Genomic DNA, 56719 nt, shown 5'->3' on the forward strand with positions numbered 1-56719 from the left:
ATCCTCCTGTCGGCCAATATCAGCTTTGTGTCTTTCTCGTCCTTCAACGGCGATCTGACCGGGCAGATCTTCACGCTCTTCGTGCTGACGGTCGCCGCAGCAGAGGCCGCCATCGGCCTCGCCATCCTCGTCGTCTTCTTCCGCAACCGCGGAACGATCGACGTCGAAGACGTGAATGTGATGAAGGGCTGAGAGAATGGTTCAGATTGTCTTTTTCGCTCCGCTGATCGGGGCCATTCTGTGCGGCTTCGGCTGGCGGTTCATCGGTGAGAAACCGGCCCAGGTTCTGACCACGGCGGCGGTCTTTCTCGCGGCGGCGCTGAGCTGGGTCATCTTTCTTGGCTTTGACGGCGAGACCTATAAGATCACGCTTTTGCGTTGGGTCGAAAGCGGCACGCTTGCGACCGAATGGGCGATCCGCGTTGACCGGATGACCGCGATCATGCTGGTCGTCGTCAACTCGGTCTCGGCTCTCGTTCACCTCTATTCCTTCGGCTATATGGCCCATGACGAGAACTGGACGGATGACGAGCCTTACCGCGCGCGTTTCTTCGCCTATCTCTCGTTCTTTACCTTCACCATGCTGACGCTGGTGACCGCCGACAACCTGCTGCAGATGTTCTTCGGCTGGGAAGGGGTGGGGGTCGCCTCCTATCTGCTGATCGGTTTCTACTGGAAGAAACAATCTGCCGGGGCCGCTGCGATGAAGGCTTTCATCGCGAACCGCGTCGGTGACTTCGGCTTCATCCTTGGCATTGCCGGCCTTTACCTGCTGACGGATTCGATCCAGTTCGACCAGGTCTTCGCCGCGATCCCGGGCAAGTCCGAAGTGACGCTGCGCTTCCTCTGGACCGACTGGAATGCGGTGAACCTGATCGCCTTCCTCCTGTTTGTCGGCGCTATGGGGAAATCGGCGCAGCTGTTCCTGCACACCTGGCTGCCGGATGCGATGGAGGGGCCGACGCCTGTCTCCGCGCTGATCCATGCCGCAACCATGGTGACCGCTGGCGTCTTCCTTGTTTGCCGCATGTCGCCGGTCTTTGAATATGCGCCCTATGCCACCGGCTTCATCACGGTGCTTGGGGCAACGACCGCCTTCTTTGCCGCGACAGTGGGTCTGGTGCAAAACGACATCAAGCGCGTGATCGCCTATTCGACCTGTTCGCAGCTGGGCTATATGTTCGTGGCGGCAGGCGTTGGCGCCTATCCGGTCGCGATGTTCCACCTCTTCACCCACGCCTTCTTCAAAGCGATGCTGTTCCTTGGCGCCGGTTCGGTGATCCATGCGACGCATCACGAACAGGATATGCGCTGGTATGGCGGTCTGCGTAAAAAGATCCCCTTCACCTTCTGGATGATGATGATTGGCACGCTCGCCATCACCGGTGTCGGTATCCCGCTGACCTATTACGGCTTCGCAGGTTTCCTGTCGAAAGACGCCGTGATCGAGAGCGCTTATATCGGGTCGGACTACGCCTTCTGGCTGCTTGTCATCGCCGCCGGCATGACCAGTTTCTATTCCTGGCGCCTGATGTTCCTGACCTTTTACGGCACCAGCCGCGCCGATCAGAAGCCGCAGGACGAACACGCGCATGACCACGCGCATGACCATGGTCACTCCCATGGCCATGATGCTCACGGGCATGATCACGGGGCTGATCACGGCCATGGCCATCACCACGAGCCGCATGAAAGCCCGCTGGTCATGCTGATCCCGCTGGCGGTCCTGTCGCTTGGCGCGCTTTTCTCGGGGATGATCTGGTACAAGGTCTTCTTCGGTGATGAAGAAAAGATGCGGACCTGGTTCGGGATGGAGCAGCTTGCGGCCCATCACATTGAAGAAGGTCACGCAGAGCCTGCTGCCGATCACGTGACAGCCGGCGAGACCGCAATCGGTGAGGCAGGTCATGCCGATACCGCAGCTGAGGCGCCCGGGGCATTCACCACCGCAGATGCCGGCGTGACCGATCCGGGTGAAGCGGTCGAAGCCGCAGATCATGGCACAGATCACGGTGTGGCGCCCAAAGGCGCGCTCCTGATGCTGCCTTACAGCGCGGCAGATCAGGCCGTGGTCGACACCCGCGTGGATGCGGCCAAGGTCGAGGCTTCGGGCCATGCGCCAAACACCATCATCGCGGCGGCCCATATGGTGCCGTCCTGGGTCAAGGTCTCGCCCTTTATCGCGATGCTGATCGGTCTGGTTCTGTCCTGGCTCTTCTACATCAAAAACCCGTCCTGGCCGCGCCGTCTGGCAGAGCAGCAGCGCCCGCTCTACCTCTTCCTCCTGAACAAATGGTATTTCGACGAGGTTTATAATTTCGTCTTCGTCAAAGGCTCGAAAGCCCTTGGCCGGCTGTTCTGGAAGAATGACGTCAAGGTCATCGACGGAACCATCAACGGGGTGGCGATGGGGATTATCCCCTTCTTCACCCGCCTCGCAAATCGCGCCCAGTCGGGCTTTGTCTTCCACTATGCCTTCGCCATGGTGCTCGGGATTGTTGCCCTGGTCACCTGGATGACGCTTTTCGGTGGCGCCAGGTAAAGGGGCCCGGGATCCATGGCACAACAACTTCTCAATATCATCCTCTTCCTGCCGCTGGTTGCAGCGCTGATCATGGCGCTGTTCCTCAGGGGCGATGACGAGGCCGCACGCGGCAACGCCAAATATCTGGCGCTGTTCGCGACCATCGCAACCTTCCTTGCCAGCCTCTTCCTGCTGGCGGAGTTCGATCCGTCGAGCCCGGATTTCCAGTTCGTCTCCGAACGGGACTGGATCCTCGGTCTGAAATGGCGGCTTGGCGTCGACGGGATCTCGATCCTCTTCGTCATGCTGACGACCTTCCTTATGCCGCTGGTGATCTGGTCGGCCTGGGATGTGACGAAACGCGTCAAGGAATATATGATCGCGTTTCTGATCCTTGAAACGCTGATGATCGGCGTGTTCTGCGCGCTGGATCTGGTGATGTTCTACCTTTTCTTCGAGGCAGGGCTGATCCCGATGTTCCTGATCATCGGGGTCTGGGGCGGCGTGAATCGCATCTATGCGGCGTTCAAATTCTTCCTCTACACCTTCCTCGGGTCCGTCCTGATGCTGGTGGCGATGATCTTCATGTATATGGATGCCGGCACCACCTGTATCGGTGCCTGCGGCGAGGGCCAGGTCTCGCTTCTGACCCATACTTTCAGCTTCGAGGCCTTTGACCTGCTGGGCATCCATGTGGTCGGCGGCGTGCAGACGCTGCTGTTCCTCGCGTTCTTCGCGAGTTTCGCGGTCAAGATGCCGATGTGGCCGGTTCACACCTGGCTGCCCGATGCCCACGTTCAGGCGCCGACCGCAGGGTCGGTGATCCTGGCGGCGGTCATGCTGAAGATGGGCGGCTACGGCTTCCTGCGGTTCTCGCTGCCGATGTTCCCGGTGGCCTCGGATCTGCTGGCGCCGCTGGTCTACTGGATGTCGGCGATTGCGGTGGTTTACACCTCGCTGGTCGCTCTGGTTCAGTCGGATATGAAAAAGCTGATCGCCTATTCCTCGGTCGCCCATATGGGGTACGTGACCATGGGGATTTTCGCGATGAACCAGCAGGGCGTTGACGGCGCGATCTTCCAGATGATCAGCCACGGCTTCATCTCGGGCGCTTTGTTCCTTTGCGTCGGCGTGATCTATGACCGGATGCATACCCGTGAGATCGACGCCTATGGCGGCCTTGTGAACCGGATGCCGGCCTATGCGATGGTGTTCATGTTCTTCACCATGGCCAATGTCGGGCTTCCCGGCACCTCTGGCTTCGTGGGCGAGTTCCTGACGATCATGGGCATCTATCAGGTCAACACCTGGATCGCCTTCTTCGCGGCCTCGGGCGTGATCTTCTCGGCCTCTTACGCGCTCTGGCTCTACCGCCGGGTGGTCTTCGGAACGCTTACCAAAGACAGCCTGAAGCTGATCACCGACATGACCGCGCGCGAGAAACTGATCTTCGCGCCCTTGGTGGCGATGACCCTGTTCCTCGGCATCTATCCGAGCGCGGTCACCGATATCATCGGCCCGTCCGTGACCCATCTGATCGAGAACTACCGTGCCGCTCTGCCCGTTCTGGCTGAGCAGGCGGCAATGCACTGAGGAAGCGCGACAATGACCGCAGTTGATTTCAACACCGTTCTGCCCGAGGTGATCCTCGCGCTTTACGCGATGGCCGCGCTCATGTTCGGTGTCTACACCGGCAAGGACAAAGTGGCGGTGCCGCTGGTCTGGGCCACGGCGGGGCTTTTCGTGGCGCTTGCGCTGTGGATTGGCCTTGGCGGCGAGGGCAGCCGGACGGCCTTCCACGGCATGTTCAACGACGACCCCTTCGCGCGCTTTGCCAAGGTGACGATCCTCGTATCTTCTGCCGCCGTGCTGGTGATGAGCCAGGACTATATGCAGCGCTACAATATGCTGCGCTTTGAATATCCGGTGATCGTGACGCTGGCTGTGACCGGCATGATGATGATGGTCTCGGCCGGTGATCTCATGGCGCTCTATATGGGGCTCGAGCTGCAATCGCTCGCGCTTTACGTGACGGCCGCGATGCGCCGCGATTCTGCGAAATCCTCGGAAGCCGGTCTGAAATATTTCGTCCTCGGCTCGCTGTCTTCCGGGATGCTGCTGTTCGGCGCCTCGCTGGTTTACGGCTTTACCGGCACGACGCAATTCGACGGCATCTTCGCAGCACTTCAGGCCGATGTCTCGCTGGGGCTGCTCTTTGGCCTGGTGTTCATGCTGGCGGGTCTTGCCTTCAAGATCTCGGCCGCACCCTTCCACATGTGGACGCCTGACGTCTATGAGGGCTCGCCCACTCCGGTGACCGCCTTCTTCGCCACTGCGCCGAAAGTCGCCGCGATGGCGCTGATCGCGCGGCTGGCCTGGGATGCCTTCGGCTCGATCCCGGCGCAATGGGGCCAGGTGCTGGCGGCGCTGTCGGTTCTGTCGATGTATCTCGGCGCGATTGCCGCGATTGGCCAGAAAGACATCAAACGCCTGATGGCCTATTCCTCGATCGCCCATATGGGCTATGCGCTGATCGGTCTTGCCGCCGCGACCACTGGCACTGCCGACCAGGCCGTGCAGGGCGTTCAGGCCATGCTGATCTATATGGTGATCTATGTCACCATGGGCGTGGGGTCCTTCGCCTTCATCCTCGGGATGGAGCGCAATGGCCGCCCGGTCACCGATGTTGCCAGCCTGAAGATGCTCTCGAAGACCGAGCCGCTGAAGGCGCTCGCCCTGTTGATGCTGTTCTTCAGCCTTGCAGGTGTGCCGCCCTTTATCGGCTTCTACGCCAAATTCGCGGTGCTGAAAGCGGCGGTGGATGCGGGCATGGTCTGGCTGGCGGTGGCGGGCGGGATCGCCTCGGTGATCGGCGCCTTCTACTATCTGCGCGTCGTGTATTTCATCTATTTCGGCGATACCGAAGATCCGGCGGAAAGCCGTATGTCGGCGGTACAATGGGTGGTGATGATGGCGGTAGCTGCGATCCTTGTGCTCGGGGCGATCAACCTCTTTGGCATCGAGGAGCCGGCATTGACGGCGGCAAAAGCGCTTGTGCTCTGACCTGGTAACCCGGGTCGAGCTGGCTTCGGTCGACTCCACCAATCTCGAGGCCTTCCGGCAGGCCCCCGATCTTCGGGGGCCTCTGTGGATTCTGGCGGGCGAGCAGACGGCAGGGAAGGGCAGGCGGGCAAGGCCCTGGACCAGCCCGCCGGGGAATTTCTACGGCAGCCTCGCGCAACGCCTGGACGACCCCCCTGCGCGCCTGGGGCTGCGGAGTTTCATCGCGGCGCTGGCGCTTTATGACGCCTTTGTTGCGGTTGTAGGGAATGGCACGGGTTTCGCGCTGAAATGGCCCAATGATGTGCTTCTGAATGGGGGCAAGCTGACGGGGATCCTGCTTGAGGCCTCTGGCCCGATACTGGTCATCGGGATGGGCGTGAACCTCCTCCATGCGCCGCCGGCTTCGGCGGTAGAGCCGGGCGCGGTGGCACCGGTCTCACTGCTTGGGGAAACCGGGGTGCGGGTGACGCCCGCGCGCTTCCTCGATGCGCTTGCGCCTGCGATGGCGCATTGGGAGGCCATTTTCCGGGCCGAGGGTTTCGCGCCGATCCGCGCCGCCTGGCTGTCGCGCGCCGCGCGGATTGGCGAGAAGATCATCGCCCGCACCGGATCCGAGACCCGCGAGGGCATATTCGAGACCATCGACCAGGACGGCAATCTGGTTCTGCGCATGGCCTCTGGCACCGTTGCCATTCCGGCAGCGGATGTGTTTTTCTGACACGAACCCCAGGGAGCGGCGAATGCTTCTCGCGATCGACTGCGGCAACACCAATACCGTCTTTGCCATCTGGGACGGGGCGAAGTTCATCGCCACCTGGCGCATCGGTACCGATCACAAACGCACGGCAGATGAGTATTTCGTCTGGCTTTCCTCGCTTTTGCTGCTCAACCGGCTGGAGGTGAAGATCGGTGAGGTGATCATCTCGTCTACCGTGCCGCGGGTGGTGTTCAATCTGCGTGTGCTGTCAAACCGCTATTTCGACTGCCGCCCGCTGGTGGTGGGCAAGCCCGAATGTCTGTTGCCGCATCAGCCGAGGGTCGATCAGGGCACGACTGTCGGCCCCGACCGGCTGGTGAACACGGCAGGCGCCTTTGACCGGCATGGCGGCAATCTGATCGTGGTTGATTTCGGCACCGCGACCACCTTTGACGTCGTCGATACCGATGGCGCCTATATCGGCGGTGTGATCGCGCCGGGGGTGAACCTGAGCCTTGAGGCACTGCATATGGCGGCGGCCGCGCTTCCCCATGTCGATGTGACGCGGCCCGCGCAGGCGATTGGCACGAATACGGTGGCCTGTATGCAGTCAGGCGTGTATTGGGGCTATATCGGCCTTGTCGAAGGCATCGTGCGCGCCATCCGCGAGGAACGCGATCGCCCGATGAAGGTGATCGGCACCGGCGGCCTTGCGTCGCTCTTCGCCCAGGACACTGAGATTTTCGAGTCGATTGAGGATGATCTGACCATGCATGGCCTCGTCCTGATCCATGAGTACAACAAGGAAAACGCATGAAGAGTGAACGGCTGATCTACCTTCCGCTGGGTGGTGCCGGCGAAATCGGGATGAATGCCTATGTCTACGGCTATGGCGCCCCTGGGAAGGAGAGGCTGATCCTCGTGGATATGGGGGTGACTTTCCCCGATATGGACGGGGCTCCGGGGGTCGAGGTGATCATGCCCGACATCACCTGGCTGGAAGAACGCGTGAGCAGGCTTGAGGCGATATTCATCACCCACGCCCATGAGGATCATATCGGCGCGCTTGGCCATCTCTGGCCGAAGCTGAAGGCAAAGGTCTATGCGCGGAAATTCACCGCCGCCATCGGCAAGCTGAAGATGGATGAGCTGGGCCATCCGACCGATGCGATTGTGACCGTGGGTGCGCGCCCTGATGTGGTCGAGGCGGGGCCGTTCCGCGTGCAGTTCGTGCCGCTTTCGCATTCGATCCCGGAATCGGCGGCTCTGATCATCGACACGCCCGCAGGGCGCGTGGTGCATTCGGGCGATTTCAAGCTCGACCGTTCGCCGGTCGTGGGCGAGGCCTGGGATGATGCGCTCTGGCAATCGGTGGCCGACGAGGCACCGGTCAGGGCGCTGATGTGCGACAGTACCAATGTGTTCTCGACCCATCCGGGGCGGTCCGAGGCGACTTTGGCCGAGCCTTTGGCCGAGCTGATCAAGGCATCAGAAGGGATGTTCGTTGCAACCACCTTCGGCTCGAACGTGGCGCGGCTGAAGACGCTCGCCGAGGCGGCTGTGGCGGCGGATCGCACGATCTGCGTCATGGGCCGCTCGATGAAGCGGATGCTCTCGGTCGCCGAGTCCACCGGGGTGCTGACCTCTTTCCCGCGGGTGGTGTCGACCGAAGACGCGCTGGAAGTGCCGCGCCGCAACCTGATGCTGCTGGTGACCGGCAGCCAGGGTGAGCGGCGGGCGGCGGCGGCGGCTTTGTCGCGCGGCAAATATCTGGGCCATGAGCTGAAAAGGGGCGATACCTTCCTGTTCTCCTCGCGCACGATCCCGGGGAACGAAAAGGGCGTCTACAAGATCTGGAACGAGTTTTCCGAGAAGGGCGTGCGGGTCGTCGATGATGCCGGCGGGCTCTATCATGTCTCGGGCCATGCGAACCGTCCGGATCTGGAACATGTGCACCGGCTGCTGCTGCCGGATATGCTGATCCCGATGCATGGCGAACACCGGCATCTGACAGAACATGCCCGGATCGGGTCCGAGGGCGGGATTGCGACGCAGGTGGCGGTCAACGGGATGATGGTCGATCTGACCGGCGAGCATCCGAAGGTCGTTGAATATGTCGAGACCGGGCGGCTTTATCTGGACGGGACCGTGCTGATCGGGGCGCTGGACGGGGTGATCCGCAACCGGATCCGCATGGCGCTGAACGGGCATGTGCTGGCGACGGTAATCCTAGACGAGGCAGGCGAGCCGCTGGGCGAGCCCTGGGTCGAGATCATGGGGCTGACGCCGACCGGCAAGGGCGGGCGCGATCTGGCCGAGACGATGGAGGCCGAGCTTGATGAATGGATGGGCCGTGCCGGGCGCAAGGTTCTGAAAAACGATGACAAGGTCGAGGATGACATGCGCCGCATCATCCGCCAGGTTGCGGTGGAAGAAATCGGCAAAAAGCCGGAAGTGACCGTGGTGGTTTCGCGTCTTTTGCCCGAATGAGGTCACGGCTGGCGGGACGGGGTTCCGCCGGTTGACGGATCCTGCGCTTCCGCGCCGGATCTGGTTTTTGCGGGATCTCCCGATCCGTGGGCCGGACCAGAGGCCCGACCCACGGATCGGGAGCGAAGAGCACGGCCTTTGGCCGTGCGACTTTAGCAGCATAGCAAAGCCCGCCACTGGCGGTCTTTGCTATGACTGCCGCCCAGAGGGGCAGACTTCTGCAGATTTGGACAGGAGCAGCAGGTTTCTTTCGACCTTTGACTGCGGATATCGGCGTTTTGTCTGGGACCAACAGACCAGGGGGCGGTTCCTGTCCGGGGCGAGCCCAGGCGAGACCTTGTTGCGAAAGCGTGAATGGGCTCTGAGGCGCATGCGCATGCGCAGGCGAAGTCCCCGCCGAACCATCCGTGATCATTGCGGCGCGGTGCCCGGGTCTCGCTCATGAAAAAGTGGCCGGATCGTTTTAGGCGGGTCAACACCTGAACGAAATCCGTGCCCGGATCACTGCTGTTATCTCAAACCAATTCGCCCCTGCAGAGCGGCCCTGCGCGACACCCAAAAGGCCTGAAATCGTAATGCGGCAGAATGATCTGCATATCCGCAGACCGCGACATGGACACGCGTGGTTTCGCCGGCAGGCCGCCTCTGATCAGCCAGCCTGGACCCCGCGCTGAATGCCGCCAGTGTCGCAACGGCGACAGGCATGGCACGGGTGGACGGTGGTGTTAAGGGGCGCGGGCGGCAACGAGGTTGTGCCGGCCTGGAATAAGGGTGTTGGCAATGGCGATGAATGTGTCGGCCTGCGCTTGGCACGCTGCGAGCTGAACTCAAACATCTCACCCTTTGGGGCGTGAATCCCGATCCGGCATGTGCATGGCAGTCTGCCCGCCAGCCCCTTTGTGGGAAGGAACCGCCCTGGTGGTGATCACAGTTCGGACGGCCGGATCCGGAAAGACATCAGCGCCCTCCTCGGTGACGCCACCGGCATCCACCGCGAGGGGGCGCCGCACGCACCGGCCCGCAGTCCGGCGATCCTGTAAAACTGCGCTGTAAACCTCGCGCCGATCACGCCTCTGGCGACCACACCGGCGGGGGGGCAGCTGTTGGTGCAATCACCAGCCGCAGAACAGTCTTGAACAGATCGACCGACCTGATCAGCTCTCTTTTCGCGCGTGACCACGCGATGCAGGGACGTGTCGCGCTTCGCCGCAACACGACATCGCAAAACTGCGCCTCAGGCTGAAGACGCCAGGCCAAAACCCTTGCTTTGAGATCACCCGGACGCCAACGTCGTCCGGTCGGATTGTGACGGAGACCGACCCGCGACACTGCCCGCCATCCGGTGAACCGGGGACTGCTTCTTGCAGAGCCATGGTCAGGAAGCGATGCCCGAAACCCGGAACAACCCACAACCGTGGGGCGGAGGTACAGATTGCGCGGGCTGGGACATTGGCTGATCCTGAAATTTGGATGCCGATGCGGGCAGGCCGCGAAGATCCGGGTCGCCAGCTCAGACCGCACCAGGCTGCGTGAACACCTCTTGCATTCAGCGGGCGCAGCACGGCACAGCCTGTGCCGCCGGGCCAGGCCAGGCGGCGCGATCAATTGATCAAGACCTGCCCCGCGTTCATGGATGGCGGGCTGAGGCGCCTGTCTGCGGCCGCGGCCTCTTCGATACTGACGAGCAGGCTGTGGCCATTATCAGCCGGAGATTTGACCGCAGGGGGGCAGTGGCGCGGCGCGCGCGGGGCAAGGTGATGCTTTGGCGCAGGGAAACTGGCGCAGGAGTGTTGGCTTCAGGGCCTTGAGCTGCGCAGTCTTTCCGGTTTCAGGCGCGAGATGGCCCAAGCATAGGGTCTGCGCGCATCAGATAGATTTCGGATGCGCGCAGATCTGTTCAGATCGGCTGAAGCCGGTCTTCGCTTTCGCCAGCCTCATCTGCGGCCTCGTTTGCGGCCACATCTGCCACCGCCGGAGCCAATGCCGAAACCTCTGCGGGAGCCGGGGTGCTTTCCGGGTCGCGGGCGGCACTCTGTGCTGCCACTGCGGGCGCGGCTGCGGGCGTCTCTTCCGGGCTGTGGTCCGGGGCGAGATTGTCTTCCGCCGCGCTGTCCTCGGTGGGGGAGGGCGTGCTGATCCGGAAGCTGCGCAGCAGGAAGTCGGGAACATGGTCGCCCATGCCGATCACGGCAGGGCCATCGTCGCGGCGGTCGCGGCGGTCGTTACGGCGGCCACCTGCATCCCGGCTGCCAGCGTCACGGGCGAGCGATTCGCGGCCAGCGGACTCGCGGTTGCCATCGCGGGCGACCGGATCGCGGCGGGGTTCGCTGTATGAGGGGCTGCGCGAGCCGCCTTCACGTCCGGAGCTGCCCCTTGCACTGGCCTCTTTCTGGGGGGCCTCGCTGCGCTCGGGCTGCGCCTTCGGCGCGACGGGTTCGGCCTGGGGGGCTGCTGCGGCGCGGTCTTCGTCCTGAGCGCGTTCGCGTCCGCCGCGAGACCGTTCGCGGCCCTTGCCACCGCGCGAACGCTCGCCACGCTCACTGCGGTCCCCGCGGTCAGACCGTTCGCCACGCGGTTCGCGGCTGGTGCGCGACGAACCGGCACTTTCGAGATCGAGCCCTTCGGGCAGCTCTGCGCGCGGGATTTCCTGTTTCACCAGGCTTTCCACCGCAGCCAGCTGCTTGGCGTCAGACGGTGTGGCCAGGGTGAAGGCGCGACCATGGCGGCCGGCGCGGCCGGTGCGGCCGATGCGGTGCACGTAATCCTCGGGATGGCCCGGCACATCGAAGTTGAACACATGGCTGACCGCCGGAATATCAAGCCCACGCGCCGCCACATCAGAGGCCACGAGGATATGCAGCGAGCCGTCGCGGAAGGCATCGAGCGTTTTTGTCCGCTGCGACTGGTCAAGGTCACCATGGATGGGAGCTGCGTTGAAACCGTGCGATTTCAGCGATTTGGCGACAACATCCACATCCATCTTGCGGTTGCAGAACACGATGCCATTGGTGCAGGTTTCGCCTTCTGCCGCGATCAGCGACCGCAGCACGGCACGCTTTTCGGTGAAGGACCGGTCTTTGCGCGACGGCGTGAAATACACGACCTTCTGGTCGATATTCGTATTGGTGGTGGCCTGACGCGCAACCTCGATCCGCGCGGGGGCAGTCAGGAATGTATTGGTGATCCGCTCGATTTCGGGGGCCATGGTGGCCGAGTAGAACATCGTCTGGCGGGTGAAGGGGGTGAGCTGGAAGATGCGCTCGATATCGGGGATGAAGCCCATATCGAGCATCCGGTCGGCCTCATCGACCACCATGATCTGCACGCCGGTCAGCAAAAGCTTGCCGCGTTCAAAATGATCGAGCAGCCGGCCCGGCGTCGCGATCAGCACGTCGACGCCACGGTCAATCAGCTTGTCCTGTTCGCCAAAGGCCACGCCGCCGATCAGGAGCGCCTTGGTCAGCTTTGTATGTTTGGCATAGGTGTCGAAATTCTCGGCCACCTGGGCTGCAAGTTCGCGCGTCGGCGCCAGCACGAGGCTGCGCGGCATCCGGGCGCGCGCCCGGCCCTGGCCGAGCAGCGTGATCATCGGCAGCGTGAAGCTTGCGGTTTTACCGGTGCCGGTCTGGGCGATCCCAAGCACATCGCGGCCCTTCAGAGCTTCGGGAATGGCTTCAGCCTGGATCGGCGTGGGCGTCTCATACCCAGCTTCGGAAACGGCCTGGAGAACCCGGGGATCAAGGGCGAGGTCGGAAAATTTGGTCATATGCGTCCAATAGTGGCGGCAAGGGTCATGAGGACCGGCCGCGAGTGGGGGCGGGACGCAGGATTTCAGGCGCCCCATCGGAACAGCCCGCCGGATTGCGGGTTCCGGCGCCAGATAGCGTGAATTTGTACAATGGTCAATCTGAGGCACCTTTTTGTGCCGGATTGTGACCTTCTGGTTGCGAGTGCGGCGTGTTTTCGGCGGATTGGTTCCGCTCTGAAAGGGGTGCAAAGGGGCACCCCGGGGGCAGGCAGCGGATCTGCGCCTGTTTCGCCGGGCGGCTGCAGATTGAGGGGGCGCGGGGCTTGCGCGGGAGAGCAGCTATCCCGACATGCGCAAAGGAAACCCAGTTCGGAGACGAGAATGAAATGTCCGGTCGACAACGAGACGCTGCTTATGACAGAGCGCCAGGGGGTCGAGATCGACTACTGCCCAAAATGCCGGGGCATCTGGCTCGACAGGGGAGAGCTGGATAAGCTGATCGAGGTCGCCGCCAGCAAGGCGATGCCGGCTGTGACCCAGGCCGAGCCGCAGCGCGCCAGCCCGCCACCTCCTCCGCCGGTCAGCGAAGCGGCCAGGCCGCACCCTGAGCAGGACCGCTCTGTCTCTCCCGCCGCCCGCGCGTCAGAGCGGATGGGCTTTGATCAGCGCGCGCGCCATACGCCGATCCCGGATCCGAGGGATCAGGACATGTCCGGCAACCGCAGCCGCAAACGCTATGATGACGATGACGAAGATTATGATGACCGCAACCGGGGGCGCCGCAAACGCGGAATGGGGAGTATCCTGGGCGAAATATTTGATTTTTGATAAAAAAAGGGCCGGGAGAGGGATCTCCCGGCCTTTTCAGTCAGTCCTGGTGATGCTTCGCTCTTGCACTCGGGCCGGTATCCCGGGCGCAGCCCAGCTCAGGCCATCATTTCTTTCGTCGCCGTCAGCCGCAGCGCCGGATAATCGCGCACCACCCGGTCGATGTCCCATTGCAGCCGGGTCAGGAACACGAGGTCGCCGTCATTATCAGTGGCGATATGCTGCTTGTTCAGATTGACCATCTTTTCGATCTCGTCCCTGTCGCCCGAAATCCAGCGCGCCGAGGCGAATTGCGAGGGCTCGAACCGCACCGGGATCTGATATTCCAGCCCGATCCGCGAGGCGAGCACGTCGAATTGCAGCGCGCCGACCACGCCCACGATAAAACCAGAGCCGATGGCGGGCTTGAAAACTTTGGCAGCACCTTCCTCGGCGAATTGCATCAGCGCCTTTTCCAGGTGTTTGGCCTTCATCGGGTCGGTCGCGCGGATATTTTGCAAGAGCTCGGGCGCGAAAGACGGGATCCCGGTGAAGCGCAGCGTCTCGCCCTCGGTCAGCGCGTCGCCGATCCTGAGCTGACCGTGATTCGGGATGCCGATAATGTCGCCGGCCCAGGCCTCATCCGCCAGTTCGCGGTCGGCGGCGAGGAACAGCACCGGATTGGTCACCGCCATCAGCTTTTTGGACCGCACATGCGTCAGTTTCATGCCGCGTTCAAAATGGCCCGAGGCGAGGCGGACAAAGGCCACGCGGTCGCGGTGCCTGGGGTCCATATTGGCCTGGACCTTGAAGACAAAGCCGGTGACCTTTGGTTCTTCGGCGGCCACGGCGCGTTCGGCCGCCTTTTGCGGCTGCGGTTCGGGGCCGAAATTGCCGATCCCTTCCATCAGCTCTTTGACGCCAAAGGAATTGATCGCCGAGCCGAACCAGATCGGCGTCATCGCGCCTTGCAAAAACGCCTCGCGGTCAAAGGCGGGCAGCAATTCCCGCGCCATGGCGATTTCCTCGCGCAGCTGCGCCAGCTGGTCTGCGGGGATATGATCGGCAAGGCGCGGGTCATCCAGCCCGTCGAGCTTGACCGATTCCGCCACTTTGTTGCGGTCGGCGCGGTCCATCAGCTCGAGGCGGTCATTCAGCAGGTCATAGGCGCCGAGGAAATCGCGCCCCGAGCCAATCGGCCAGGAGGCCGGCGCCACGTCGATCGCCAGATTCTCCTGAATCTCGTCGATGATCTCGAACGTGTCGCGCGCCTCGCGGTCCATCTTGTTGCAGAAAGTCAGGATCGGCAGATCGCGCAGCCGGCAGACCTCGAACAGTTTCCGCGTCTGGCTTTCCACGCCTTTCGCCCCGTCGATCACCATGATCGCGGCATCGACGGCGGTCAGCGTGCGATAGGTGTCTTCGGAAAAATCCGAGTGGCCGGGCGTGTCGACCAGATTGTACCGGAACTCGCGATATTCAAACGACATCGCCGAGGCCGAGACCGAGATGCCCCGGTCCTGTTCCATCTTGAGAAAGTCCGAGCGCGTGCGCCGCGCCTCGCCCTTGGCGCGCACCTGGCCCGCCATCTGGATCGCGCCGCCAAACAGGAGGAACTTTTCGGTCAGCGTGGTTTTGCCCGCATCCGGATGCGCGATGATCGCGAAGGTCCGGCGGCGGGAAATCTCGGGCGGAAGGGTGGGGGCGTTGTCCAGCATGGCCGGGCTTTTAGCGCCTGTCGCTGTCGCCGTCTATCGCGCAGGCGGGCCGGGGGGAAGATCCGCCGCCGAAACCGGGCAGGCGTTGCCGGCTGGACAAAGCGGGGCCCGCATGTTTGCCTTTTGCCCGGGTGTGTTACGAGGATCTGGTCGATGCGTCTTCTGGCTGTTGTTTTCGCGCTGATCTCCGCGCTTCCGGTGCAGGCGGCCTGGTTCACCGACAATGGCGCGCGCGAAGCGATGTCGGTTCTGCGCGCGAAGCCTGTTGCAGATCTCAGCCCGACCGAACGCGAGATCCTGACGGCGGCGAACCGCATCGGCTGGATTGCTGTGCCTGACTGTGGCTGGGGTTCGAATGCGGTTCTGGTCACGGTAGAGGGCCAGGATTACGCGGTGACCTCACTGCATCTTCTGACCGGAAGGGGGCCGGGCCAGGTGCATTGCGACCCGGGTCTTGACGCGATTTTCCTGCCCAATGCCGCTTACATCTTGCCAGACATTTCGTACCAGTCCGGCGACGAGGCTGTCCGCCGCATGGAATTCGAAAACAGGATTGTCGATCTGGAGCCGGATCCGGTGAATTTCACCCGGGCAGGCGCGGGGATGCCCTGGGTCGGGGACTGGGTCGCCTATCGCCTGACCGAGACCGTCTCGGATGATATCATGCCCGATTTCGCCTGGGGGGCCGGGGGGCTGCGCGGGTCGATGCCCTGGTCCGCGCGGCAGAACCCGGCCGGGCCGGTCTGGGTGATCGGCTATGACGGGCGGTTCGAGCAGGAAAACGGCTGGGAGTTTTCCTGGCAGGGCTGTGAACAGCGCAAGACGCGGCCCGATAACGGCATGATCTATTTCACCTGCGATGCCGCGCCCGGCGCAAGTTCCTCGCTGATTGCGGTGATGGAAGACGGGCGGCTGACCTTTCAGGGTATCGTGACCGGGGTCATGGATCCGGCAATCGGCACTGATATTCCGGTTCCGAACAGCGCGCTGTTGTGGAATATCGGCACGCAAAGTGCGGGAATTCAGGCAAAACTCGACCCTGGATCCCTGCCGGACCCTGGCGGCTGGCGCGGCCTCTGGCGCTGATCCGCGCGCCGGTCAGCCCGGTTTGTTGTTTTGCCCGCTGCTCTGTCCCGTGCTCTGTCCGGCGACACCTTGTGCCGGGTTCCGGTTGCCGCCTGCGCCACGATTGCGCCAATGTGTCGGGCCGCCGATGGATTCGAGGAATTGCCGCCCCGCCTCGGTGCCGAAATGCTGCAGATGCGCGAGGCCGGGAAATTGTGCGCGCACCTCGGAGGCGAATTGCGGTGGCAGCCGCGAGATGGTGGCGTCATTGACCATCAGGCTTTCGACCGGGATACCCTCGGCATAGATGATCTCATGCTGGTCGAAGATCAGGCTGAACCAGTCGGTCACACCGGCTTCGCGGATGAAAACATGTTCTTCATCAACCAGATGGCGGGCCTGGACCAGCAGTTCTGACGTGGCCAGCCCCGGCAGTTTATGACGCTGGTAAAGGAACATCCGGTGATGCTGGCCGACGATCAGATCGCCGGAATTGCCCAGCGTTCCGGCCAGGATGACGACCGGCGCAAAGGCCCCGATGGCGCGCAGGCTTGCCCGCCCGATATGGCGCAGTTCCTGCGGGCCATGATCGCGGGTCAGAAGCTTCATCCCCGGGCGCAGCGTCTCGATTGCGACCATCTGACCGCTGGCGAGCGAGATCCTGGTGCCGCGCGCGAAGGAAAGGCTCATCATCGCCGTCAGCCGGGCATCGCGGGGCGAGATCTCGACCGCCAGCAGCGCATATTCTGCGCGGTCCGAGACCGGAGACAGCGGCAGCACCCAAAGCGCGTCCGCCCCGTCCTCGCCGATCCGGATCAGTAAAAGTTCCACCCGGTCGCCATCATCGGCCATCAGGGTGTAGCGCGCGATCAGCCGCACGAGATCCCCCGCCTGACCGACCGCCGAGCCGGCAGCAACCCGCTGCGCGCCGCAGTCACCGGCGGCCTCAATCAGCAGGCGCGACGGGGCTGTGCCTTGCTCAAGCTGATAGATGTCGCCGCTTTCGACGTCATCGGGCAGGCCGAGCCCGTCGCCGCTGTTCACACCGGAAGAGACGAAAATATCCCTGGCCGCGAAAACCTGGCAGGCCTGACCCGGAGCTGCGCCGCCCGCTGTTGCGGCAGATGTCGTGCGGTGCTCCTGGCTGGGGCTCTGGTCGGGGAAAGAAGTCATTTTGCCGGATCTGTCCTGAAACTATGCCCATGAAAACGAGGCCTGCTAATCTGAAATCAGGCTCCAAAAATCGCCCGTGCCGTCGTCTGGACGTCGCCGGCCAGGGTTTGACCGCAAGGTGTTTCCGACTGGTTATTACGCTGATCTATAACAGTCCGCGTCGCGCGCGGTCAAACGCGGCTTGTGACAAACACCCGGGAAGAAGCGCATTTTCCTGGATTTTCCTGCGCGGCCGCGATGGCGTTCCCCCCGACGCGACTGTGCGCCTGGTCCCGGCCGCGCATAACCGCGTCACGCAGAGGCCGATCCTGTGCCGCAGCGCCCTTGCGCAAGGCGCTGTGGTCGAAGGGGGGGCTTGCAACCCGGCAGGGGCATTGTCAGGCTGGCCGCCGTAAAAGCGCGAAAGGAAGCGACATGGATCTGGGCATCAGGGGTAAGACCGCGCTGGTCACGGCGGCGTCAAAGGGGCTTGGCCGGGGCTGTGCGGAGGCATTGGCGGCGGCGGGGGTCGATCTGGTGATCTGCGCGCGCGGCGAGGCGGCTTTGGTGAAGACTGCCTCGGAACTGGCTGAAACCTATGGGGTTTCTGTGACGCCGGTTGTTGCGGATATCACCGATGCGGCGGCACGGGCGCGGGTGCTGGAGACCGCCGGCGCGGTGGATATTCTGGTGACCAATGCCGGCGGCCCGCCTCCGGGCGTCTGGAGTGACTGGGACCGCGACGATTTCATCCGCGCGCTTGATGCGAATATGCTGACGCCGATCGCGCTGATGCAGGCGCTGGTGCCGGGGATGATGGAGCGGGGCTGGGGCCGGGTGGTCAATATCACCTCGGCTTCGGTGCGGGCGCCGGTGGATGTGCTGGGTCTCTCAAACACCGCGCGCACCGGGTTGACCGGCTTTGTCGCCGGCACCGCGCGCCAGGTGGCGGGGAAGGGGGTTGCGATCAACAACCTCTTGCCCGGCATCCATGCCACCGACCGCGCCGTGGCGCTGGATCAGGGGGTCTCGGCCAAAACCGGGCTCAGCCTCGAAGAGGCAAAGCGCCAGCGCGAAGCCACGATCCCGGTGCAGCGTTACGGCACAGCGGCGGAGTTTGGCGCGACCTGTGCCTTTCTTTGTTCTGTCCATGCCGGGTTCATCATCGGGCAGAATATCCTCGCGGATGGCGGGGCGACCAATCTGACGATCTGATCACCTCCCCCGGCAGGGTCACTCATCCGCCGGGTCCATATCGTCCGGACCTATCCCGGCCTGGGGCAAGAGCGTGGTGATCTTGTAAAGCAGATTGCGCGCCGCCCGGGCGAGGCCGGGATCATTGGCCTCGACATGTCTGAGCCCACAGGCGAGTGCTTCCAGCTCATCGGGCGTCAGCACGGTCGGCGGCAGCATCAGTGGCGAGCGCAGGATATAGCCCAGCCCGCGTTCGCCCGTCACCGGCAGGCCGGTCGCCGCCATCATCGCCATGTCGCGCCAGACCGTGCGGGTCGAGACGCCAAGGCTGGCCGCCAGCTCTTCCGCCGTATGCAGCTTGCCGTCGCGCAGGATCTGCACGAGGTCGTAAAGCCGGGCATCGCGTTTCATCTCATCGACCTCTCAGCCCTGGGGCGCCCGTGCCGCGCCTCCTGTGGTGCCGCCCGGGCCGGGCATCCCCGTCAGGGCAACTGACAAAATACTGTCAGTTGACCGGAGGGCACAAGTGGAATGGCTCTTTTATCCGCCCGTCGATTGGCCCTACCCTGGGACCATATCGCGGTCACAGCGGCCGCGAAGACGTGAATCACGCCCTGGCTGTCAACCACCGGGGCCCCGTTTGGATGGAGGTTTCCATGCTTCAGAATATCGGCCTTCCCGGCCTTCTGCTTATCGCCGTTGTTGTTCTCGTGCTCTTTGGCAAGGGCAAAGTGTCCTCGCTGATGGGTGAGGTCGGCAAGGGCATCACCGCCTTCAAGAAAGGCGTGTCTGATGGCACTGCCGAGATCGAGAAAGAGCGCGCCGAGGTTGCCAAGGATGTGACCCCGGCCGAGACCGTGGCAAAAGACAAGGTCTGAGCCGCAAGGGTCAGCGCCCCCTCTGACGACCCCTTACCGGGCCGGGCAGAGACGGGCGAGGCAGCCTTGTTGCAGGCAATCCGCCGGCCGGATGGCTGGCCGCAAGCCTTGCAGGCGGGCTGATCCTGGGGACAACACGCATTTAAGGAGAGGCGCGGATGGAAGTCGGCTGGTCCGAGCTTCTGGTCATTGGTGTGGTGGCGCTTGTCGTCATCGGACCGAAAGACCTGCCCGAGATGTTCCGCACTTTGGGGCGGTTCACGGCAAAACTCAGATCCATGGCACGGGAATTCTCGCGCGCCATGGAAGATGCCGCAAAAGAGAGCGGTGTCCAGGATGTCGCCAATGACCTGCGCAAGGTGACAAGCCCCAAAAGCATGGGGCTTGATGCGGTGAAATCGGCGGCGGATAAGTTCGAGAAATGGGATCCGCTGAAGACCGCGCGGGGCAGCACGCCTGCCACGACGGCGGCAGCGGGCGGGGCCGTGGCACCTGCTGCGGCGGTCGGGCTTGGATCCGCCGTTGCGGCCGATCCCGCCGGGGCTGAGACGGGCGCGATCCCGGATCCCAATGCGCCTGTTTCTCCCGGTGCCGCTGCTGGCCCGAACACCACCGATCTCGCGATGAAACGCGCCGAGCGTGAGGCCATTGCCCGCGAAGCGGCAGAGCGGCTGCGCAACACGCCGCCTCCGCCGCAAAGCACCGCGAGTGCTTTCGAGGATGCGCCAGAGACGGTCCCGGCGACGATCATCGCGCCGCCGGTGACCAGCACATCGCTGGGCGCGGCCCCCGCCGCAAAGCCCGCCGCAAAGCGCAAGGTCGCGGCGGCGAGGGCCGAAGCCGCTGGCGATCCCGGCACCAAAGCCAGCACGAGGACCGCCGCAAAGACCAAAGCGGCACCTGCCCCGAAAGCCGAAAAGCCGGTGGCAAAATCCAGGACGGCAGCGGCAAAGGCCGAGACCGGCACACCTGCCGCGAAGCCTCGCAAGACTGCCGCAAAACCCGCCGTCAAAGCGGCTGTAAAAACTGGCCTCGATAAGGCGGAGGATCAGGCATGACCCAGGAGATCGAAGACAGCTCCGCCCCGCTGATCGAACATCTGATCGAGCTCAGGAACCGCATTCTGTGGTCGGTCGGGGCCTTCCTCGTTGCGATGCTGGCCTGTTTCGTGGTGGCGGAACCGATCCTCGGCTTCCTGCTGAAGCCGATCGAAAATGCGATGCGCGCGCTCGGAAACCCCAATCCGGTGATGCAATATACCGCGCCGCAAGAGTATTTCTTTACCCTGATCCATGTCTCGGTGATCGCGGGTCTGGTCGTCAGCTTCCCGGTGATCGGCTATCAGATGTGGCGTTTCGTGGCGCCGGGGCTTTATAAAAGCGAAAAGCGCGCTTTCCTGCCCTTCCTGCTGGCCTCGCCGGCGCTGTTCCTGCTGGGCGCCGCTTTCGCGCAATTCGTCGTCACCCCGATTGCGATGCAGTTCTTCCTGGGCTTTGCCTCGGTCACTTCGATGTTCAATGCGGTCTTCGGCCAGGTCGCGGGGGCGCTGCATGACAGCTCACAGGTGGTGATCCCCGGCGCGGCACCGGCGGTGCCGGCTGCGACCGGCAGCGGGATCGGCATCGTCTTCCAGGGTAAGGTCAATGAGACGCTTGATATTTCGCTCAAGCTGATCTTTGCCTTCGGTCTGTGTTTCCAGCTGCCGGTGCTTCTGACCCTGATGGGGCGCGCGGGGCTGGTGACGGCAAAGGGCCTGGCGGGCGTGCGCCGCTATGCCATCGTGATCATCCTGATCGTGGCCGCAGTCGTCACCCCGCCCGATATCATGTCGCAACTGATCCTGTTCGCCGCCGTCTATCCGCTCTATGAAGTTTCCATTTTCCTCGTGCGCCGTTTCGAGAAGAAACAGGAAGCCGAGGCACGTGCGAATGGCGAATGGGAAGAGGACGCGGACGAAGCATGACGGATACTCTGAGCGGGGGCGATCTGGCCCCCCAACTCACCCGGATCGCAGCGGCGCTGGAGCGAATGGCTCCGGCGCCTTTGCCCGATCCTGATTTCACCGAAGCCGAGGCCTTTGTCTGGGCCACGGGGCCGGAACGGCTTGACCCCGTTCCGCATGTCTCGCGTGTCGATATCTCGCTGCTGGTGGGCGTCGACCGATCACGCGACACGCTTTTGGAAAACACCCGCCATTTCGCGCGCGGCCTGCCCGCGAATAACGCGCTGCTATGGGGCGCGCGCGGCATGGGGAAATCGAGCCTCGTCAAAGCCGCCCATGCGCAGATCCTCGCAGAGGGGCTGAGCCTCAAGATCGTGGAACTCGCACGGGAAGACCTGCCGACGGTCGCGCGGCTCCTGTCGCATCTGCGCGCGGCGCCGGAGCAGCGGTTCCTTCTGTTCTGCGACGATCTCTCTTTCAGCCATGACGACCAGCATTACAAATCGCTGAAGGCGGTGCTGGATGGCGGGATCTCGGGCCGGCCGGAAAATGTGCTGTTCTACGCCACCTCGAACCGCCGTCACCTGATGCCGCGCGATATGATCGAGAATGAGCGCTCCTCGGCGATCAATCCCGGCGAGGCGGTCGAGGAAAAGGTCTCACTCTCGGACCGGTTCGGGCTCTGGCTCGGCTTCCATCCCTGCAGCCAGGACGAATATCTGGCGATGATCCGGGGCTATTGCGATGCGCATGGCGTCACTGTCAGCCCAGAACGGCTGCGGGCCGAAGCGATTGAATGGCAGGCGACGCGCGGCTCGCGCTCGGGCCGGGTGGCCTGGCAGTTTTTCTGCGATCTGGCAGCGCGCGAAGGCGTGACGCTGGCAGTGTGACAACAGACTGAATGTGGCGCGGGCCGGCCACTTTGCGCCCGTTGCGCAAAGAAAGGGCGGCCCGATGCTGACGGAAATCCTGGTCCTTCTGGCGCTGATCGCGTTGAACGGCGTCTTTTCGATGTCAGAGCTGGCGGTGGTGTCCTCGCGGCCGGCACGGCTGAAAAGCATGGCCGCCACGTCGCGCGGCGCAGCCCAGGCGCTGCGGCTGTCGGAAAATCCGGGGCGGTTCCTCTCGACGGTGCAGATCGGGATCACCGGGGTCGGGGTGCTTTCGGGCGCGCTGGCGGGGGATACGCTGGGCGGGCGCCTTGCCGCCTGGCTGGCCGCCGGGGGGATGAGCGATGCCTGGGCCTCGCGGATCGGCGTCGGCGGTGCGGTGATCGCGATCACCTATGTCTCGCTGATCATCGGAGAACTGGTTCCGAAACAGATCGCCTTGCGCAATCCCGAGGCGGTGGCGGCAAAGGTCGCGCCGATGATGGCGCTTTTGTCGGTCGTGGCGGCGCCGGTCGTGTGGTTTCTGGAAAATTCCGGCCGGCTGATCCTGAGGCTTCTGGGGCAGCGCGGCGAGAGCGGTAACAGGGTCACCGAGGAAGAGGTTAATGTGCTTTTGACCGAAGCGCAGCAGGGCGGCGTTCTCGAAGAAGAAGAGCGCAATATGATCTCGGGCGTGATGCGGCTGTCGGACCGCACGGCACGCGCGCTGATGACGCCGCGCCAGGAGGTGACGACGCTGCCGGTGGATCTGGAGCCCGATGAGGTGGCAGCGCGGGTCAGCGGGATCAGCCAGAGCCGCATCCCGGTCGCCGATGCGGCGGGGGATGTGCTGGGGGTGATCCGGCTCGCGGATCTCTATGGCGTATTGGCGCGGGGCGACCTGCCGGATCTGCGCAGGCTTTTGCGCAATGTTCCGGTGATCTCGGACCGGATGGAGGCGCTGGATGTGGTCGCGGTGCTGCAAAGATCGGGCGAGCACCTGGCGCTGGTCTATGATGAATATGGCAATTTCGAAGGGCTGATCACGCAAAGCGACCTCTTGCAGGCGATCACCGGCGCCGAGGCCGGGGCGGACCCGCGCGAGCCTCCGGTCTTTGAACGCACCGACGGATCGCTCCTCGTCGCAGGCTGGATGCCGGCTGATGAGTTTTGTGACCGTATGGGCCTGCCGCGCGATGCGGCCGGCGAATATGACACCGTGGCGGGTCTGGTCCTGCACCAGCTCGGCCATATGGCGGGTCTTGGCGAGCGTTTTGCCCTGCAGGCGCCGGATGGCGTGGCCCTAAGCTTCGAGGTCGTGGATCTCGACGGGCTCAGGATCGACAAGGTGCTGGTGTCAAAGCTCTGATGCCGGCGCGTCTGGCTGGCTGCGGATGCCTCCGGCGGGGATATTTTAGAGACAGATGAAATCCGCTCTTCGACTTTTCATCTGTCTCTAAATATCCCGGGGGAGTCTGCGTCAGCAGACGGGGGCAGCGCCCCTTTCCGCAGGTGTCACTGGAGATAGGGCATCGGATCCAGGCTGTCGACGCCCTTGCGGACCTCGAAATGCAGGAAGGACGGGTTGCCCGAACGCACCACACCGATCTGCTGTCCGCGGCTGACAGAGTCGCCCTTTTTCACCTTCAGCTGGTCGACGCCGGCATAGACCGTCATCAGCCCGTTCGAATGCCGGATCACCACGATCTGCACCTGTTCAGTATCGCGGGTGATCGCGGCCACCGTGCCGCCATCTGCGGCCTTGACGGCAGAGCCCGCCGCCGCGCCAATATTGATGCCCTGGTTCGACTTTCGGTCATAGCCTTTGACGATGCTGCCGGAGGCCGGCATCGTCATGCGCGAGGCCGAAGCGCCGGTGCGGCTTGCCCCCATATCGGGAGACGATGGGGTGCCTGCGGGTTTCGTGCCGGTTGGCGTCGTCTTCTCATCGGGCAGGGGTTTTGAGGCCGAGGGCGGCACCGGGGTCGCGCTGCCGGAGCCCGGAGCCGAAGGTTTCGGCTCGGGGTTCGGGGCGGCGCCGGTGGCGACCGGGATGATCAGCGTCTGACCCTCGCGGATCGCCATATCCGATCCCAGCCCGTTCCATTCCGCCAGCGACTTCGCCGAAACATTATAGGCGCGCGCGATGATGAAGGCGGTTTCGCCGCGTTTCACCGTGTGGCGGGTCGGTTCCTTGCCGCCGCCTGGCGTGCTCACGGCCACCGGTTTCGTGCTGGCCGGAGGCGGCAGGGCCGAGCTTTCCACCCGGTCAAGCGCCGCCGTTGCGCCTGCGGTGATATCGACCGGGGCAGTTGCGACCATCGGCTGCGGCGCCGCGGCGACCCGGCCGGGGAGCAGCAAAAGCTCGCCCTCGCGCAGCGGATCGTTGATCTGCAGCGAGTTGGTGCGCGCCACATCGGTCGCACTCAGCCCCAGCCGTGAGGACATGGTGGCGACCGTTTCGCCGCGCCGCGCCTGTGCCATCTGATAGCCAGGGTATGACAGCACGCCATTGCCATCAGGGACCGGGCGCGAAGCCGTTGCCTGGCGCGCCTCTTCCGAAGTGCCGCCGGGGCCGCCGCGCAGATCCCAGTCGAAATTATTGTTGTTCACGCAGCCCGTCAGCGCCATCGTGGCACAGGACATGAGAACCAGCCCCAGCCGCGTCCGTCCCTTGCCTTCGCCTGGCAAAACGCTGCGCCTCACGGGATCATGGGAAATCTGGGTCATCTGCTCCGCCTTTTGCCTTTTCGCCTCATTCTTCCGGGATTTGCCCCCGGTTCTGCCTGTTTCAGGTGATTCTACTCATTCCCGAGCCCTTCGACCAGAGGGACAAACCGCACCGGGCGAAGTTCCTCGTAGTCGAAGCCGTTCGGCAGCCGTTTCACCCGGATCAGCTGTTGCACCGTATCGGATTGCCCGACCGGCAGCACCATGATGCCACCCGGTTTCAGCTGCGCGAGCAACGGTCCCGGCGGGTCTTCGGCGGCGGCGGTCACGAGGATGCGGTCGAACGGCGCCTGATCGGGCAAGCCGAAAGACCCGTCCCGCGCCAGCGCCGTCACATTGGTCAGGCCCATCGCTGCGAAAATCTCCTGCGCTTCGCGCGAGAGGCGCCGCCAGCGGTCGACCGTGTAGACCCTGCGCGCCAGCGAGGACAGGATCGCGGCCTGGTAGCCCGAGCCGGTGCCGATCTCGAGCACGGTATCGCGCGGCCCGACCTGAAGCGCCTGGGTCATCAGCCCCACAATCGAGGGCTGCGAGATCGTCTGGCCGCAAGAGATTGGCAGCGGCATGTCATCATAGGCGCGCGCGGCAAAGACGCCTTTCACAAAGCGGCCGCGATCGACTTTTTCCATGGCCGAGAGCACGCGGCTGTCGGTCACCCCATGCGAGCGCAAGGCAAAAAGAAAACGCATTTTTCGTTCGGCATGGCTGCCGGAGGCCTCATCTTCCGTATCCTCCGGCTGCCATGCGCTCATCCGAGGCGCGCCGCCAGATCGGCGAGCAGGTCATGGGCGGTCAGATCGGCGCGCAACGGCGTGACCGAGATATGACCGGCAAGGTTCAGCTCGGCATCGGTCCCGGGAAGGGTGGGGCTGTGTTGCGGCCCGCCTTTGATCCAGAGGAACCGGCGCCCATTGGGCGAGACCTGACCTTCGGCCGAGAAAGCCGTGTCGCGGCGGAAGCCCTGGGCCGCTACGCGTAGGGGTCTGGTCTGAGCCGCGGGCAGTGGCGGGAAATTCACATTGTAAAAGATGCGGTAATCATCTTCGGTCCAGATGCCATTTTCCAGCAGGCGGCGGATCACCCCGGCGCCATGGACCCGCGCGCTTTCGAACTGGTCGGGAAGACCTTCGGTCTCGGGCCCCATATATTGCGACAGGGCGATGGCGGGGATGCCTTGCAGCGCGCCTTCCATCGCGGCGCCGATGGTGCCGGAATAAAGCACATTCTCGGCCGAGTTATTGCCGCGGTTCACGCCCGACAACACCAGATCGGGCCTGGCGCCCTGGAGCACATCATAGATCGCCGCCAGCACGCAATCGGCGGGGCTGCCTTCGGCCGCATAGCGGCGATGGCCGAGTTTCGCGATGGCCATGGGCTTGTTGTAGCTGATGCAATGGCCGACGCCGGATTGCTCGAAAGCGGGGGCGACGGTCCAGACTTCTCCGCCCGGTCCGGCGATCTCGGTGGCGATCTCGTACAGCACTTCAAGCCCCTGGGCGTTGATGCCGTCATCATTGGTGATCAGAATGCGCATGATATCCTCTGGCTGGACTTCTGATTAGCCGCATCGGGGCTTTGCTACAAGCAGTGTGGCCCTGAAAGACCCGTCTGCCGCCCTGAATGTTGTGTATATGCCCGGTGCCAATACCGCAGATTGCGGCAAGGCGGAGCCCTGTCGCGTTAAGCCTGCCGCGCTGAACCCGCCGCGTCTGATGTCGCAAAGCTGCGTGACGGCGGTGGGGGACTTGCCGCGAAGGGGCAGAGGCCTTAGCTCTGGGCCATGCGCAAATTCATCCCCTTTCTGAAAAAACCGCCGCTGGTTCCGGTGATCCGTCTTGAGGGCCAGATCGGCCAGGGAGGGCGGGCGCTCAATGATGCGGGCCTTGCTCTGGCGATCGAGCGCGCCTTTTCGCGCGGCAAACCTGCGGCTGTGGCACTGGCGATCAATTCGCCCGGCGGCTCGCCGGTGCAATCAAGCCTGATCGCGGCGCGGATCCGCCGGCTGGCCGAAGAGAAGAAGATCCCCGTCCATGCCTTTGTCGAGGATGTGGCAGCCTCGGGCGGCTATTGGCTGGCGACGGCTGCCGACGATATCTGGGTCGATGCAAGCTCGATCATCGGCTCGATCGGGGTGATCATGGCGGGCTTTGGTCTGACCGATCTGATCGCCCGCCACGGGATCGAGCGCCGTGTCCATACCGCCGGCACGTCGAAAAGCTTCGCCGACCCGTTCCGGCCCCAGAGCGAGGAGGATGTCGCCCGCATCCGCGCGCTGCTGACGCCGCTGCATGAAAACTTCATCGCCCATGTAAAGGCCCGGCGCGGGGCGAGGCTGGCCGCAGGGGCCGATCTCTTCAACGCCGATATCTGGCTGGGCCAGCAGGCGGTGGATCTGGGCCTTGTCGATGGCGTTGCGCATCTGAAACCGAAGCTGCGCGAGATTTACGGCGACAAGGCCCGCCTGCTGCCGGTGACCACCCGCAAACGCGGGCTGCTCAGCCGCTTCGGACTCAACCTTGGCGAGGCGGCGCTGGCTGCGGCAGAGGAGCGCGCGATGTTTGCACGTTACGGGCTCTGACATGGTGTGGAAAATCATCCTCGTTTTTCTCTGCGCCATGGCTCTGGTCGGGATGATCGGCAAGATCCTGTTCCCCGATGCGCGGATGCTGCGCGGGCGCCCGGCAAAGGCCGGAAAATGCGGGCAGTGTGGCCGGCCATTGCTGGGGCGCTCGCCCTGTGACTGCCGCAAGGGGAAGAAGTGAAGACGGCGCTGGTCACCGGGGCCGGGCGCCGGCTTGGCCGCGCGATGGCACTCTATCTGGCCGGTCGCGGCTGGGATGTGGCGGTGCATTACCAGCGCTCCGGGGCGGCGGCGGCAGAGGTGGCGGCAGAGATCACCGCGCTTGGCCGGCGCGCGGTGGCCTTAAAGGCCGATCTGCTGGATGAGGCCGCCTGTGAGGCACTGATACCTGCGGCAGTGGCAGAACTTGGGCCGCTGACGCTTCTGGTGAACAATGCCTCGATTTTCGAGGCGGACACGATCCGCACAGCAACACGCGAAAGCTGGGATCGCCATATCGGATCGAACCTGCGCGCGCCCTATCTGCTGATCCAGGGCTTTGCCCGCCAATGCCCGCTTGCGCTGACCGATGCGGCTGGCGAGCGGCTGGCGCGGGGGATGGTGGTCAATATGATTGACCAGCGGGTGCTGGCACCGGGGCCGGATTTCTCGACCTATACGATTGCCAAAATGGGCCTCTGGGCGCTGACGCAAACGGCGGCGCAGGAGCTTGCGCCCGATATCCGCGTCAATGCCATCGGGCCGGGGCCGACTTTGATCGCGGAGAGCCAGTCCGAGGCCGATTATGGCGCGGAACGCCGCGGCACGGTTTTGCAGCGCGGTGTCGGTCTGGATGACATCACTTCCGCGCTTGGCTACCTGACAGAGAGCCCCGCCGTGACCGGCCAGATGATCGCGGTTGATGCCGGTCAGCACCTCGGCGCCCGGGGGGCGGGCACGTTCCGGCCGGGTCAGGGGCGTTAACTTGTCCACTTTCGCCCCTTGCTTCACAAGCCTGTTACGAAAAGGCCTGATTTCTCAACGCCTTGTCGTGAGTGAGAAAATATTCTGCTGTTTTTCAATGCTTTATGGAAATGCACAAAAATTAGGCAAATCGGTGAGGCCTGCCGAAAACAAGGAAAATTCCGGCTTCCGGAAAGTTTCTCCTCATACTTATCCACAGAAACGGTGGACTTCTTCCCTCTTGCTCCTGGCTCTGGTTCATTGCAGCGCGGAGGCAGAATCGTGACCTTCTGCATTTGTCTTTTGCCGGGAACGGAAATGTCAGCGGATGCGCCACGGGGCAGGCCATGAGCACAGCGACACGCAGCGGATATGAGGTGATCCAGGACTATCTGCGGCTGCTTGACGGCAGCCCGGGGGTGTACCGGATGCTCAATGCCGCCTCCGAGGTGCTTTATGTCGGCAAGGCGCGCAATCTGAAGGCGCGGGTGTCGAATTATGCGCGCCCGACCGGCAATTCGAACCGTATCCAGCGGATGATCTCCGAGACGCAGTCGATGATGTTCCTGACGACCCGCACCGAGGTCGAGGCGCTGCTTTTGGAACAGAACCTGATCAAGCAGCTGAAGCCGCGCTACAATGTGCTGATGCGGGACGACAAGTCCTTTCCCTATATTCTGATCGGCGGCGGGCATGATTTCCCACAGCTGAAAAAGCATCGCGGCGCGCGGAAGGAAAAGGGCAGCTATTTCGGGCCGTTTGCGAGCGCCGGCGCAGTGAACCGGACGCTGAACCAGTTGCAGAAGGTGTTCCTGCTGCGCAATTGCACCGACAGCGTGTTCGCCAGCCGGACGCGGCCCTGCCTGCAATATCAGATCAAACGCTGCGCGGCTCCTTGCGTGGGCAAGGTGTCCGAGGCGGAATATGACGCGCTGGTGCAGGATGCCGGGCGGTTTTTGTCGGGGAAATCCTCGACCATCCAGGCCGAGCTGGCAGGGCAGATGCAAAAAGCCTCGGACGAGCTGGAATTCGAACGTGCGGCGGCTTTGCGCGACCGGATCCAGGCGCTGACGGCGGTGCAGACTTCGCAGGGGATCAACCCGCGCACGGTTTCCGAGGCGGATATCGTGGCGCTGCATCTCGATCATGGCCAGGCCTGTGTGCAGGTGTTTTTCATCCGCGCGAATCAGTCCTGGGGCAATCAGGATTTCTACCCGAAAACCGGCTCGGGCGCGGAGGAGGCCGAGATCATCGAGGCCTTCCTGACGCAGTTTTACGACAATAAGGAACCGCCGCGCCTCGTGTTGCTGTCACATGCGCCGGAAGACTTGGATCTGGTCAGCGCGGCACTGAGCGAGCGCGCCGGCCATAAGGTCGAGCTTGCGGTGCCGCAGCGGGGCGAAAAGGCCGAGCTGGTCGAGAATGCCGCGAGGAATGCCCGTGAAAGCCTTGCGCGGCGGATGTCGGAATCGGCGACGCAACGGCGGTTGCTTGACGGGCTGGCCGAGGCCTTCGGGCTGGAAGGCCCGCCGGACCGTATTGAGATCTATGACAACGCCCATATCCAGGGCGCGCATCCGATCGGCGGCATGGTGGTGGCTGGGCCGGAAGGCTTCCTGAAATCGCAATATCGCAAGTTCAATATCAAGGGCGCGGCCGGCGCGGCCGGCGACGATTTCGGCATGATGCGCGAGGTGATGACGCGGCGGTTTGAACGGCTGGTGCGCGAAGATCCGGACCGGCAATCCGATGCCTGGCCGGATCTCCTGCTGATCGACGGTGGCGCCGGGCAGATCTCGGCGGTGGAAGAGATCCTCGCCGATCTGGGGATCGAGGATATGCAGGTGATCGGGGTCGCGAAGGGCATTGACCGCGATCACGGCAAGGAAGAATTCCACCGCAAGGGCCAGCGTCCCTTTGCGCTGCAACGCAATGACCCGGTTTTGTATTTCATCCAGCGCCTGCGCGATGAGGCGCATCGCTGGGCCAATGGCGCGCATCGGGCAAAACGCGCGAAAGTGGTCAGCGCAACGCCGCTTGATGAGATCCCGGGTGTGGGGGCGGCGAGGAAACGCGCCTTGCTGGCGCATTTCGGTTCGGCCAGGGCGGTCAGCCGGGCGGCCCTGCCGGATCTGATGGCGGTGGAAGGGATCTCCGAGGCGATGGCCGAGACGGTCTATAATTTCTTCCATCGCGAGTAGGGGCCTGTCGCCGGGGGCTTCGCGCCCCCGGACCCCCGCGGGATATTTATGGACAGAAAATGAGCGGAGCTTCAGGCGGGGGGGCAATATGCGGTTTCTGGATTTCACCTCATGGCAGACATTGCTGGCGACGGTAGCCAGTTTGCTTCTGGTGACGCTGATCGGTGTGGGGATCCGCATTGTCATGATGCTGACGATTCAGCAGCGTCAGCAGCGGATGAACCGTCAGATCAATGAGCGGCTGAAAGTGCTGATCGCGGCTTACAAGGTGCTGGGCGGATCATTTACGGGCACGCTGACGGTCGATCCGACCCATTTGCGTGACCTGCGGGCCCGGCTCGAAGCCGAGGGCGCCGATGCAGAGGTGATCACCTCTTCGGCCAGCCGGCTGGAGCGCACGCGGGTGGTGCGCGATGCGGTCGAGGCGGCGCTGTCGGATATCATCCTGCTCGGGACAGAGGAGCAGGTGCGGCTTGCGGCCGCGGCGGCGGCCGATATGGCGGCGGGGCGGCCGGTGCCGACGGCGGCGCTGGTCGTCTCGCTGCGCGCCTATATCCGCGCGGCGCTGGATCTGGAGCCGGTGCCGGGGGATGTGGTGATCCCGTCCCAGGGGCCGACACGGGGCGGCGCTGCGGCCGGGAAATCCGGGGGGCGTGGCGGGGATGGCGGCGGCTCTGGTGGCGGTGGCGGCGGTATGGGCGGCGGTGGCATGGGGGGCATGGGGATCGGACCGGGTCGGCGCGAGGGCGAAAACGGCTGAGGCGGCTGGAAAGGAGTCCTTAAACCTCTGGCGGCACTATGGGGTGATTCTGATCGACAGGTGCCGATGTGACCCGCCCGACCGAGCTGACCGATAATTGTGAGGCTGAATTCGCCTTTTCCGAACTGATCTATTCGCGCACCTGTCCGCGCGGGCTGATCCGGTCGGGGAATTCCGTGTTCCGACGCATGGCCGGGATCCCCTGGGCCGATCTGATCGGGGCGCCGCACCGGGTTATCCGCCACCCTGATATGCCCAAAGGGTTCTTCTACCTGTTCTGGCAAATGCTGAAAGCGGGCGAGCCTGCGGTCGGCTATGTAAAAAACCGCAAGGCGGATGGCGGCTATTACTGGGTCCTCGCGGCGGCAATGCCCTGCGAAGGGGGGTTCTTTTCGGTGAGGTTGCGCCCCTCAAGCCCGATTTTTGAAAAGATCCGGTCGGAATATGCCGGGTTGCGCGAGCGCGAACAAAGCGAGGGACTGACCCCCGAAGCCTCGTCGCAGATCCTGCTGGCGCGGCTCGCAGAGCTGGGGTTTCCCAGCTATGATGCCTTTGCGGCCCAGGCGCTCGCGACAGAAATCCGGTCGCGGGATATGCAGCTGAAACGGCCGGTGGATCGCAGCACCGAGACGCTGGCCTCGCTCCTGAGCCTGCTTGTCGAGACACTGTCGGAACAGGCGCGGCTGGTGTCGCAGTTTTCCGATCTGGTGCTGCTGCCGGTGAATATGCGACTGGTTGCGGCCAGGCTGGAACCCCAGGGCGGGCCGATCAGCCAGATTTCAGTGAATTACAAGAACTCCTCGGAAGAGATCTCGCGCCGGCTTTCGGAATTCGTATCTGGCAAGGGCAATCTTTGTGGCCAGATGGCCAGCGCCGTGCGCCGAAGCCTGATCCTCGCCGGCACCTCGCGGCTCCAGGGCGAGCTGGTCGAGATCTACAATACTGGCGAAAGGGTTGAACGCGAAAAAGACGGCGAGGAGCGACGGGTCGAAGGCAAGGTTCTGGAAGGGGTGATCCGCGATTCCCGCAGCTCGGCCCAGGTTTCCCTGAAGGAGGCCGGCAAGCTGGCGGGGATCCTCAATGAGGCCAGTATGGATCTCAGGCGGATGATCCTGGGCCTTGATACGATCCGCATTCTGGCCCGCGTGGAAAGCCGCAAGACCCAGGACAGTCAGACTGCGCTGACTGCCACAATTGACCGCATTGACGAGGTGCAGGCGTCGGTCTCGGAAAGCCTGAAGGCATTGATGGATCGTTCTGCCGCGATTGATCAGGCACTGACCCTGCTGCGTGCACCTGACCGCAGCAAGGCGCTGGCTGCGAGCTGACCGAAATGGGTAGCGGATACCTGTCCGTTTCCCGGCAGCAGGAAAGGTCTTCTGAAAGCGGGGGCTATTGTGGTGGCTCCGACGACATCAGGATCACCTGTCTGGCAGCGGGCCGCGCCAGACGCCGCCCGCGCCGAAAAGGGGAGGCTGTGAGAGGGCTGGGCCTTTGCAGCAGGTGACCCTGGCAATCACGGGCACCAAACCGGGACTGGTGCCGTCCGGCAACAGGAGGCAACGGGTATTTACAAGTCAGAACCGGCTGGCGGATTTCAGCTGCCGCAGGTTCACCCTGATCAGAACGCTGCTTCGACCTGTAACCGGAAAAGAATATGACGCGTTTCTTCTCTTTCTGACCGGCGAGCCGGGCAAAGAGATCTGGTCTGCCTGCGATAACGAGTGGTCGACAGCGGTATAAAGGTCACCCTGTCGGGCCAGGTCTTTGTCAAATCCTTTGTCCCCCTTTCCAGAGGCCGAAGCCTCGGCTACGAATGGCGGCATGCGCTGGACGATCCCAAATACCCTCACTTTCATGCGGCTGCTCGCGGCTCCCGGCGTAGCTGTGTTGTTTCTGTATTTTCACAGGCCATGGGCCGACTGGCTGGCGCTTGCGCTTTTCATCGGCGCGGCGGTGACCGACTATTTCGACGGCTATCTTGCGCGCTTGTGGAAACAGGAATCCAAATTCGGGGCCATGCTGGATCCGATTGCCGACAAGGCCATGGTGGTGATCGCGATCATGGTTCTGACAGGCTATAACGGCATGAACCCCTGGCTGATCCTGCCCGCCACGGTGATCCTCTTCCGTGAGGTTTTTGTCTCGGGGCTTCGCGAGTTTATCGGGGCTAAAGCCGGCACGCTGCGCGTGACACAGCTCGCCAAATGGAAAACCACCGCGCAAATGGTTGCGATTGCAGCGCTTTTTCTTGGGACCGGGCTCGATTACGTCAACGGGATTGCGGCGCGTGGCATGACGGTCGAGCAATATGTCGATGCGGTCCGCGCCGGCACGGCCGATCCGATCCGGGCCTGCGTCACACAAAACTGCGCTTCTTATGCCAATTCCATCGGCCTTGTGCTGATCTGGATCGCGGCCATCCTCACCGCCTTCACCGGCTGGGAGTATTTTGCGAAATCAAGACCATATCTGCGGGATGATCCATGATCGAGATCCTCTATTTCGCCTGGCTGCGCGAAAAGATCGGTCTGCCACGCGAGAGGGTCGAGACCGGGGCGGCAACGGTTGCCGATCTCGTGCAGGAGCTCGCGCTGCGCGACGAGGCCTACGCTCTGGCCTTCGCCGATCTGACCAGCCTGCGGGTGGCGCTTGATCAGGAGCTGGCGGATTTTGACGCCCCGCTTGCAGGCGTGCGGGAAGTGGCTTTCTTCCCGCCAATGACCGGGGGCTGAGCCGTGACCGCGCCACAGATCCGGGTAGAGGCGGCGGCGTTTGACCAGGGGGCAGAGCTGAACCGCTTTACCTCTGCCGCCGCTCCGGCTGGCGCGGTTGTCAGCTTTTCCGGCCTTGTACGCGACGAGGGCGGTATCCTCGAAGCGCTTGAAATCGAACATTATCCTGCGATGACCGCCCTTGCGATCCAGGCCATTGCCGAAGAGGCCGCGCGCCGCTGGTCGCTCACTGCGACACTGGTGATCCACCGTTTCGGGCGGCTGGTTCCGGGCGAGGCGATCATGATGGTTGCCACCGCCGCCCGGCATCGTCGTGAGGCCTTCGAGGCGGCTGAGTTCCTGATGGATTACCTCAAATCGCGCGCGCCGTTCTGGAAAAAGGCCTTCACCGCCGGGGGCGCCGAATGGGTTGCCGCCAAAGACAGCGATGAGGACGCGCTGGGCCGCTGGGGCTGACCGCCTTTCCTGACGGGGCTAGCCCTTCCGACCGAACCGTTCAGACCAGCAGGGTTGCAGATCGCCGCGCTCCGGGCGGGCGAGCCAGACCGCGCGGGCAATGGCGCGCGACAGGCAGACTGCCGCCGCATGGCCGATCTGGAACAGATCGGTCAGCGGATCGCGCAGGGGCAGCACCCCGCTCGCGGCGGCGAAGACCAGATCTCCGTCGATCAGCGTATGCGAGGGGCAGATCGCCCGCGCCATGCCATCATGTGCCGCAACCGCGACCCGATGCGCCTCGGCTTTGGTCAATATGGCGTCTGTGGCGACAATCGCGATGGTGGTGGCCTCGCCCATCCGCTTCATCGGCAGGGGAGCGGCGGGTGCGGGCAGCGCCGGTGCGGGGCCGAGGCCACCGAATTCGGCGCCCTCTTCGAACGGGGCGGCGAGAAACCAGGGGCCGTCACCCGCCGTCACCTGACCAAGCGCATTGACCGCGACCAGGGCCCCGACCGTGATCCCCGAGGGCAGCACCGCCGAGGTCGAGCCCAGTCCGCCCTTCAGCGTGCCGGTCATTGCGCCGGTGCCTGCTCCGACGCTCCCGAGGCCGAAACCTGCGGCCGCCGCCTCCAGCGCGGCGCGACCAAGGGCGGGGTAGGGGCTGGTTACGGCCGCTTCGGGCCAGGCCTTGTCGCCGCCATTCAGCAGGTCGAAGAGGATGGCACCCGGCACGATCGGCACCCGCTGGTCGCCCACCGCATAGCCACGGCCCATTGCGCGCAGCCCCGCCACCACGCCGGAACAGGCATCAAGACCAAAGGCCGAACCGCCGGACAGCACAAGCGCATCTACCCCGTTCACCAGCCGGTCGGGCGCGAGAAGATCGGTCTCGCGGCTGCCCGGGGCGCCGCCCATGACATGTACCGCCGCCGTGAAGGGGCGGTCCGCCGTCAGGACGGTGACGCCTGATCGCAGGACCGGATCCGAGGCATTGCCGACCCGAAACCCAGCGACATCGGTGATCAGATTGCCTGGTCCTGGCCGCATCCGCCGCATCCCTTCCGCATCTTCTGCTCGATCCTGTTCAAGGCGCAGACTGCCCGCATTTCTGTCATTGATCCAGTGCCTGCACCCGTACTTGCGCCCGCGCCGCATGGTCCGGACCGGGCAAAGCCCGCTGCGGGGGGATGGCTGATTTGTTGCCTCAGTCGCAACACTTAACCTGTGCATTGGCCGGTCTGGCACCTGAATCGACGCGCGCGGCCCTTCGGGACTTGACGTGGCGCGGAGGGCGTGGCGCATGGACTCTATGCGGGACGGCGGGGGCCGTCCTGAGTCGTTTTCACCACACCGGGATAATCTTCGTGATTTTCACACTGCCCCGCCTTGTTGCCGTGCTTGCCCTTTCCGCCCTTGCTGCCTGTGGCGCGAAACCGCAAATCGAAGAGACGCCGGGCGTGGTCGCCGGCTATGAGGCCGTCGATGACGGCGCCATCCATATTCCGGCGGTGGCGCCGAAATATCTGATGGAGGACCATCGCCGCGCCGAGGTCGCCTATAACGGCGATGACGCGCCCGGCTCGATCGTGGTCGATGTCTATTCGCGCAAGCTCTACTGGGTGATGCCTGACGGGCGCGCAGTGCGCTATGCCATCGCGGTGGGCCGCGAGGGCACCTCGTTCCGTGGCAATGGCTATATCGGGCGCAAGGCGGAATGGCCGTCCTGGACGCCGACCGCCAATATGATCCGCACCCGCCCCGATCTTTACGCGGAATATGCCGGTGGTCTGCCGGGTGGCCTTGAAAACCCGCTGGGCTCGCGCGCGCTTTACCTTTATCGCGGCGGCCGTGACACCATGTTCCGCATCCATGGCACCATCGACAATGCGTCGGTCGGGCTGGCGACCAGCGCGGGCTGCATCCGTCTTTACAACCAGGATGTGATGGATCTCTACACCCGCGCCGGCAGTGGCACCCATGTCAAGGTCCGCAGCGAAGCCGAGAGTGTCGCGCTTGAGGGCCCCTATATGGATGACGCCTTTGGCCGTGCTGTCCCTGAGACCGAGGCTAACATCGCGAAGAAGGCGGCAGATGAGGCGGCCATCGTCAAAGCCGAGGCAGATGCCCGCGCCGCGGCAGAAAAGGCCGAGGCAAAGCGCCTGAAACAATGCAAGCGCAAGAAGATCGCGGCCGAGGATTGCCCGCTGCCAGAGGCCGAAACAGCCGCTGCGGGCTGAACCCGCCCAAACCTGAACAGATGAAAACCGCGCCGGATTCTGGCGCGGTTTTTTCATGTGGAGGGACCGTTTTCGGCTGCCATATTCGCGGTCAAAGTCCAGATCACCGCCCCTGATATATGGGCATTGTCCGGGGCATTGACCGGGGTATTCCCGGGGCCTCAGGCGATGTTCAGGCGACGATCACATAGTCTTTCAGCGTGGTCTCGATCACCTCCCAGGTGCCGGCATAACCGGGGCGGATGATGAAGCTGTCGCCCGCTTTCAGATGGGTCTCAGCGCCATTCTGGTCGGTCACCACCGAATGGCCCTCATGGATATAGACATATTCCCATTCGTCATAAGAGACCTTCCACTTGCCTTTGGTCGCCTGCCAGAGGCCGGAATAAAGCCCCTCCTTTTCCTCAAGGCTCCAGGTCGTATGGACCGGATCGCCCGCGATCACCTTTTCGGCCGAAGGGCGGTCCGTTTCGGGCGTGATGCCGTCACGGGTGACGCGCAGGATCAGGGGATGGGTCATCAATTGCTCCGTGGCTGTAAGGGGCTGTACCGGGCATAAGCCCGGTCGCCGCCCGGTTTGGCCCATTGGCGCCGGGAGGCGCAGCGCCGTCAAGAGGGGCCGCCGGAGGGGCGAAAGCCCAGGTGCTGCACTGCGGCGCTTAATTCTTGCACAAGTTGCAGCGCTATGCCCTTATGCCGCGCAATCTGTTAACGAAGCCCAGGATTAGCACCGCCGATGAGCGCCACTTCCTCCGCCAGGGCGGTTCTGCCGCCCGATATCAGGGCCATGAAAGGGGGGGCGCCGATCGTCACCCTCACCGCCTATACGACGCCGGTTGCGCGGCTGGTCGATCCGCATTGCGATGTGATCCTGGTGGGTGACAGCCTTGGCATGGTGATCCACGGACTGCCCTCGACCATCGGCGTGACGATGGAGATGATGATCCTGCATGGCCGCGCCGTGGTCCGGGGCGCGTCAAAGGCCATGGTGGTGATCGACATGCCCTTCGGGTCTTATGAGGAAAGCCCGGCCCAGGCGTTTCGCAATGCCAGCCGGCTGATGGCCGAGACCGGCGCGACCTCGGTCAAGCTCGAAGGCGGCGCGCATATGGCGGAAACGATTGCGTTTCTGACCGCGCGCGGTGTGCCGGTGATGGCGCATATCGGGCTGACGCCGCAATCGGTGAATACGCTGGGTGGCTATAAGGTCGTCGGGCGTGACGGTGAGGCTGAGAAAGTTATGGCCGATGCCCGGGCAACCGAGGCGGCGGGCGCCTATTCGGTGGTGCTGGAAAAGGTGCCGGCCGGGCTCGCGGCGCGGATCACCGGGGCACTTGCGATCCCGACCATCGGGATCGGCGCGGGTGTCGATTGTGACGGCCAGGTTCTGGTGGTCGATGATATGCTGGGGCTTTTCACCGAATTCCGCCCGAAATTCGTCAAGCGCTATGGCAATCTGGGTGAGGCTGCGGATCAGGCCATCGCGACCTATGCCGCCGAGGTGCGCGCGCGCGCCTTTCCTGGCCCTGACCATTCCTTTGCTGACACTATGCCAGGACCAAAGACTTCCAAATGACTGAAATCATTCATACTGTAGCCGAGCTGCGCCAATGTGTGCGGGCCTGGCGGGCGGCTGGCGATATGACCGGCGTGGTGCCAACGATGGGCGCTTTGCATGAGGGACATCTTTCGCTTGCGCGGCGGGCGCGGCTGGAATGCGAGCGCGTGATCACCACGATCTTCGTCAACCCGCGCCAGTTCAATAATCCTGACGATCTGAGCCGCTATCCCCGCACGCTGGACTCCGATGCGGCGCTTTTGAAATCGGTGCCGGTGGATGTGGTCTTCGCGCCGGATGTCGATGAGGTCTATCCCGATGGCTTCATCACCACGGTCTCGGTCGGTGGCGTGTCAGAACCGCTTGAGGGACGCATGCGCCCGGGCCATTTCGACGGGGTCGCGACGGTGGTGACCAAGCTTCTTGGTATGACCGAGGCGCAGCGCGGCTATTTCGGCCAGAAGGACTGGCAGCAGTTACAGGTGGTGACGCGGCTGGTGGCTGATCTCAACCTGCCGGTGCAGATCGTCGGCTGCGAGACGGTGCGCGAAGCGGATGGTCTCGCCATGTCCTCGCGCAACCGCCAGCTGACCGGGGCGGGCCGCAACATCGCGCCGGTTCTATACGCCGCGATCAGCCGCGCCGCCGACGAGATCCGTGACGGCCAGAGCGACCGTATGGCGATCCGCGAGGCGGCGGAAACCATGCGAAATGCCGGGTTCGAGCGGGTGGAATATATCGAATTGCGCGATGCCGGCACGCTGATGCCCTCGGATGACCCGAAGCGCCCGCGCCGGATGCTTGCCGCCGCCTGGCTCGACGGCGTGCGCCTGATCGACAATATCCCGGTCTGACCCTTCCGGGTGGAGGATAGCAGCCAGGAGGACCTGTCGGCTTCCTTCTGATCCGCACAGTCCCGGGGGGCGGCCGCGCCGCCTTGCACCGTCAGAAAGACAGAAAAAGGCGCCCGGATATCTTCCGGACGCCTTTCGTTTTTCGTGAAGTCACCAGTCCCGGCAGGGATCAGTTCAGCGGGCCCATCGGGGTTTCTGCCTCGACCATAGCCTGGGTTGCGGCCAGTTCCGGATCCGAGACGAGGCCGTAAGCGGCGAGCGGGCCATCCGGGCCAGCCACTTCATCCGAGACGAAGAACTGGACGAAATCCTTCAGGCCAGGCACCACGCCGAAATGGGCTTTCTTGACGTAGATATAAAGCGGGCGCGAGATCGGGTATTCGCCGGCCGCGATGGTTTCCACCGAAGGCACGATACCGTCGATGGTGGCAACGCGCAGCTTATCGGTGTTGTTCTGGTAGAAGCTCAGACCGAAGACGCCGATGGCGTTCTTATCGGCGTCGATGCGGGCGAGGGTTTCGGTGTAGTCGCCGTCGATATCGACCGAAACGCCATCGGTGCGCAGGGCGTGGCAGCCCGAAACAGCGGCTTTCTTCTTCGCATCGTCGTCGCCTTCAGCAGCGGCGAGGAACAGGTCATAGGCGCCGGTGGCCTTGCAGCCGACTTCCAGAACCTTCACGTCGAACACTTCGCGGGTGCCGTGCTTGGTGCCCGGGATCATGGCGAGGATGTTTTGCGCCGGGAAATCGACCTTCACATCGGCCCAGGCCTTGTTCGGGTTGGCAACCAGAGCGCCGTCTTTGACGACCTGAGCGGCGAGCGCATTGTACCAGTCAGCCGGCTCGAAAGCGAATTCCGGGCCATCCACGGCCGAAGCGAAGACGATGCCGTCATAGCCGATGCGGACTTCGAGGATCTCGGCCACGCCGTTTTTGGCGCAGAGGTCGATATCCGATTGCGAAATGCGCGAGGACGAATTCGCGATGTCGATGGTGTTTTCGCCAACGCCTTCACAGAGTTTCTTGCGGCCGCCGCCCGAACCACCACCTTCGACAACCGGGGTCGGGTGGTCGAAATTCTCACCGAAAGCTTCGGCTACGATGGTGGCATAGGGCAGAACGGTGGACGAGCCCGACAGCTGGATCTGGTCGCGCGCAGAGGCGGCCGAGGCCGCAGCAGCCATCGCAAGAGCGGAGACGGCGAGTTTCACGGTGTTCATGGATCACTCCTGATGTGCAGACCGGCGAGTCGGCCTTCGCCTGCCGGAATATGCGGGTTCGGTAACGGCAATCCTGCATTTGTGTAACAGGGTCATGACGATTTCGGTCTCGCGGCCCGCAGATCTCGTGGGCGCGCAGTGCCAAGACAGCTTCTGCGCTGCGGCATTGATCAGCATATATGAACACAGATGTCGAGAAAGCGGGCCTGATGTTAGCGGATACGCAGGTCTATATCCCTCTCATCCGACGCAGAACAGCGTCACGAAAAACCCGAAAGGACAATAAAATGAAACGCTTCGCTACCATCGCCACCGCTGCCGCCCTCATCGCCGCTTCGAGCCAGTTCGCTCTGGCCGCTCTGCCGGCTCCGAAAATCACCCGCGCTGCTCCGGAAATCGTCGAAGTGCCGGCAGCCCAGATCAAATCCAGCAAAGAGCTGCATCAGCTTGGTCTGGAACGCTCGACCCCGGTTGAAGTGACCAAAATCCCGGCTGGCCCGCGCGACACCAGCAAAGGCCGTGGCTGAACCAGGATCCGGGCGCAAGGCGGCCGGATGGCAAAAGGGGCAGCTGCATCAGCGGCTGTCCCTTTATTAAACAGGAAGGCGGCAAAGGGCCGGTATCTGCGCCGCGCATGTTCTGCTGTCATTTAACAGTAACATTGATGTGAAATTCGCGCTCTGCCGCACAGATGCGCCGCGTGGTCTCCGGTTGTCGGAAGACATTCGCATGCCTAAGTCCTGCACGTATAAATCACCGGAAACCGGGTATGTGTTATGGATACGGCAGTTCTGCGCACTTATGTTCATATTATCGAAGAGGGCAGCTTTGCGGGGGCTGCCAGGCGGATGGGGGTCTCGCGCAGCCTTGTCAGCAAATATGTCTCGGATCTGGAGGCGCGGCTTGGGGCGCAACTCCTGACCCGGTCGACCCGCTCGCTCAGCCCGACGGAGCTGGGGCGTTCTTATTTCGAACAGGTACGCGAAATCCTGCAACATCTGGATGACGCCGATGATTCCGTCCGTCAGGGCGTCGGAATGGTGGCGGGCAAGCTGCGGATCGGGGCGCCGGTCACGTTCACGCTTCAGGTTCTGAACCCGCATGTGATGCGCTTTATGGAAGCCTATCCCGATGTGCGGCTGGATCTTTCGCTTGATGATGGCTGTGTTGATCCGGTTGCGGCGGGGTTTGATGCCACCATCCGGGTGGGGGTGCTGGATGACAGCAGCATGCGGGCCCGGCATCTGTGCCAGGTCGATACGGTGCTGGTCGCCTCACCGGATTATCTTGCCGAACATGGCACGCCGACAGATCCCGCCGATCTGAGCGAACATCGCATTCTCTATTACACCAATACGAAAAGTGCCGGCACCTGGCCGTTCCGTCGCGGCAATGAGGTGATCCATCAGAAGGTGACGCCGGCATTCTCGACCAATAACGGCGATATGATCCGCACGGCGGCGCTGGAGGGGCAGGGGGTCGCGCTGACCGTTGGCTTTCAGGTTGCGGCGGATCTGGCGGCGGGGCGGCTGGTGCCGATCCTGACGCATTACGGCCTGCCGGAACTGCCGGTGAGTGTGATCTGGCCCAGCTCGCGCAATATGGGGGCGGCGCTCCGGGCCTTTGTCGATTTCCTTGGTCAAAGCGATTTCCATACCCGTCGGGTCGTCTCCCCGGAATTGGTCAAGTAGCGAAATCCTGCCGTTTCATCTTGAATTTCAGCAGGTTCTTGCCTTGCCGCGGCCGCCGCGCGATGAGAACTTGCTCTTTGCGTGGCGGCCCTGTTTTGTGCCGCAGCAATGATCCCAATTGTGGAGTTTGATATGCGTAAGTCTCTGGTCCTGTCTTCGGCTGCTCTGGTGGCTTCTCTTTTTGCCGCGCCGCTGATGGCGCAAACGATGGATGACGCCGTGGCTGCGGCGCGCAATCAGCTTGGTTTGCTGGAATACTGCCAGACCGAGGGTCACACCGATGGCGCGGCCGTCGAGGCCCAGACCAAGATGATGGCGCTGCTGCCGGCAGCGACCGATGCCACCAAAGGCGACGAAGCCTATGCCAAAGGCAAAGAGGGCAAGCTCTCGGTCGGCGGTGTCGAGCAGGATCTGGCGGCGGCGGAAGCCCAGGGCAGCAGCATTGCCGATATGTGCAAGCAGATGGCGGATGCTGTCGTTGCGGCTTCGGCCCAGATGGGCGGCTGATCGCCCCGACTGGTCAGGGATCGTGACCCGGTCCCGGCGTGTCAAAGGCCCCCTCAGGGGGCCTTTTTCATTGCCCGCCAAACCCCTATCTTTTGTATGGAATTTTAAGGGGACCGTGCGATGCAGCTTCACCACAGCTATCTGACCGAGCTTCCGGGCACATTCCTGCGTCATATGCCGGATGTGGCGCCGTCGCCTGCCCTGATCGTGCTGAATGAAACACTGGCAGAGGCCCTGGGTCTGGATCTGACTGAGTTGCGGGACGAGGGCGCGGCATGGTTTTCGGGGGGCACGGTGCCGGAAGGCGCGGATCCTGCGGCGCTGGCCTATGCCGGGCATCAGTTTGGCGGCTTTTCCCCGGCTCTGGGCGACGGACGGGCGCATCTTCTGGGTGAGATCCGGGGGCCGGACGGGCGGCTTTGGGATTTGCAGCTGAAAGGCTCGGGCCGCACTCCGTTTTCGCGCGGTGCGGATGGCAAGGCAGCCCTTGGGCCAATGCTGCGCGAATATCTGATCTCCGAGGCGATGGCGGCGCTTGGCGTGCCCACGACCAGGGCGCTGGCGGTGACAACCACGGGCGAGCGCATCGCGCGCGATGGCGCGCTTTTACCCGGCGCGGTTCTGGCGCGGGTGGCGTCAAGCCATATAAGGGTCGGCACTTTCCAGTATTTCGCCGCGCGTGGTGACGGCGAAAAGCTGCGCGCGCTCGCCGATTACGCGATCCGCCGCCATTATCCGGAAATCCCTGACACGCCAGAGCGTTATCTGGCGTTCTTCGACCAGGTTTGCGCCCGCCAGGCCGCGCTGATCGCGGAATGGATGGGGCTTGGCTTCATCCATGGCGTGATGAATACCGACAATGTGGCGATCTCGGGCGAGACCATCGACTACGGTCCTTGCGCGTTCATGGAGGATTACGCCCCCGGCACGGTGTTTTCCTCGATCGACCGCCAGGGCCGCTATGCCTGGGCCAATCAGCCGCTGATCCTTGCCTGGAATCTCGCGCGGCTGGCGGAATGCCTGCTTCCGCTGATCGCGGAGGATGAGGCGGCGGGGGTAGAGCTGCTGAACACCCGGCTTGAAGGGATCGCGGGGCTTTACCGGCACGAATGGCTGCGGGTGATGCGGCGCAAACTGGCGCTTTCGGGCGAGGATGACGCGGATGGCGCGCTGATCGACGATCTGCTGACCGCGATTACCGGTGCGGACTGGACCCTGACCTTCCGCCGCCTTGCATCCCTGGTCGAGGGCGATCCGGTGCCGCTGAAAACGCTGTTCGAGGATTTCACGAAGATGGAGGCCTGGCTGCCACGCTGGCAGGCGCGGCTTGCGCCCGACGCGGCGGCGCAGCTGCGGGGCGCCAATCCGGCGGTGATCCCGCGCAATCACCGGGTCGAAGAGGCGCTCGCGGCGGCGACCGAGGGCGATCTCGCGCCCTTCCGTTCGCTGCTGGCCGCGGTGCAAAACCCGTGGGAAGAGGCGGAATATTACATGCTGCCCGCGCCGCAGGGTTTTGGGCGATATGTGACTTTTTGCGGTACCTGACCCGGGAAACGGTTCCATCACATCTTTTTTGCAGAGGCAGCAACCACCCCATCGGCGGAAAGCTGCACAAAGACGTGCCCCGGGGTCGTGGTTTCCCGCACGAACCGGTGTTTTCAAACACTTATCAGTTGAAGGAAATGTGTCGCGGCAGTATCGAATCGCCCGATGATCCCAATGCTGCAGGTGCGAAATACTCGATTCGCACCCTGTGGCAGAAGGATCGCCCAGCAAGACGGGAACCGGCAGTCAGGACGTCCTGACCCGCAAGGCCCGCCAGCCAGCACAGGGTGCAGAGGCGAGACGTGAGCGACAAACCAGTGACCGCCAGAGCCGAAGGCGGTGAGCGGCGTGAACGCGACATAAGGCTGGATTTTTTCCGCGGCCTCGCGATGATCGTCATCCTCATCGCCCATATTACCGATAACCCCTGGACCCTCTGGATGCCGGGCCGGTTCGGATTCTCGGATTCCACCGAGATCTTCGTGTTCTGCTCGGGCATGGCCTCGGCGCTGGCTTATGGCGTGATTTTTCACCGCGCCGGCTGGCTGATCGGGACAGGGCGCATCTTTTACCGCATCTGGCAGGTCTATTGGGTGCATATCGGCGTCTTCCTTGTCGCCGTTTTCGCGATGCTGTCCCTGAATATGTCGGGGATCTTCCCTCGCGACGAGGTCGGTTCGCTGAACCTCTATCCCTTCCTGAAAAACACCGCGTCGAACTTCTTCGGGCTGATGACGCTGACCTATGTGCCGAATTATTTCGACATTCTGCCGATGTATATGGTGCTGCTGGCCCTGGTTCCGGTGATGATCGCGCTGGCCAAGATCGATCCGCGCCTCGCGCTGGCGGCCTCGGTCGTGCTTTGGCTTTGCGGCACCACAGGCAGCCTCTGGCTGCCGGCGGAATGGTGGTTCGTGAACAATTCGACCCGGCCCTGGTTCTTCAACCCCTTCGCCTGGCAGCTGGTCTTTTTTACCGGCTTTGCACTGATGTCGGGCTGGATCCCGGCGCCCCCCCTGCGGCGTGAGCTGGTGGTGCTGGCGCTGGCCATCGTGATCCTGACCGTGCCCTTCGCCTGGCATGTGGTGATCGGCAAATCGACGATCCTGCAGGACTGGCGCAATGAATGGCGCCTGCTTTACGACAAGACCGGCTTTGGCATCTTGCGCTATGTGCATTTCCTGGCGCTGGCCTATCTCGCCTGGGCGCTGGCGGGCGAAAAGGGCGCAAGGCTGCGCGGTCTCTCCGCCGACTGGCCGCGCGTTGTTGGCATGGTCACCGATATCGGGCGGCAATCGCTGGCGGTTTTTGCGGTGTCGATGGTGCTGGCGCGGGTGCTGGGAGCATTCCTCAAGCTTTTCGGCCCGGGCGTGATCGTGACCCCGGCCATCAATTTGACCGGCCTTCTGCTGATCTGGCTGACGGCGCGTATCGCCGCCTGGTTCAAGGGGCAGGGCTGGAAACGTCATATGAGCGCTGGCGCAGCACCGGATCCGGTGCCGGCCCAGGCGCCGAGTATACATGAGGCCGGCCGCGTCGTGCCGTCTCAGGGAGCCAAGGCATGACCAGGACCGTTTCCGATTTCCTCACTTCGGCCGCGCTGAACCGGCGTGGGGCGCTTGGCCTCGTGCTGGCCATGGCGGCGGCCGGCGTGCTGCCGCGGGCAGGGCGGGCCGAAGAGTTGCCTGAGGGCGGGATCGTCACGCCCGAAGGCGTGAAACTCGGCGCGGCCGAGCCCTTTGCCGATGGCATGGTCGAGGCACTGGCCCGCGCCATGGCCGAACAGCCCTATGCGCCCCCGACCGAGATTTCACCGGAATGGAAGGGCCTGACCTATGACCAGATCCGTGAGATCTGGTTCGATGGCAAACATGCGCTTTACGGTGCGACTGACAGCCCGGTCCGGGCCGAAATGTTTGTGGCCGGCCTCTATCAGCATTTCCCGGTCGAGATTTTTGCCGTCGCCCGGGGCGAGGCGCGCGCGATCCTGTTCGATTACGATCTCTTTGTCCGCACCGACCGTTTCCCCGAACTGCCCGAGACCGGCACCGGGTTTTCGGGTTTCCGCCTGACGGGCGAGATCGAGACCAGGGGCACTTTCCAGGAATATGCCGTCTTTCAGGGCGCGACCTATTTCCGCGCGGTGGCCAAAGGCCAGCAATACGGGCTTTCGGCGCGTGGTTTTGCGCTGAACACCGCAGCGCCGGATCAACCCGAAGAATTTCCGCAGTTCCGCCGCTTCTGGATCGAAGAGGGCAAGCTGCATGACGAAGAGGCGGTGGCCTGGGCGCTGATGGACAGCCCGTCTTTGACCGGAGCTTACCGTTTCGCGATCCGCAAGGGCGATGTGACCACGATGGATATCGAAGCCGTCGTTTTCCCGCGCGTCACGCTGACGGCGACGGGTCTGGCGGCGGGGACGTCGATGTTCCTGTTCAATGATATGAACCGGATCGCCTTTGATGATTTCCGCGAAGGCGTGCATGACAGCGACGGGCTGCTGGTCGCGACCGGCTCGGGCGATCTGCTGTGGCGCCCGCTCAACAACCCGAAATCGGTCGAAACATCCTGGTTCAGCGATGAGAACCCGCGCGGGTTTGGCCTGATGCAGCGCGCGCGCGATCCGGGCAGTTATAACGACTTTGCCGCGCATTATGAGCGCCGTCCCTCCTTGTGGGTCGAACCCAAAGGCGACTGGGGCAAGGGCTCGGTGGTGCTGGTCGAGATCCCGGCGGATAAGGAAATCTATGACAATATCGTCGCCTTCTGGCGCCCCGAGGCGCCGATGGAGGCCGGATCGGAAAACCGCTTCGCCTATCGCCTTTACTGGGCCGATGGCGCGCCGCCGGTCGATGGTGAAAAGGCCCGCGTGATTGCGTCCCGTCAGGGAGACCGGGTCTTTGAGGCGGGCCGTATGTTCGCGATTGATTATGAGGCGCATCCGGCGCTCGGCTCTGATCCGGGCGCGCTGGAGGCGCGGGTCACGGCCTCGGCCGGAGACGTGACCGGCACGCTGATCCACAGGAATGATGCGACCGGTGGAATGCGGGTCGATGTGACGCTGATCCTGCCGGAGGACCGACCGGTGGAGCTGCGGGTAGAGCTGTGGCGCGGTGGTGTGACCATGGTTGGTGAAGTCTGGCTTTATCGTTGGGTGGCCTGAACATGTCTCGTGCCTTTCGTCCGCAATATGGCTTCCGCCCGGTCACGCTGCCGGCGCCTCTGTCGATGCCTGACCAGCTGCTCGACCGGCCCGCGCATGACCCGGCCGCGCGGGCAGGCGGGCCGATCCGCAGCCATTCGCGGCTGGCCCGTGCCGCTGTGCTGCTGGTGCCGCCGCCCTTTGCGATCGGCTTTGGCTATATGACCGGTACGGTGCTGGCGGCGGATGGCATCTTTGCGCCGGCCGATCTGCTGCTGGCGGCTTTGTCGGGCTTTGCGGTGTTCTGGATGGCGATGTCGGTCGTGTCGTCTTTCTTTGGCCTGTTCTGGCGCGCGCCGGCAAAGGCCAATGCGGCGGCCCCCGGCCTTCGGATCGCGATCCTTTTGCCGATGTATGGCGAGGATCCCGAAGCGACCCTGGCGCCGTCGGTGGCGCTTCTCGACAGCCTGCGGGCGCCGGGCCACGCGCATCGCTTTTCGCTTCATGTTCTGTCGGATACCCGCAACGGGCGGGCGGCGCTGGACGAGGCGGCTATGGTCGCGAAACTGACCGCGAGCCGTCCGGATCTGGCGATCACCTATCGCCACCGGCTGAAGAATACCGATTATAAACAAGGGAATGTGCGGGACTGGATCACCCGTCAGGGCGCGGCCTATGATGCAGCGCTGATCCTTGATGCGGATTCGGTGATGGGGCGCGAGACGGTGCTGACGCTGGCGGACACGCTGGTCGCCGATCCCGGCTGCGCGCTGGCGCAGACCCTGCCGATCACCGGCGCGGGCGAAAGCCGCTGGCAGCGTATGCAGAGCTTCGCGAGCCGGGTTTACGGCGGCCCGCATGGTCGTGGCTTTGCGATCTGGACAGGGTCTGACGGCAATTTCCTCGGCCATAATGCGATGGTGCGGATGAAGGCTTTTGCCACCAATTGCGGCTTGCCGCATCTTCCGGGCCCGCGCCCGATGGGGGGCGTGATCCAGAGCCATGACTTTGTCGAAGCGGCCTTGCTGCGCCGGGCCGGCTGGGGCGTGCGGATCATCCCCGAAGCCGCGGACAGCCATGAAGAGGCGCCGTCGAACCTGCTGGCCCATATCAAGCGGGATGCGCGCTGGTGCCAGGGCAATCTGCAACATATGCGGCTCTTGAAAGTGCCGGGGCTGCACTGGGTCTCTCGGCTGCATTTCCTCTCGGGCGCGATGGCCTATATCGGTTCGGTGTTGCTTTTGGTGATGCTGGTGCTCTGGGCGATGGCCGATCAGGGCCGGACGGGCCAGACAACGGACCGGCTGGAGATCTGGCTGGCAGGCACGGTGATCTTCCTTCTGTTCGCACCGCGGGCCTTCGGGGTGCTGGATTACCTGCGCCGGGTGGGCGTGGCGAAGGGGCGGCGGCTTGGTTTTGTGAAGCTCTTGCTGATCGAGACGGTGGTGGCGGTGCTGTCGGCGCCGGTGATGATGCTGCACCATGCGAAGATCATTTTCCGGGCGCTGACCGGGGCCGATACCGGCTGGCCGCAGCATATGTCGGGGCGGATCCCCCTGAAGGCGCTGCTGAAGTTCCATGCCGGCGAGACCGGGCTTGGCGTGCTGCTGAGCGGGATGATCGCGCTTGGCATCCTGAGCGTCTGGTTCCTGCCGGTGGCGGCCGGGCTTTTGCTGGCGGTGCCGGTTTCGGCCTGGGTCTCGGAACCGGCGGGGGACCTGGCAGTGGTGCCTCTCGTGCCGGAGCGCTAAGGCCTGAAGCGGAATTCAGGCTGTTTCTGAGGCAAAGCAAAAGGGCGACCCGACCGGGTCGCCCTTTTGCTTTATGGCGGGCCGGGAAGGGGGGCTGCCCCCGTCTGCGCCTGTGGCGCAGACCCCCCCGGGATATTTTGAGACAGATGAAAGGGGCGGGTTGCGCCCCAGATCCTGAGGTCAGACCAGGCGGCCGCTGTCTTTCGCGGCGCGGACGAAATCGGCAAAGAGCGGGTGCGGCGAGAAGGGTTTCGACTTCAGTTCCGGGTGGAACTGGACCCCGATGAACCAGGGATGGTCTTTGATCTCGACGATTTCCGGGAGTTTGCCATCGGGCGACATGCCCGAGAAGGTCAGGCCGCATTTTTCCAGCTGGTCGCAATATTGGATATCGACCTCATAGCGGTGGCGGTGGCGTTCTTCGATCACGGTGCCGCCATAGACTTCGGCGACGCGTGAGCCCTCTTTCAGCTGTGCGGTATAGGCGCCGAGGCGCATGGTGCCGCCTTTGTCGTCGGAGGCTTTGCGGCGGACCTTGTGATTGCCCTGCACCCATTCCTTCAGGTGATAGACCACCGGGACAAAGCGTTTCCCGCCCGCCTCATGGTCGAATTCTTCTGAGCCGGCGCCTTCGATCCCGGCAAGGTGGCGCGCGGATTCGATCACCGCCATCTGCATCCCAAGGCAGATGCCAAGATAGGGTACGCCCTTTTCGCGGGCGAATTGCGCGGCGCGGATCTTGCCTTCGGTGCCGCGTTCGCCAAATCCACCTGGGACGAGGATGGCGTCATAGCCATCGAGCCAGGCAGCAGGGTCTTCTTTCTCGAACAGGGTCGAGTCGATCCATTCGGCCCGCACCCGCACCCGGTTTGCCATGCCGCCATGGGTCAGTGCCTCGGCAATCGACTTATAGGCATCTTCAAGCTGGGTATATTTGCCGACCACCGCGACGCGGACCTCGCCCTCGGCATGGTCGAGTCGGTCCATCACATCTTCCCACCGTTCAAGATTGGGGCGGGGTGCGGGCGAGATGTCGAAGCAGTCGAGCACCGCCTGATCGAGGCCGGCGCGATGATAGGCCAGCGGCGCCTCATAGATCGATTTCAGGTCATAGGCGGGGACCACATGTTCCTGACGCACATTGCAAAAGAGCGCGATCTTTTCCCGCTCGCGGTCCGGGATCGGATGTTCCGATCGGCAGACCAGCACATCTGGCGCGAGGCCGATCGACTGCAATTCCTTGACGGAATGCTGGGTCGGTTTGGTCTTCAGCTCGCCCGATGCCGCGAGATAGGGCAGGAGGGTAAGATGCATCAGGATGCATTCGCCGCGCGGGCGTTCATGGATGAACTGGCGGATGGCCTCGAAGAAGGGGAGGCCCTCGATATCTCCGACCGTGCCGCCGATCTCGCAGAGCATGAAATCGACCTCATCCTCGCCGATGCGGAGGAAGTCTTTGATCTCATTCGTTACATGCGGGATGACCTGGATCGTCTTGCCGAGGTAATCGCCGCGACGTTCCTTTTCGAGCACGTTGGAATAGATCCGTCCCGATGAGATCGAATCCGTCATCCGCGCCGAGACACCGGTGAACCGTTCGTAATGGCCAAGGTCGAGATCGGTCTCGGCGCCGTCATCGGTGACGAAGACTTCGCCATGTTCAAAGGGCGACATCGTGCCGGGATCGACATTCAGATAGGGGTCAAGCTTTCTGAGCCGCACCGTATAGCCCCGGGCCTGCAACAGCGCGCCCAGAGCCGCAGACGCGAGACCTTTCCCGAGTGACGATACCACGCCACCGGTGATGAAGACATAACGCGCCATTGGGGACTCCCGTAGTTCTGGAAACAGGCGATTCGGACAGGTGGAATCGCATCACCACGGGAGCCGGCAAATAGCCTGATGCGCGTAAGAACGCAACCGCCTGCCGCAAGATCATGTTTGCGGCAGGCGAAACCCGTCAATGGATTGTAGATCAGTTTGCCGGTTGGGCCGGTGTGGTTTCAGGGGCCGCTTCAGGCGCGGCTTCGGCCGGCGCGGTCTCCGCAGGGGCTGGCGCGGCAGGGGGGGCGGCGGGGTCCGCAGCGGCAGGCGGTGCGGCCGGATCGGTGCTGCCCGAGGCCGGAGGCGGCATCATGCCCGAGATGTCGGGGCTGCTGCTGTTCGTCTGTGCGGCCGGGGGCATCAGCCCGTCAATCACCGAGCCGGTGCTTGCGCCGCGCGTGGCCAGCACGGTCAGCGCCAGGGAGGTGACGATGAAGGCGCCCGCAAGGATCCAGGTCACGCGGGTAAGGCCATTGGGCTTGGCGCGCGCCTGCATATTGCCACCGCCGGACAGCAGGGCGGAGCCTTCGCTCTTCTGGACCAGCACCACTCCGATCAGCAGCAAGGCAAGGATCAGGTGGATCGTAAGGACAAAGGTTTCCATCGGGCAGAGGCTCCATCAGCGGATGCGGCTATCTATTCACAAGATCGCGCCTGCGCAAGGGCAAGGCGGTCTTGCTTGTGGCAAAGGCTTCGGGAAGCGGGGGGGAGCCTGTGGTCCTGACCTCGTCAGGGCGCAGCCGCCGGGGGAGGCCTGATCGCGCGGCGGCCCCTGCGTGTGCCGGACCTTACCCGGTGCAGGGCAGGGTCGAGGCGCGCGGCGCCCGCCCCGCGCCCCCGTCGTCATATCGCGTATTGCTATCCGGAGGTCTTTGCGGGCGGTCTTTGCTGTGAAAACGGGCTGCGCGCTGTCGCTTTCAGCATGGCAGCGACCGGCGGGGCAGGATAGCCAGACCCATGACCCAGGCCCTTTCCCCCTCTCGCCCGACCGGCGCCCAGGCCGCCTCGGCCGGCGCCCGCGCCACCGACCGTATCCTGCCGGGCATCATTCTGATGCTGGCCTTTTGCACGCTCGCGCCGTTGCTGGATGTCTCGTCTAAGCTTGCGGCCGAGGCGGGCGTGCCGGTCGGCTGGATCACGGCGGCGCGGTTCATCGTCCAGGGGCTGATGATGGCGCCGGTGATCCTCTTGATGGGGATCTCGCCTGCGCTGAACCTGCGTGCGCTTGGCCTTGTGTTCCTGCGCGCTTTCCTCCTGGTCTTTTCGACCTTTTCCTTTGTCTCGGGGCTGACGGTGATGCCGATCGCCGATGCCCTTGCCGTCGCTTTTCTTGAACCCTTTATCCTGCTGCTCCTCGGCAGCTGGATCTTTGGCGACGAGGTCGGGCCGCGCCGGATCGCCGCCTGTATCGTTGGCTTTGCAGGGTCACTTCTGATCATCCAGCCCTCGATCACCGTTTTCGGGCTGATGGCGCTCTGGCCGCTCGGGACGGCCTTTGGTTTCGCGCTCTATATGCTGGTCACGCGCGGCATGTCGTCTTTCATGCATCCGGTTGCGATGCAGTTCCACACCAGCTGGGCGGGGGTGGTGCTCTGCCTGCCGGTTCTCGCGGTGCTGTGGAACGGCCCCCTGCCACAATTCGCCTTTGTCATGCCCGAGGGGATTACATGGCTCTGGCTGATCGGTGTCGGCTTCTGGGCCTGCATCAGCCATATGTGCATGACCATGGCGCTGAGCTTTGCGCCCTCGGCCACGCTTGGGCCGCTGCATTACTTCGAGATCGTGATCGCGGTGATTCTGGGCTACCTCGTTTTCCACGATCTGCCAAATGCGCTGAGTTTCGCAGGCATCGCCATCATCATCGCCTCGGGCCTTTATCTCGTGCATCGTGAGCGTGTGGCGATCCGCGAGCGGGGGCGTCAGACCGCCGCCGCCGGATAAAGCGCCCGGATCACCTGACGCAGACGGCGGCGCGGCAGGATCGCCACCATGCCCGGCTGATCTGGCCTCAGCACCACATCCGCAGCTGAGGCACGGTTCGAGGTGGCGATAAAGCCGTCGGGCTGAAAGACATGGCCATCCAGCGGCCATTCCAGCCCCTCGCTTCTGCCCGTCACGCGCGCGAAAGGAAACAGGGACACCCGGTCTCCGGCCTTCAGCCGCAGCCGTGTCTCGCCCGGGGGCAGCGCAAAGGCCACATCCTGCGGGCCAAGCACCAGGCAGGGCCGTTCGGGATGGCGCACGAGGCTGTTGAGGACGGCAAGCCCGTGATCCATCCTCGCCCCGGTAAAGCCCAGACCGAGGATGAAAGGCGCCGCAATCCGCCGCAGCGCCTTGTCGAAATCGGTGCTGTCCTGTTCCGCAATCCGGTGCAGCCGGTCGGACGGGATCTGCGCCATTGTTGCGGGCGAGATCGAATCAAGATCGCCGATCACCGCCTCGGGGGCGATTCCCGCCGCAATCAGCCGGTCGGCGCCGCCATCTGCCGCAATTGCCACCGGCGCCAGCCGCAGCGCCAGTGCGAGGTCGCGCGCCGGCACCGGGCCGCCGCCCACCAGCGTAATCCCAGCGGAGAAGTGAAGGTTCGGGCATTGATCAAGAGGCAATTTCATGCGGATACTGTTCGAATTAAGGCAAAACCCGGGGCGGGCGAACACAATCAATCCTTCAAATTACCCCGGTCTGTCCATGGATTCGCACAAAGCGCCAGCAATGTTTCCGTGATGGAAAGTATGAGGTCCGCGTCGATGAATGATGCCAGCAAGATCCTGACTGTCTCTTATGGGACCTTTAGCTGCACGCTCGAGGGCTTTGATGAGCCCTTTACCACGATGCGGGCGATTGCCGAATATTTCCGCGATCTCGCCGCCGAGGATCGTTATTTCGGTGCAGAACCGCCGCAGCCCGATGCCGCCATGCTGCACCGGATAGCCGAACGCGAGATCCAGCGCCGGGTCGAGGCGAAGATCACCGATAACAGAGTGGTGCTGCGCGCCGGCGACCAGGACGAGGCCGTTCCCGCCGGGGATGCGCCAGCACCGCTGACGGCTGCGCCTGTTGCCGCCGCGACCGTTGTGCAGGCCCCGGTCGCCCCGGAAGAAAAGAACCTCCCGGCTGCGGTGCTTAGGCCGGTGGCGGAAGAGGTTATTGAAGGGGTTACAGAAGCGGCTCCGGCTGAGGCACCCGCGCCCGCCACGGCTGGGGACCGCACGACTGGAGACCGCAAGGTTGCGCGCGACTCCGTGATGCGCGCCACGCCCGAGAACCCCGCATTGACGGCAGAAGATCCGGCACAGGTTGCACCGGCCCAGGCGGCGAAAACGCGGCGTGACGAGCCGGTGGGCACGGCTGCGCCTGCGCTTCGTGATACGGTCCCGGAAGGAGTGGCCGCAAAACTCGCCCGTCTGCGCCGCGCCATCGAGCCGGCCTCGCGCGTTGAAGAAGCTGCGGCGGCACCACTGGCAGCTGCGGCGGCGGCTTTTGCCGATATCGCTGAAGACCCTGATATGGCAGAGCCCGACCTGGTTGCACCCGACCTGGAGGAAGCTGCCGCGTTTGTGCCAGGCATGGGTAAGCCGGAATTTGGCAAAGATGAGGAATTCGAGCCTGAGCTGGGCGATCAATCGGACCAAGTCATTCTCGCGGCGGTCGATGAAGACCTGCGCGCAGCCTTTAGCGAGGTAAGCGATGCGGCCGAAACGGCGGCGGCGCCTGAAGCGGGCGAGGTCGGCCTTGCCATGTCGGCTGAGTCACTGGGTGAAAGCGCTGAGGACGATCTTGCGCAGGCTCCTGCATTCCCGCCGCGCGCGGAGGGCACCAGTGCTGCCGCTCTGGCCGAGCTGCGGGAACTGGCGGCCGAACTCACCAGCGCACCCGCCGCAGGGCAAAGCGAGGCTGCTCACACCGCCTCCGCTGTGGCGGAAGAGGCTGTGGCGGAAACCGCTGCGGATGATGTCGACATCGGCAGCCTGATCGCCAGCCTCTCGCGTGAAGCATCGCCCGAAGAGGCCGCTTCGGCCGCTGCGGCAGAGGCGCAGGCGGAAGCTGATGCGGGAGAGGCCGCGCAGAAAGCAAAGGCGAAAGCCGCCGGGATCCCGGACGATGCCTTTGCCGATGACCCTGAATATGATGAAAACGAGGCGGCCTGGGAGGCCGTGCTGGAAGAAACCCCGCCAGGGGGTGGTGCAGCAATGTCTGCGGCTACGGCGGAGGATCTTTCGTCCGCAGACGTGATTGCCGGGCTGGACCAGGATCTGCGCGCCGAACTGGCACAAATCGAAAGCGAGCTTGGCACGCCCCCTGGTGACGTCGTGGCTGACCGCGGTTTTGAAAGCGATCTCGCGGCAGCGCTGATGGCGGATGCACCGGCTGCGGCGCGTGATCTTGCGGACAGGGGGGAAGAGGCAAAGGTACCGGGTGACGCTGAGGCGGCCATGCTCGCGGAAGCGCTGGAAGACCCGGAAGAGGCTGCGCGCAGCGCTGCGCGCGACGCATCGGTCCGCGATGACGCCGAGGATGCGGATCAAAAGTGGCGCGATGCGGCGGAAAGCCGGGCCGTGGCCGATGATCTCCCGGCACAGTCCGCTGGCGACGTCACCCGGGACAGAGAGGTTGCCCGTTCCAAATCGGATCAACCGGTGGCGGCGGAGACCTCTGATGCGCCCACAGGCCTGGATACGAAAGCCCGCCCCGGCGCCGGTCTGCCCGAAGATGGCGCCGCAAGCCCCGCGCCGGAGGCGCCGCCGCTTGAACCGGCCGCCGCTGCCCGGCTGGAGCGCGCCCGTGCCCGGGTGATCCGGATCCGCCGTGTCGATGCTGTTGTTGCAAGCCCCGAGGCAGCAGCTCCCGGCACCGAAGCCGTCGCCGCAGAGGTGACAGGTCAGGTTGAATCCCCCGCTCCGGCCCCGGAAACGGTTCCGGCACGATCGGACGAAGATCTCGCCCGGCTGATGAAACAGGCCGATGACGAAATGGCCGGGCCGGAAAACAAGCGTCGCATCGCCTCGATTCAGCATCTGAAGGCGGCTGTGGCGGCTGCCATCGCGGATCGCCGCGCCGGCGTGACGCCAGCGGATCCCGGCAAGCGCGAAGGCGCCTACCGCGACGACCTCGCGCAGTCGGTGACCCAGTCGATCACGCCGCCCATGCCGCATGCGCCGCGCCCTGTGCGCCCGGTCCGCCCGGTGCGGCCGATGCGCGAAAGCGGTGAGACCACTCCGGCCACGGTCGCAGCTGCAGGCATGGAACAGGAGCCCGGGGCTGTCGCCCAGTCGCAGACACAGACAGCGCCCGCCGCCGCCCGCCCGGCGCCGCTCGTGCTGGTCTCGGAGCAGCGGATTGACCAGTCGAAGCGCAGTGATCTGCGCGAGACCGGCCCGCGCCCGCATCTGGTGCATGGCTCTGCCGCAGTGGCGACGCCACTTGGCAGTTTTGAGGCAGAGCTGGATGAGGCCGAAGCCGCGCCCGGGATCGCAGAGGAAATCCAGGAGACTGCAAGCCGTCCGGACGCCGATACCGCAGCTTTCGCGCTGAATGATCTGGCCGATGACAGCGCTGATCTGGCCGCAGAAGGCAGCGCAGAAGATGATGACATCGCCGATGACGGCAATATCTTCGCGAATAACGGGGCATTCGCGGCCTTTACCGAAGAGGTGGGCGCCCGCAGCTTGCCCGATCTGATGGAGGCCGCTGCCGCCTGGGCCGCCTGTGTCGACAAGCGTGAACATTTCACCCGTCCCTATCTCATGAGCCGGGTCATTGCGGGCGAACTGGGGGAGATCTTTACCCGCGAGGATGGTTTGCGCGCCTTTGGCACCCTCCTGCGCGAGGGCCGTCTGGTGAAGCTGCGCCGTGGTCA

General features: G+C 63.7%; 49 protein-coding genes (2 of these 49 cut by a window edge). 36 read left to right on the forward strand and 13 right to left on the reverse strand.

Annotated features, from left to right (window positions below):
• The 7 genes in view from nuoK to AC4FS3_RS16765 are tightly spaced (at most 22 nt apart) and all read left to right on the forward strand, a layout consistent with a single transcriptional unit that may run on beyond the window.
• On the forward strand, positions 1–192 hold the 3' portion of the coding sequence (gene nuoK, locus AC4FS3_RS16735) for an NADH-quinone oxidoreductase subunit NuoK (protein ID WP_092896299.1). 117 nt of this gene lie to the left of the window's left edge; 192 of the gene's 309 nt are visible here — the last part of the coding sequence; its start codon lies beyond the left edge, outside the window; the stop codon is at positions 190–192.
• A gap of 4 nt (positions 193–196) precedes the next feature.
• The gene (gene nuoL / locus AC4FS3_RS16740; protein WP_491021493.1) at positions 197–2542 is read left to right on the forward strand and encodes an NADH-quinone oxidoreductase subunit L; all 2346 of its coding nucleotides are present in this window, start codon (positions 197–199) and stop codon (positions 2540–2542) included.
• Positions 2543–2557: 15 nt separating this feature from the next.
• Entirely contained in the window at positions 2558–4117 is a 1560-nt protein-coding gene (locus tag AC4FS3_RS16745; protein WP_491021494.1) for an NADH-quinone oxidoreductase subunit M, read from the forward strand.
• A gap of 12 nt (positions 4118–4129) precedes the next feature.
• Entirely contained in the window at positions 4130–5587 is a 1458-nt protein-coding gene (nuoN, locus tag AC4FS3_RS16750; protein ID WP_491021495.1) for an NADH-quinone oxidoreductase subunit NuoN, read from the forward strand.
• A complete protein-coding gene (locus AC4FS3_RS16755; RefSeq protein WP_491021496.1) occupies positions 5577–6305 on the forward strand; it encodes a biotin--[acetyl-CoA-carboxylase] ligase in 729 nt (242 codons plus the stop codon). Before nuoN ends, AC4FS3_RS16755 begins: the two co-directional genes overlap by 11 nt.
• Before the next feature lie 22 nt (positions 6306–6327).
• Positions 6328–7101: a type III pantothenate kinase gene (locus AC4FS3_RS16760; protein ID WP_198837529.1), complete on the forward strand. Its 774-nt coding sequence runs from the start codon at positions 6328–6330 to the stop codon at positions 7099–7101.
• On the forward strand, positions 7098–8774 hold the full coding sequence (locus AC4FS3_RS16765) for a ribonuclease J (protein WP_491021497.1): 1677 nt from the start codon (positions 7098–7100) through the stop codon (positions 8772–8774). Before AC4FS3_RS16760 ends, AC4FS3_RS16765 begins: the two co-directional genes overlap by 4 nt.
• 1897 nt (positions 8775–10671) lie before the next feature.
• Here AC4FS3_RS16765 and AC4FS3_RS16770 read toward each other — a convergent pair.
• Positions 10672–12540 (reverse strand): DEAD/DEAH box helicase, encoded by a 1869-nt coding sequence (locus AC4FS3_RS16770; RefSeq protein WP_491021498.1) that lies wholly within the window; start codon positions 12538–12540, stop codon positions 10672–10674.
• 363 nt (positions 12541–12903) lie between these two features.
• Between AC4FS3_RS16770 and AC4FS3_RS16775 the strand changes: the two genes are divergently transcribed.
• The gene (locus AC4FS3_RS16775; RefSeq protein WP_491021499.1) at positions 12904–13350 is read left to right on the forward strand and encodes a TFIIB-type zinc ribbon-containing protein; all 447 of its coding nucleotides are present in this window, start codon (positions 12904–12906) and stop codon (positions 13348–13350) included.
• Positions 13351–13448: 98 nt separating this feature from the next.
• Here the strand turns inward: AC4FS3_RS16775 and AC4FS3_RS16780 are convergent, their stop codons facing one another.
• The gene (locus AC4FS3_RS16780) at positions 13449–15047 is read right to left on the reverse strand and encodes a peptide chain release factor 3 (protein ID WP_491021500.1); all 1599 of its coding nucleotides are present in this window, start codon (positions 15045–15047) and stop codon (positions 13449–13451) included.
• A 153-nt stretch (positions 15048–15200) separates the two neighbouring features.
• Between AC4FS3_RS16780 and AC4FS3_RS16785 the strand changes: the two genes are divergently transcribed.
• Positions 15201–16133 carry a hypothetical protein gene (locus AC4FS3_RS16785; RefSeq protein ID WP_491021501.1) on the forward strand — a complete coding sequence of 311 codons (933 nt, stop codon included), beginning with the start codon at positions 15201–15203 and terminating at the stop codon, positions 16131–16133.
• Positions 16134–16145: 12 nt separating this feature from the next.
• Here AC4FS3_RS16785 and AC4FS3_RS16790 read toward each other — a convergent pair whose 3' ends face one another.
• Positions 16146–17285, reverse strand: coding sequence for a Hint domain-containing protein (locus tag AC4FS3_RS16790; RefSeq protein WP_491021502.1), 1140 nt, complete (start codon positions 17283–17285; stop codon positions 16146–16148).
• A gap of 414 nt (positions 17286–17699) precedes the next feature.
• Between AC4FS3_RS16790 and AC4FS3_RS16795 the strand changes: the two genes are divergently transcribed.
• A complete protein-coding gene (locus AC4FS3_RS16795) occupies positions 17700–18479 on the forward strand; it encodes an SDR family oxidoreductase (RefSeq protein ID WP_491021503.1) in 780 nt (259 codons plus the stop codon).
• An 18-nt stretch (positions 18480–18497) separates the two neighbouring features.
• Here the strand turns inward: AC4FS3_RS16795 and AC4FS3_RS16800 are convergent, their stop codons facing one another.
• Complete coding sequence (locus tag AC4FS3_RS16800) at positions 18498–18869, reverse strand: helix-turn-helix transcriptional regulator (protein WP_092896327.1); 372 nt, start codon at positions 18867–18869, stop codon at positions 18498–18500.
• 245 nt (positions 18870–19114) lie between these two features.
• Between AC4FS3_RS16800 and AC4FS3_RS16805 the strand changes: the two genes are divergently transcribed.
• From AC4FS3_RS16805 to AC4FS3_RS16825, 5 genes are all read left to right on the forward strand, one after another.
• Positions 19115–19336: a twin-arginine translocase TatA/TatE family subunit gene (locus AC4FS3_RS16805; protein ID WP_198837520.1), complete on the forward strand. Its 222-nt coding sequence runs from the start codon at positions 19115–19117 to the stop codon at positions 19334–19336.
• A 158-nt stretch (positions 19337–19494) separates the two neighbouring features.
• A complete protein-coding gene (gene tatB / locus AC4FS3_RS16810) occupies positions 19495–20394 on the forward strand; it encodes a Sec-independent protein translocase protein TatB (RefSeq protein ID WP_491021504.1) in 900 nt (299 codons plus the stop codon).
• A complete protein-coding gene (gene tatC / locus AC4FS3_RS16815; protein WP_283177412.1) occupies positions 20391–21299 on the forward strand; it encodes a twin-arginine translocase subunit TatC in 909 nt (302 codons plus the stop codon). Before tatB ends, tatC begins: the two co-directional genes overlap by 4 nt.
• Entirely contained in the window at positions 21296–22168 is an 873-nt protein-coding gene (locus tag AC4FS3_RS16820) for an ATP-binding protein (RefSeq protein WP_491021505.1), read from the forward strand. Before tatC ends, AC4FS3_RS16820 begins: the two co-directional genes overlap by 4 nt.
• A gap of 64 nt (positions 22169–22232) precedes the next feature.
• Positions 22233–23516, forward strand: coding sequence for a hemolysin family protein (locus AC4FS3_RS16825; RefSeq protein WP_491021506.1), 1284 nt, complete (start codon positions 22233–22235; stop codon positions 23514–23516).
• A 146-nt stretch (positions 23517–23662) separates the two neighbouring features.
• On the opposite strand, the gene AC4FS3_RS16830 is transcribed toward AC4FS3_RS16825, so the two are convergent.
• The 3 genes from AC4FS3_RS16830 to surE form a co-directional block, all read right to left on the reverse strand.
• Positions 23663–24793, reverse strand: coding sequence for a peptidoglycan DD-metalloendopeptidase family protein (locus AC4FS3_RS16830; protein WP_283178768.1), 1131 nt, complete (start codon positions 24791–24793; stop codon positions 23663–23665).
• Between the two features lie 155 nt (positions 24794–24948).
• Complete coding sequence (locus AC4FS3_RS16835) at positions 24949–25629, reverse strand: protein-L-isoaspartate(D-aspartate) O-methyltransferase (protein WP_491021507.1); 681 nt, start codon at positions 25627–25629, stop codon at positions 24949–24951.
• Positions 25626–26411, reverse strand: coding sequence for a 5'/3'-nucleotidase SurE (surE, locus tag AC4FS3_RS16840; protein ID WP_491021508.1), 786 nt, complete (start codon positions 26409–26411; stop codon positions 25626–25628). Before surE ends, AC4FS3_RS16835 begins: the two co-directional genes overlap by 4 nt.
• A gap of 246 nt (positions 26412–26657) precedes the next feature.
• Here surE and AC4FS3_RS16845 point away from each other — a divergent pair, with 246 nt between their 5' ends.
• The 9 genes from AC4FS3_RS16845 to AC4FS3_RS16885 all read left to right on the forward strand — a co-directional run bounded on the left by AC4FS3_RS16845 (position 26658) and on the right by AC4FS3_RS16885 (position 34552).
• On the forward strand, positions 26658–27455 hold the full coding sequence (locus AC4FS3_RS16845) for a S49 family peptidase (protein WP_491021509.1): 798 nt from the start codon (positions 26658–26660) through the stop codon (positions 27453–27455).
• A 1-nt stretch (position 27456) separates the two neighbouring features.
• Positions 27457–27639, forward strand: coding sequence for a hypothetical protein (locus AC4FS3_RS16850; protein WP_198837512.1), 183 nt, complete (start codon positions 27457–27459; stop codon positions 27637–27639).
• Positions 27636–28421 (forward strand): SDR family oxidoreductase, encoded by a 786-nt coding sequence (locus AC4FS3_RS16855; RefSeq protein ID WP_491021510.1) that lies wholly within the window; start codon positions 27636–27638, stop codon positions 28419–28421. Before AC4FS3_RS16850 ends, AC4FS3_RS16855 begins: the two co-directional genes overlap by 4 nt.
• Positions 28422–28747: 326 nt before the next feature.
• Entirely contained in the window at positions 28748–30601 is a 1854-nt protein-coding gene (gene uvrC / locus AC4FS3_RS16860) for an excinuclease ABC subunit UvrC (RefSeq protein ID WP_491021511.1), read from the forward strand.
• Between the two features lie 88 nt (positions 30602–30689).
• A complete protein-coding gene (locus tag AC4FS3_RS16865; protein ID WP_491021512.1) occupies positions 30690–31361 on the forward strand; it encodes a hypothetical protein in 672 nt (223 codons plus the stop codon).
• 68 nt (positions 31362–31429) lie between these two features.
• Positions 31430–32689, forward strand: a complete 1260-nt coding sequence (locus AC4FS3_RS16870) for a PAS domain-containing protein (RefSeq protein ID WP_491021513.1) — start codon at positions 31430–31432, stop codon at positions 32687–32689.
• Positions 32690–33185: 496 nt separating this feature from the next.
• Positions 33186–33851 (forward strand): CDP-diacylglycerol--glycerol-3-phosphate 3-phosphatidyltransferase, encoded by a 666-nt coding sequence (pgsA, locus tag AC4FS3_RS16875; protein ID WP_198835600.1) that lies wholly within the window; start codon positions 33186–33188, stop codon positions 33849–33851.
• Positions 33848–34096, forward strand: coding sequence for a molybdopterin converting factor subunit 1 (gene moaD, locus AC4FS3_RS16880; protein WP_491021514.1), 249 nt, complete (start codon positions 33848–33850; stop codon positions 34094–34096). The genes pgsA and moaD overlap by 4 nt, the downstream gene beginning before the upstream one ends.
• Before the next feature lie 3 nt (positions 34097–34099).
• Complete coding sequence (locus AC4FS3_RS16885) at positions 34100–34552, forward strand: molybdenum cofactor biosynthesis protein MoaE (protein ID WP_491021515.1); 453 nt, start codon at positions 34100–34102, stop codon at positions 34550–34552.
• Between the two features lie 18 nt (positions 34553–34570).
• Here the strand turns inward: AC4FS3_RS16885 and AC4FS3_RS16890 are convergent, their stop codons facing one another.
• Complete coding sequence (locus AC4FS3_RS16890; RefSeq protein ID WP_491021516.1) at positions 34571–35581, reverse strand: P1 family peptidase; 1011 nt, start codon at positions 35579–35581, stop codon at positions 34571–34573.
• A gap of 317 nt (positions 35582–35898) precedes the next feature.
• Between AC4FS3_RS16890 and AC4FS3_RS16895 the strand changes: the two genes are divergently transcribed.
• Entirely contained in the window at positions 35899–36771 is an 873-nt protein-coding gene (locus AC4FS3_RS16895) for a L,D-transpeptidase (protein WP_491021517.1), read from the forward strand.
• A gap of 172 nt (positions 36772–36943) precedes the next feature.
• Here the strand turns inward: AC4FS3_RS16895 and AC4FS3_RS16900 are convergent, their stop codons facing one another.
• Positions 36944–37291: a cupin domain-containing protein gene (locus tag AC4FS3_RS16900; RefSeq protein WP_283177426.1), complete on the reverse strand. Its 348-nt coding sequence runs from the start codon at positions 37289–37291 to the stop codon at positions 36944–36946.
• A gap of 216 nt (positions 37292–37507) precedes the next feature.
• Between AC4FS3_RS16900 and panB the strand changes: the two genes are divergently transcribed.
• Together panB and panC are read left to right on the forward strand one after the other, a co-directional pair.
• Positions 37508–38347 carry a 3-methyl-2-oxobutanoate hydroxymethyltransferase gene (panB, locus tag AC4FS3_RS16905; protein ID WP_491021518.1) on the forward strand — a complete coding sequence of 280 codons (840 nt, stop codon included), beginning with the start codon at positions 37508–37510 and terminating at the stop codon, positions 38345–38347.
• A complete protein-coding gene (gene panC, locus AC4FS3_RS16910; protein ID WP_491021519.1) occupies positions 38344–39183 on the forward strand; it encodes a pantoate--beta-alanine ligase in 840 nt (279 codons plus the stop codon). Before panB ends, panC begins: the two co-directional genes overlap by 4 nt.
• Positions 39184–39352: 169 nt before the next feature.
• Here panC and AC4FS3_RS16915 read toward each other — a convergent pair whose 3' ends face one another.
• On the reverse strand, positions 39353–40402 hold the full coding sequence (locus AC4FS3_RS16915) for a substrate-binding domain-containing protein (RefSeq protein ID WP_491021520.1): 1050 nt from the start codon (positions 40400–40402) through the stop codon (positions 39353–39355).
• 287 nt (positions 40403–40689) lie between these two features.
• On the opposite strand from AC4FS3_RS16915, the gene AC4FS3_RS16920 reads away from it, so the two are divergent.
• The 7 genes from AC4FS3_RS16920 to mdoH all read left to right on the forward strand — a co-directional run bounded on the left by AC4FS3_RS16920 (position 40690) and on the right by mdoH (position 49038).
• Positions 40690–40929 (forward strand): hypothetical protein, encoded by a 240-nt coding sequence (locus AC4FS3_RS16920; RefSeq protein WP_283177429.1) that lies wholly within the window; start codon positions 40690–40692, stop codon positions 40927–40929.
• A 249-nt stretch (positions 40930–41178) separates the two neighbouring features.
• Entirely contained in the window at positions 41179–42093 is a 915-nt protein-coding gene (locus AC4FS3_RS16925; RefSeq protein WP_491021521.1) for a LysR family transcriptional regulator, read from the forward strand.
• A gap of 132 nt (positions 42094–42225) precedes the next feature.
• Positions 42226–42600: a pore-forming ESAT-6 family protein gene (locus AC4FS3_RS16930; protein WP_283177431.1), complete on the forward strand. Its 375-nt coding sequence runs from the start codon at positions 42226–42228 to the stop codon at positions 42598–42600.
• A gap of 120 nt (positions 42601–42720) precedes the next feature.
• Positions 42721–44145 carry a protein adenylyltransferase SelO gene (locus AC4FS3_RS16935; protein WP_491021522.1) on the forward strand — a complete coding sequence of 475 codons (1425 nt, stop codon included), beginning with the start codon at positions 42721–42723 and terminating at the stop codon, positions 44143–44145.
• Between the two features lie 302 nt (positions 44146–44447).
• Positions 44448–45710, forward strand: a complete 1263-nt coding sequence (locus AC4FS3_RS16940; RefSeq protein WP_491021523.1) for an OpgC family protein — start codon at positions 44448–44450, stop codon at positions 45708–45710.
• Positions 45707–47308, forward strand: coding sequence for an OpgD/OpgG family glucan biosynthesis protein (locus AC4FS3_RS16945; protein ID WP_491021524.1), 1602 nt, complete (start codon positions 45707–45709; stop codon positions 47306–47308). Before AC4FS3_RS16940 ends, AC4FS3_RS16945 begins: the two co-directional genes overlap by 4 nt.
• Before the next feature lie 2 nt (positions 47309–47310).
• Positions 47311–49038 carry a glucans biosynthesis glucosyltransferase MdoH gene (mdoH, locus tag AC4FS3_RS16950; protein ID WP_491021525.1) on the forward strand — a complete coding sequence of 576 codons (1728 nt, stop codon included), beginning with the start codon at positions 47311–47313 and terminating at the stop codon, positions 49036–49038.
• 180 nt (positions 49039–49218) lie between these two features.
• Here the strand turns inward: mdoH and pyrG are convergent, their stop codons facing one another.
• Positions 49219–50862, reverse strand: coding sequence for a CTP synthase (gene pyrG / locus AC4FS3_RS16955; RefSeq protein ID WP_491021526.1), 1644 nt, complete (start codon positions 50860–50862; stop codon positions 49219–49221).
• A 151-nt stretch (positions 50863–51013) separates the two neighbouring features.
• Positions 51014–51466: a preprotein translocase subunit SecG gene (gene secG, locus AC4FS3_RS16960; protein WP_491021527.1), complete on the reverse strand. Its 453-nt coding sequence runs from the start codon at positions 51464–51466 to the stop codon at positions 51014–51016.
• A 353-nt stretch (positions 51467–51819) separates the two neighbouring features.
• On the opposite strand from secG, the gene AC4FS3_RS16965 reads away from it, so the two are divergent.
• On the forward strand, positions 51820–52803 hold the full coding sequence (locus AC4FS3_RS16965; RefSeq protein WP_491021528.1) for a DMT family transporter: 984 nt from the start codon (positions 51820–51822) through the stop codon (positions 52801–52803).
• On the opposite strand, the gene AC4FS3_RS16970 is transcribed toward AC4FS3_RS16965, so the two are convergent.
• Entirely contained in the window at positions 52782–53474 is a 693-nt protein-coding gene (locus AC4FS3_RS16970) for a thiamine diphosphokinase (RefSeq protein ID WP_491021529.1), read from the reverse strand. The two genes, AC4FS3_RS16965 and AC4FS3_RS16970, sit on opposite strands and share 22 nt — an antisense overlap.
• A gap of 135 nt (positions 53475–53609) precedes the next feature.
• On the opposite strand from AC4FS3_RS16970, the gene AC4FS3_RS16975 reads away from it, so the two are divergent.
• Positions 53610–56719: the 5' portion of a hypothetical protein gene (locus AC4FS3_RS16975; RefSeq protein ID WP_491021530.1), read on the forward strand. Its footprint extends 58 nt past the window's final position; the window shows 3110 of its 3168 coding nt (coding positions 1–3110); the start codon lies at positions 53610–53612; its stop codon lies beyond the right edge, outside the window.

The organism is Pseudogemmobacter sp. TB195, assembly GCF_058313095.1.

What these genes read in the sequence shown, in the direction of transcription:
- nuoL (WP_491021493.1), top strand. Translation starts at nt 197, where the DNA reads ATGGTTCAGATTGTCTTTTTCGCTCCGCTGATCGGGGCCATTCTGTGC.
- AC4FS3_RS16745 (WP_491021494.1), top strand. Translation starts at nt 2,558, where the DNA reads ATGGCACAACAACTTCTCAATATCATCCTCTTCCTGCCGCTGGTTGCA.
- nuoN (WP_491021495.1), top strand. Translation starts at nt 4,130, where the DNA reads ATGACCGCAGTTGATTTCAACACCGTTCTGCCCGAGGTGATCCTCGCG.
- AC4FS3_RS16760 (WP_198837529.1), top strand. Translation starts at nt 6,328, where the DNA reads ATGCTTCTCGCGATCGACTGCGGCAACACCAATACCGTCTTTGCCATC.
- AC4FS3_RS16765 (WP_491021497.1), top strand. Translation starts at nt 7,098, where the DNA reads ATGAAGAGTGAACGGCTGATCTACCTTCCGCTGGGTGGTGCCGGCGAA.
- AC4FS3_RS16770 (WP_491021498.1), bottom strand. Translation starts at nt 12,540, where the DNA reads ATGACCAAATTTTCCGACCTCGCCCTTGATCCCCGGGTTCTCCAGGCC.
- AC4FS3_RS16775 (WP_491021499.1), top strand. Translation starts at nt 12,904, where the DNA reads ATGAAATGTCCGGTCGACAACGAGACGCTGCTTATGACAGAGCGCCAG.
- AC4FS3_RS16780 (WP_491021500.1), bottom strand. Translation starts at nt 15,047, where the DNA reads ATGCTGGACAACGCCCCCACCCTTCCGCCCGAGATTTCCCGCCGCCGG.
- AC4FS3_RS16785 (WP_491021501.1), top strand. Translation starts at nt 15,201, where the DNA reads ATGCGTCTTCTGGCTGTTGTTTTCGCGCTGATCTCCGCGCTTCCGGTG.
- AC4FS3_RS16790 (WP_491021502.1), bottom strand. Translation starts at nt 17,285, where the DNA reads ATGACTTCTTTCCCCGACCAGAGCCCCAGCCAGGAGCACCGCACGACA.
- AC4FS3_RS16795 (WP_491021503.1), top strand. Translation starts at nt 17,700, where the DNA reads ATGGATCTGGGCATCAGGGGTAAGACCGCGCTGGTCACGGCGGCGTCA.
- AC4FS3_RS16800 (WP_092896327.1), bottom strand. Translation starts at nt 18,869, where the DNA reads ATGAAACGCGATGCCCGGCTTTACGACCTCGTGCAGATCCTGCGCGAC.
- AC4FS3_RS16805 (WP_198837520.1), top strand. Translation starts at nt 19,115, where the DNA reads ATGCTTCAGAATATCGGCCTTCCCGGCCTTCTGCTTATCGCCGTTGTT.
- tatB (WP_491021504.1), top strand. Translation starts at nt 19,495, where the DNA reads ATGGAAGTCGGCTGGTCCGAGCTTCTGGTCATTGGTGTGGTGGCGCTT.
- tatC (WP_283177412.1), top strand. Translation starts at nt 20,391, where the DNA reads ATGACCCAGGAGATCGAAGACAGCTCCGCCCCGCTGATCGAACATCTG.
- AC4FS3_RS16820 (WP_491021505.1), top strand. Translation starts at nt 21,296, where the DNA reads ATGACGGATACTCTGAGCGGGGGCGATCTGGCCCCCCAACTCACCCGG.
- AC4FS3_RS16825 (WP_491021506.1), top strand. Translation starts at nt 22,233, where the DNA reads ATGCTGACGGAAATCCTGGTCCTTCTGGCGCTGATCGCGTTGAACGGC.
- AC4FS3_RS16830 (WP_283178768.1), bottom strand. Translation starts at nt 24,793, where the DNA reads ATGTCCTGTGCCACGATGGCGCTGACGGGCTGCGTGAACAACAATAAT.
- AC4FS3_RS16835 (WP_491021507.1), bottom strand. Translation starts at nt 25,629, where the DNA reads ATGAGCGCATGGCAGCCGGAGGATACGGAAGATGAGGCCTCCGGCAGC.
- surE (WP_491021508.1), bottom strand. Translation starts at nt 26,411, where the DNA reads ATGCGCATTCTGATCACCAATGATGACGGCATCAACGCCCAGGGGCTT.
- AC4FS3_RS16845 (WP_491021509.1), top strand. Translation starts at nt 26,658, where the DNA reads ATGCGCAAATTCATCCCCTTTCTGAAAAAACCGCCGCTGGTTCCGGTG.
- AC4FS3_RS16850 (WP_198837512.1), top strand. Translation starts at nt 27,457, where the DNA reads ATGGTGTGGAAAATCATCCTCGTTTTTCTCTGCGCCATGGCTCTGGTC.
- uvrC (WP_491021511.1), top strand. Translation starts at nt 28,748, where the DNA reads ATGAGCACAGCGACACGCAGCGGATATGAGGTGATCCAGGACTATCTG.
- AC4FS3_RS16865 (WP_491021512.1), top strand. Translation starts at nt 30,690, where the DNA reads ATGCGGTTTCTGGATTTCACCTCATGGCAGACATTGCTGGCGACGGTA.
- pgsA (WP_198835600.1), top strand. Translation starts at nt 33,186, where the DNA reads ATGCGCTGGACGATCCCAAATACCCTCACTTTCATGCGGCTGCTCGCG.
- moaD (WP_491021514.1), top strand. Translation starts at nt 33,848, where the DNA reads ATGATCGAGATCCTCTATTTCGCCTGGCTGCGCGAAAAGATCGGTCTG.
- AC4FS3_RS16890 (WP_491021516.1), bottom strand. Translation starts at nt 35,581, where the DNA reads ATGCGGCCAGGACCAGGCAATCTGATCACCGATGTCGCTGGGTTTCGG.
- AC4FS3_RS16900 (WP_283177426.1), bottom strand. Translation starts at nt 37,291, where the DNA reads ATGACCCATCCCCTGATCCTGCGCGTCACCCGTGACGGCATCACGCCC.
- panB (WP_491021518.1), top strand. Translation starts at nt 37,508, where the DNA reads ATGAGCGCCACTTCCTCCGCCAGGGCGGTTCTGCCGCCCGATATCAGG.
- panC (WP_491021519.1), top strand. Translation starts at nt 38,344, where the DNA reads ATGACTGAAATCATTCATACTGTAGCCGAGCTGCGCCAATGTGTGCGG.
- AC4FS3_RS16915 (WP_491021520.1), bottom strand. Translation starts at nt 40,402, where the DNA reads ATGAACACCGTGAAACTCGCCGTCTCCGCTCTTGCGATGGCTGCTGCG.
- AC4FS3_RS16920 (WP_283177429.1), top strand. Translation starts at nt 40,690, where the DNA reads ATGAAACGCTTCGCTACCATCGCCACCGCTGCCGCCCTCATCGCCGCT.
- AC4FS3_RS16925 (WP_491021521.1), top strand. Translation starts at nt 41,179, where the DNA reads ATGGATACGGCAGTTCTGCGCACTTATGTTCATATTATCGAAGAGGGC.
- AC4FS3_RS16930 (WP_283177431.1), top strand. Translation starts at nt 42,226, where the DNA reads ATGCGTAAGTCTCTGGTCCTGTCTTCGGCTGCTCTGGTGGCTTCTCTT.
- AC4FS3_RS16935 (WP_491021522.1), top strand. Translation starts at nt 42,721, where the DNA reads ATGCAGCTTCACCACAGCTATCTGACCGAGCTTCCGGGCACATTCCTG.
- AC4FS3_RS16945 (WP_491021524.1), top strand. Translation starts at nt 45,707, where the DNA reads ATGACCAGGACCGTTTCCGATTTCCTCACTTCGGCCGCGCTGAACCGG.
- mdoH (WP_491021525.1), top strand. Translation starts at nt 47,311, where the DNA reads ATGTCTCGTGCCTTTCGTCCGCAATATGGCTTCCGCCCGGTCACGCTG.
- pyrG (WP_491021526.1), bottom strand. Translation starts at nt 50,862, where the DNA reads ATGGCGCGTTATGTCTTCATCACCGGTGGCGTGGTATCGTCACTCGGG.
- secG (WP_491021527.1), bottom strand. Translation starts at nt 51,466, where the DNA reads ATGGAAACCTTTGTCCTTACGATCCACCTGATCCTTGCCTTGCTGCTG.
- AC4FS3_RS16965 (WP_491021528.1), top strand. Translation starts at nt 51,820, where the DNA reads ATGACCCAGGCCCTTTCCCCCTCTCGCCCGACCGGCGCCCAGGCCGCC.
- AC4FS3_RS16970 (WP_491021529.1), bottom strand. Translation starts at nt 53,474, where the DNA reads ATGAAATTGCCTCTTGATCAATGCCCGAACCTTCACTTCTCCGCTGGG.